This is a genomic window from Cellulomonas sp. Leaf334 (assembly GCF_001424195.1).
In the GTDB taxonomy this organism is placed as follows: domain Bacteria; phylum Actinomycetota; class Actinomycetes; order Actinomycetales; family Cellulomonadaceae; genus Cellulomonas.
Genome location: NZ_LMOO01000001.1, coordinates 1,141,602 through 1,197,192 on the forward strand (window position 1 = coordinate 1,141,602; position 55,591 = coordinate 1,197,192).

The window sequence follows — 55,591 nt, forward strand, 5'->3', positions numbered from 1 at the left end:
AGTGAGCACGTGACGGACCTCACAGCGGAGACCCCGCAGCAGACCACGCCCCTCGCCACCGCCAAGGCACAGCTTGCCGGTGCAGTCGAGATCCTCGGCTACACCGAGGGGCTCCACCGCATGCTCGCCACACCCCGGCGCGAGATGAACGTCGCTGTCCCCCTGCGTCGGGACGACGGCGAGATCGAGCTCTTCACCGGGTACCGCGTGCAGCACAACATCTCCCGCGGACCGGCGAAGGGCGGGCTGCGGTACTCGGCCGGAGTCGACGTCGACGAAGTCCGGGCGCTCGCCATGTGGATGACGTGGAAGTGTGCGGTCGTCGACGTGCCGTACGGCGGCGCCAAGGGCGGTGTCACCATCGACCCCCGGCTGTACAGCCAGGCCGAGCTCGAGCGGGTCACCCGGCGCTACACCAGCGAGATCATGCCGATCATCGGCCCCGAGCGGGACATCATGGCGCCGGACATCGGCACCAACGAGCAGACCATGGCGTGGGTCATGGACACGTACTCCGTGAACCTCGGCTACACCATCCCCGCCGTGACGACCGGCAAGCCGCTGGCCGTCGGGGGTTCCCTCGGTCGGGCGACCGCCACGTCCCGCGGGGTCGTGCACTCGGCCGTCGCCGCGCTGGGCGACGCGGGCGTGCAGCTGCGCGAGGTCAGCGCCGCGGTGCAGGGGTTCGGCAAGGTCGGGTCGCACGCCTCCCGGTTCCTGCACGACGCGGGCACCCGCGTGGTGGCGGTGAGCGACGAGCAAGGCGGTGTCAGGAACAACGACGGGCTCGACATCAACGCGCTCGAACGCCACGTGGCGGCGACGGGCACCGTCGTCGGCTTCGAGGGCGGCGAGGCCATCGACAACACCGAGCTCCTCGCGCTCGACGTCGACCTGCTCATCCCGGCCGCCGTCGAGGGTGTGCTGGACGCCGAGGCGGCCGGCCGGGTCAAAGCGCGGTGGGTGGTCGAGGCCGCCAACGGCCCGACGACGCACGAGGGTGACCGGGTGCTCGCCGAGCGCGGCGTGGTCGTCGTGCCCGACATCCTGGCCAACGCCGGCGGTGTCGTCGTGTCCTACTTCGAGTGGGTGCAGGCCAACCAGGCGTACTGGTGGACCGAGCGCGAGATCGAGGACCGGCTCGAGCACCGCATGATCACGGCCCACCGGGCGGTGGCCGCCGTCGCCAGCGCCGAGGGGATCTCGCTGCGCGACGCGGCCCTGACCATCGGGGTGCGACGCGTCGCCGAGGCGCACCAGATCCGCGGCCTCTACCCCTGACGCGTTCCCGGGAGTACCGACGGGGGTGCAGGTGTTGCTGACGGGGTGACCCGTCGTAACCCTGTGCCCCTGTCCGTGCTCGACACCTCCCCCGTCGCCGTCGGGCAGACCTCCGGTGACGCCCTCGCTGCGACGACCGCGCTGGCTCGCGTCGCCGAGGCCGCCGGCTACGCGCGCTACTGGGTGGCCGAGCACCACGCGATGCCCGCGGTCGCCTCGACGTCGCCCGGTGTCCTGCTGGCGCACCTGGCCGCGTCGACGGACCGCATCCGGCTCGGCTCCGGCGGCGTCATGCTCCCCAACCACCCGACGCTGGTCGTCGCCGAGCAGTTCGCGATGCTCGAGGCGCTGCACCCCGGCCGCATCGACCTGGGGATCGGCCGGGCGCCCGGTGCGGACCCCATGACCGCGGCGGCGCTCCGACGCACCGTGGAGGGCCTGGGCGCGGAGGACTTCCCTGCGGAGGTCATCGACGTGCTGGCGCTGCTCGGCCAGAAGCTCCCCGGCCGGGCCGGGTCGTTGCGGGCGTCCCGGCTGTCCGCCACGCCGGTCGCCACGTCGTCGCCGCAGGTGTGGCTGCTGGGCTCCAGCACGTTCAGTGCCGAGCTGGCCGGCTCGCTGGGCCTGCCGTTCAGCTACGCGCACCACTTCAACACCGGTCAGACCCTCCAGGCCGCCGACGCCTACCGCCGCGCCTTCCGGCCGTCACCGGTCCTCGACGCCCCGCACCTGATGGTGTCGGCCTCGGTGCTCGTCGCGGACTCCGACGACGAGGCGCACTACCTGGCGGGACCCAGCAGAGTGATGGCGCTGTCGCTGCGGACCGGCCGCCCGCTCGGGCCGATCGTGTCCCCCGAGGACGCCGCCCGCGAGCTCGGCGCGCTCGACCCCGCCGCGGCCGCCGACTTCTTCGCGCGCGTGCCCGGAACCCAGATCGCCACGACCGCGGACCGCGCCGTCGATGAGCTCGCCGCGCTGATCGAGCGGACGGGGGCCGACGAGCTCATGATCACCGGCACGGCGTTCGACCTGGCGACCCGGGTCCACACCCTGGAGCAGATCGCCGCGCGGTGGCCGTCAGAGGCCGTCGCCGCCTGAGGGGCTACGTCGGCTCGTCCCCGGCGTGCGGGTCGCGGACGAGGCGCGCGTGCAGGATGCCGGTGAGCTCCAGCGTGTCGCCATCAGGTGCCGAGACCGTCGAAGGCTCCCCCAGCAGGCGCAGCACCTGCTGCTCTCGGGTCATCGCGTCCGGCGGTCCGGCCATGAGCGTGGACACGACAGGGCCGAACGTCAGCGTCTGACCGTCCAGCCGCCACGTGCCACGCACCCGGTTGACGCCGGCGAGCCCGAACACCTGGCCGTCGCCGTCGAACGTCAGGAACGGGGTCGCACGCTGCGCCCCGTCGATGTCGGCACCCTCGAGCGCCGTGAACCGCCACGTCCCCGCCAGATCGACCATCAGTCGATCATGTCATCCGCGGGGCTGGCGGTCCGCCCAGGTCTCCAGGCTCACGCGCGGGCCGGTGTAGAACGGCACCTCCTCGCGCACGTGCAGGCGGGCGTCGGTGGCGCGCAGGTCCCGCATCAGGTCGACGATCCGGTGCAGCTCCTGGGCCTCGAACGCGAGGATCCACTCGTAGTCGCCGAGCGCGAACGCCGAGACGGTGTTGGCACGCACGTCGGCGTACCCGCGGGCCGCCTGACCGTGCTCGACGAGCATCCGGCGACGGTCGTCCTCGGGCAGCACGTACCAGTCGTACGACCGCACGAACGGGTACACCGTCATGTAGTCGCCGGCCGGCTCCCCCGCGAGGAACGCCGGGACGTGCGAGCGGTTGAACTCCGCCGGCCGGTGCAGGCCCACCACGGACCACACGGGCAGCAGGTGCCGGCCGAGGTCGCTGGCGCGCAGCCGCTGGTACGCGCCCTGCACCTCCTCGATCGTCTCGGCGTGCCACCAGACCATGAGGTCCGCGTCGGCCCGCAGCCCCGCGACGTCGTACCAGCCACGGATGACCAGTCCGTCGTCCGCGACTGCCGCCTGGGCCGCGGCGATGAGCTCGGCGCGCTCGTCGTCGTCCTCGGGCAGCACCTCTTCGAGGGCGAACACGGTCCACATCGTGTACCGGACGGTGGCGTTGAGGGTCTCGGCGTCGTGCGTCATCGCGGGTGCTCCGTTGTCGGGAAGGTTCAGGACCAGGGGTCGGTCGAGCAGGCGGCGGGGATGCCGGTGGGCGACTCGGCGCGCATCTGGCAGCAGCCCGGCCGGCAGACGGATCGGAAAGGCGGCAGCTCGCCGACGGAGGCCTCCGGCACGGGGGTCTGCCCCGGCTCCATCACGGGCGCGCCGAGGCCGGCGTCGAGCGCCCGAGCCAGGGCCGCCCGCTCCAGCACCAGGTCGACGAGCCCGCGCACGAACGGCTCACGCGTCCCGACGGTGCCGGCGCGCACGGCCACGAGGCCGAGCTCCGACGCCGTCTCCAGCGCCTCCGTGTCGAGGTCGAACGCGACCTCCATGTGGTCGGAGATGAACCCGATCGGCGACAGGACCACCGCCTGCACCCCGTCAGCCGCCAGCGCGGTCAGGTGGTCGTTGACGTCCGGCTCCAGCCACGGCTGGCTGGGCGGGCCCGAGCGCGAGCAGTACGCGAGGTCCCACGTCACAGGCCTGCCGAGACGCTCCTCGACGGCCGCCGCGACCGTGGCAGCGACGTCGAGGTGCTGCGCGCTGTACGACGCACCGGAGACCATCGAGGCCTCCTCCATCGTGTCGGGGATCGAATGGGTGACGAAGACGAGCCGGGCGTCGCGGTCTATGGACTCGAACGCCTCCGTTACCGCGTCGACGTTCGCCTGCACGAAGCCCGGGTGGTTGAAGTACGACCGCACCTTGTCGACGGCCACCGGGTGCTCACCCTCGCCGAGCCCGACGGTAGCGCCGAGCTCGTCGAGCGACGCCCACAGGTTCTCCCGGTACTGCCGGCAGCCCGAGTACGACGAGTACGCGCTGGTCACCAGCGCGACCATCCGTCGAGCACCGTCCGAGTACGCAGCCGACAGGGCGTCCGTCGTGTACGGCTCCCAGTTGCGGTTCCCCCACACCACCGGCAGGTCGATGCCCCGACGCGCGAGCTCGTCGACGAGCGCCTTCTGCAGCGCCAGGTTCTGCCCGTTGATCGGGCTCGCGCCGCCGAAGTGGTGGTAGTGCTCCGCGACGACCGCGAGCCGCTCGTCGGGGATGTTCTTCCCGGCGGTCACGTTCCGCAGGAACGGCAGGACGTCATCAGGACCGTTCGGCCCTCCGAACGAGAAGAGCATCAGCGCGTCGTAGGGGGCGACGGGGCTCAGGTCGGTCGAGGACAGCGAGGTGCTCACGGCAGTGTCGGGGGCCACCGCACGATCATCGCACCGGGCACCCGACACGCTCGCGGCGAGCGGCCGGGGTGGGCCGTGAGATTGTCGAGACGCGGTGTCAGAAAGTCAGGTGGTGACGAGGGTCTGGATCTCGGCGACGGGGATCTCCGCGGTGTAGACGACGGTCTGCGGATCGTCCATCACGGTGTTCACCCCCGGTGTCGCGCTCGATGTCCAGGACGCCTGCCACCGCGAGGTCGCGGTCAACGTCACCGTCGGCAGGCTCTGCCCGTCCTTGACGTCCTGGTTCGCGGTCGACCGCATGAACACCACCGCACAGTTGGTGGTGGCACCCTCCACCCACGCGGTGCCCGGCGTCCCCTGACAGGTCACCGCATCGGCACCCTCGGCCTCGACCCGCAGCCGGTCGAACACCGACGTCACCGTCGCCGACAACCCCGGGATCTGCGCCGTGACCTCCACCTGCAGCACCGGGTTGTCCACCCACACCCACGTGTCCACCCCCACCAGGGTCGCCCCCGTACCGGCCAGGCGCGGGTTCCACTGCACCACCCCCGCCGGCAGGTCCGTCTCCTCATACGCCAGCTGCGCCAACGACTCCGCAGGGATCACCTGCCCGGCCGGTGCCGGCTCACCGTCCAGCACGAACACCACGTCATGCAACGCCCTGAACGCCCGATACCCCGCCTGATAGGCCTCCGCGCTGGGGAACCGGTCCAGCACACACGTCGGGTAGAACCAGTGCCCCGCCGGACCAGCCGCCTTCACCAGATAGTCCGGGAACGCCTCGAACTGGTCCTCCTCCGGCAACCGGCGCACCAACGAGCTGAACCGCCCACCAGCCGCCCACGCCTGCGCGTACTCCACGCCCGACAAGAACCCCCGATAGAAACACGCCGGAGGCACCACCACCGTGCGCCGACCCGAGGCCCCCGACTCCCCACCCCGGATACCCGTACCCGACAGCTCCACACTCACGCGCTCACCATCGGCAGCCGCGTGCACATCTCCGCTCGCGCTCGGTTCGTCACCGGCATCCCTGGTGTCCCCACAAACCACGGTCACGCACGGCGCCTCGCGCGACGCCGGCGATGTCGACTCCAGCAACGAAGCTGTGGGCATTGCGCTCGTCGGTGGTGCAGCAAGCCCTCCCAACGAGACGACGATCGCTACTACGACCACCCGACGACGGGCGGTCAGCACGGTTCGCCTGAGTTCTCGACGGTCACCACCTGCCAGGGCAGATCCGGCTCTTTGCGTAAGCCTGCGACGACCTTCAGGGCCGACGCGCCCGCTTCCCCTGCAGAGACGACGCTGCCGTCCTCATATGTCACCAGCGCGGCCGTCGGATCCTGGCACGTCGTGATGGTCGCGCTTGCCGCGTCAGCCACGACGTCAAGGATCCGCACCCCGGTCTGACCACTGATCTTCAGATTGCGGCTGGCGTTGCCGTCGACCTGGGTCTGGACGACTCCAACGACCGCAGGGTTGGCGACCGCAGGAATCAGGTCCGAGACCGCGCCTTCGGTCGTGGAGCGCCAGAACTCGACCTCGAACAGCGTGTACAGGTCCAGGGCGGCTCGGGCGTCCCCGGTGACGTCGGGCAGGTTCTCGAACTGGATCCCGAGCGCGGCGTCGGACCGGTCCATCGGCCCGGTCGCGGTGGGGGTCGGAGTCGGTGTCGGGGTAGGCGCCGCAGTCGACGCGGCGCTGGTGGGAGCGGTCGTCGGCGCGGGTGCCTCGCTCGTGCACCCGGCGAGCAGGAGCACGGCGGCGCAGCCGAGTGCGGCGGTCGTGCGGACGGTCGGTCGCATGCGGTGGGCCCCCTGCTGGTCCGGTTTGTCCGGTGACGGTAGCGAAGCAGCCCATCGTGCACGGGTCTGTCCACGAACGAACGCCGTTGTCCACAGGACTGGACCCCGGGCCGCGTCCCGCTCGCACGTGACCGTGTCTTTGTGTGGATAACTCCCCCGCGGCCGATTCTGACTCCGCTAAGGTCCACCCGGACGAATCGGACAGGAGGTGATCGGACCATGAGCTGGGAGCCTGCAGCGCCGGACCTGCGCGACAACGGTCACAAGATCCTGCTGGCCCGCGCCAGGGACCGTCTGGATGAGCTGCTCACAGAGACGCGGAGCTGGGACGGGAGCCCACTGCGACACGTCCGTGTGCAGGTCGCATCGTTCTGGTCCGGTCAGGCATGTCGCCCGTTCCTGGAGTCACTGAACGTCGCAGACTCGACGTGGCGGGCTGCAGTGCTGGAGCTGCACCTGGCCACCGAGGAGCAGGTCCGAGCCGAGGACGACCTGATCGACGTCGCCAACCGACCGCACGAGGCCTGGAAGACGGATGGCGCCCGACTTGCCCAGCACGCGCGGTGGGGCAGCCGCTGATGGCCGTGGTGTCGATGGACGCCCAGGCGATGCGCGATGCCGCCGCCCGGATGGATCGGTTCGTCGAGGACGCCCGCGAGGGATGGCCGAGGGCAAGAGGCGCGGCGAACTGGGCGATGCTGCCGACCTCACGCACCGACCTGGTCCTGGCGGAGCAGCTGGACGAAGTCGTCCGGCTGCGGCGCGAGCTGTGCACCCGGATCGACCTCATCGAGCTGGTCGACGAGGTGAGCCTAGGCCGGCCCTCCGGAGGCATGGTGACCATCGAGATGCCCGACGGCGACTCGATGTACCAGGTCCGACGTGCTATCGGATCACACCTGGCAAGGGCCGTCGGATCGCTGGACACCGGCTCGACCGCCGCGGTGCAGGAGCTCGTGACCCGACTGGCCGGCTACGCCGACGACGGTGTCGCCATGGCGGCGTTCTACGAGGAGCTCGGAGCACACGATCTCCTCGAGGTGATGAAGCGCGCGGCGCTCTCGCCGACCGACGGGACGCTGGCCGTGCTGGAGGACCTCAAGCGCGGCTTGCACGCCGCCGACGGCGAGTGGAACGACGAGCATCGGCGACGGTTCGCAGGGCTGCTCGTCGACGCGGCCACCGACCACGAGATCTCGCCGACCAGCGCGTCGCACTTCTCGTCGGCGCTGGCCTACCTGCTGCATGACTCGACGTACTCCTCGACGTTCTTGTCGACGACCGCCGAGTTCCTCGACACCGCCGAACGCTCCGCGCCGGTCTCGGACGGCCGCTGGACGGTCGACCCACTCGGAGTGGACGCCTGGGCACGCCTCTATCCCGCGGATGCGGCGATCGCGACCTGGGACCCGGTGACCTCGCTGATGACAGCCCTGGCGAACGACCCGGACCAGGCACTGGCGTTCTTCTCCGGCCCCGAACGCGACGCCAGGTTCGTCCACTACCTGCGGGACCGCCCTTGGCACGGCGACGACTTCGACGCCATCGCCGCAGCGGTGGACAGCGCCGCCACGACCTTCCACACCGTGGGCGACCCCCGTGCACGCGACGCGGCGTGGGTCGCATCGGCCACCGTCTGGTACTTCGGCGAGCGTCCGTACATCGGCGAGGCGGGGAAAGACTCGTTGGGGCACCTGCTCGCGCACCACGTAGCCAGCATCGAGCGCACTGCAAAGCTCGGCGAAGGAGCGCTAGGGACGTGGGCGCCGCTCGACGACATTGCTGCAACGTCTCCGCCCGCCAGCGCGAACTTCGAGAACGCGCGCCTGCGATCCGTGCTCGGCGCCGTTCTGACCCACGAGACAGCTCTCACCCACGTGCGCCGAGCCGTGAACGGCTACACCGGCGCACGCCTGGCCGACAGTGCTCGGGGGGTTGACGACCAGTACGCATCTGATGGCACTGGAGCGTTCCTCGATGCAACGAAGGACGTCGCAACGCTCAACGGGTATCTGCTGGGAGCGATGAACGCCGGCAAGGAAGCCCAGACGGGAGAACAGGTCGAGAGCGTGCGCGCGTTCGTCGGCTTCGCAAAGGACCTGGCCGGAATGTTGCCCCCTGGGGGTCAGGCGCTCACCTGGGTCGCGGGCAGCGTGCTCGACCACGCATCTGCGGGCGGCGACTCGACATGGCCCGACGCCGCAGCCCGCGTCAAGGACGAATCGGCGACCGCGGAGTTCATCCTGCAGCGCGAGATCCAGGTCGCCGTAGGGGTCTCGCTCATCGAAGCCGGCAAGCAACTGCCGCACGGTGACGGGATTGACCCCGCCGTCTACCCCTGGAACACCCATCGCCGATTCGACCGAGGCACTCTCAACCAGCCGGAGGTGATGGAGAGATTCGCCGAGTGGGCACCTAGCCAAGGGCTCCAGAACTTCGTTGAAACCGACATCGTCGTCAACCTAGGCACCGGCTACGATCGCGGGCACGGAGACATCAAGTGATGAGGGACTCACTAGCCGCCACGGCACTGGTTGGCGTCGCCCTGACTGTGGCTCTGACGTCCTGCACCACCCCGGACACGAGCCCTGTACCGACAACCGCCGAGCCGCCATGGGCGTGCGACGGTGTGCCGCGCACCTCGGTCGAGCTCCTCATGGGCGGGCCGATCGCGGTCGACCAGGGTGGCGGGTGGGAGGGCTCGACGATGGTGTGCACCATCCACGGCGCGCGCGGAGGCGGGAGCTCGATGACCGTGACCTGGGACAGCACGAGGGGCCGGAGCGGCGGGGATGAGATCGCTGCCGCAGTCGGCGGGCTCGAGGGCGCAGAGGAAGTCATCTCCCCCGCCCCAGGCAGCGGGTTCGTCAAAGAACGCGAGGACGGCGCCGTCGCGTGGTGGGTCTGCGAGAGCACCATGGTCATCGTGCGGCCAGGCCTGGTCGATGTCGACGGACGGAATCTTGTCGACGACACCCGCAACCTGCTGGTGTCCATCTTGCCGTGGGCATGCGACGGAGAACCGGTGCCGTCCGCCGACACATCACCGTAGGAACCCTTAGGCGCAGGCGGGGTCTGCCCATCCACGCGCGAGCGGGCTGCAGATTGGCCGGTGCGCTTACCCTTCGGGTCCTTTGCGTGTTTCGGCTCTGCGAGAGTTCCGATGCTCAGCCCTTGACCGCTCCCCCCAGTCCGGCGCCGCGCAGGAACATGCGTTGGAAGACGAGGAACAGGACGATCGGGATCAGGGTGGAGATGGCCAGGGCGGCCATGAGGACGCCCTTGTCGGTGGTCGCCTCGATGGACGGCAGCCGGACGGACAGGGGCTGCAGGTCGGGGTTGCGCAGGACCAGGAGCGGCCAGAGGAAGTCCTTCCAGGACGCGATGACGGCGAAGATCGAGACGACGCCGAGGATCGGCTTGCTCATGGGCAGCACGATCGACCAGAACAAGCGGTAGGGCCCGGCGCCGTCGACGCGGGCGGCCTCGAATACCTCGCGCGGGAGGTTGTCGAAGAACCGCTGGACGAGCACCACGTTGAACGCGCTGGCGCCGGCGGGGAGCCAGACGCCCCAGAACGAGTTGACCAGGGACGTGTGGAAGACCGGGGTGTCTAGGACGGTCAGGTAGAGCGGCACGAGGAGCACGACCGCGGGGACGAACAGCGTGGCCAGGACGGCTGCCTGCAGCGCGCGGGCGTAGCGAGGTCGCAGCACGGAGAGCAGGTAGCCGCCGGTCGTCGCGACGAGGATCTGGCTGAACCAGGCGCCGGCGGCGAGCACGATGGTGTTGACGAAGTACTTGCTGACCTGGACGTCGTTCCACGCCTCGCTGAGGTTCGACCAGGCGATGCCGTTGGGGAAGATCGCCATCGGGGTGCGCAGGATGTCCTGCGTGGGCGTGACGGCGAACTTGGCGAGCAGCAGGAGCGGGCCGACGCACCAGACGACGAGCAGGACCAGCAGCAGCCAGTGCGATGTGCCGAGGGACCACTTCACGGAGGGGCGGCGCCAGTCGGAGACGGAGACCGCGCTGCGGTCGTCACCGTCGTCGGACCGGGCCTTCCGGCGTACGCGGGTGACGGCATCGCGCGTTGCCGGGGCCTCGCTGGGAGCGGCGTCGAGCACGGTCGGCGGGCTGGCGGGCCCGAGGGGCGAGGTCGTCGTCACGAGGTGCTCCAACGGCGGGTCAGACGGAAGTACACGAGGGACATGACGGCGAGGAACACGGCGAGGAGCAGGCTGAGGGCCGTGGCTTCCCCGTAGTTGCCGCCGAGGCTGTTGCCGAACGCGTAGCGGTAGATGAGCAGCAGGATCGTGACGGTCGCGTTGGCCGGGCCGCCGCCGGTGAACAGGTAGGGCTCGAGGAAGACCTGCGCGGTCCCGATGACCTGCAGGATCAGCGTGATGAACAGGACCCCGCGCAGCTGGGGCACCAGGACGTGCCAGACCTTGCGCCGGACACCGGCGCCGTCGACCTCGGCCGCGTCGTACAGCTCGGGCGGGACCGCCGTGAGTGCGGCGAGGTAGATGATCACGGTGCCACCGGCCGCGGCCCACGTGGCTTCGAGGACGAGCGAGGGCATCGCCATCGTCATGCTCTGCAGCCACGGTTGGGGTGGGATGCCGACCCAGCCGAGGATCGTGTTGAACACGCCCTCGGGCCGGGGGTCGTAGAAGAACTTCCACAGCAGGACCGCCACGACGGGTGGCACGACGACCGGCAGGTAGGCGAGCGCCGAGTAGAGGCCCTTCGCCCGGCGGACCTCGCGCATAAGCACGGCGGCGACGAGCGGGATGGGGTAGCCGAACACGAGCGCGAGCAGCGCGAACCAGAGGGTGTTGCGCGTCGCGACGGGTAGCAGGGGGTCTGCGAAGACGTTCTGGAAGTTCTGCAGGCCCACCCACGACGTCGTGATGAGGTTCGTCTTCTGGAAGCTCATCACGACCGCGCGGACGATCGGCAGCCACGAGAACACGCCGAAGATCAGGAGCAGGGGCAGGGCGAACACGAGCGCGCTCAGCCCGCCCCCGCGCACCCAGGTGAGCGGGGTGCGGCGGTGTCTGCGCAGGACGACGTCGTCCGTGGTCATCTAGGGCCTTCCTCCGGGGGTGCGGACGGTCGAGCGACGGTGCCCGGCCGGGACGCTCCCCGGCCGGGCACCGCGGTTCCTACTGGTCGAGCAGCGCCTGACCCTGGGTGTTCGCGGTCTCGAGCAGGGCGTCGATGTCGGCGTTCTGGTCGGTGAGGACAGCCTGGACGATCGGGAAGAGCAGCGCGTAGGTGTCCTGGGTGGACGCGCTGATCTCACCGATGCTGGGCTGCGTGAACATCACGTCCGTGTAGCCCTTCATGTTGTCGAGCGGGACGTTGACGTAGTCCTTGACCCACTCCAGCGACGTCGCGTACTGCTCCTCGCTGAAGATCGGCAGCACCGGGGTGCCCACGGCCTGGCCGTTCTCGTTGCGGAGCTGGGCGTCGGCCACGGCCTGGTCCTGGTCGAGCATCTTGGACAGGTACCAGAAGTCGATCCACTTGACCGCTGCGTCCTTCTGCGCGTCGGTCGACTCCTGGGTCACCGCGGCGAGCGTCCCACCGGTCAGCGCACCGCCACCGTTCGACGACGGGATGGCCGTGAGGCCGTAGCCCCAGTCCTCGGTCATGCCGTTGTTCTCGACGAGCGCGTTGTAGACGTCCGAGCCGGACGTGTACATGGCGAGCTGGCCGCCGGCGAACGCCTCGTTGATCTCACCCCAGCCGAGGTCGGTGCGCGGCAGGATCGAGTTGTCCGTGAAGCGCAGGTCGTGCAGCCACTGCAGGTGGTCCTTGACGGCCGGGTCGTCCAGCGTGGCGACGTACTCGTCGCCGTCCTGCTCCTGGATGACGCCGCCGCGCGAGTTCGCCGCGGCGGCCAGCTGCCAGCCGCCGGCGTTGTCGAGCGCCATCGTCGCGTAGCCCGCGACCCCCGTGGCGTCGTGGATGGTCTTGGCGTACTCGCGGACCTCGTCCCACGTCGTCGGCGGCTGGTCGGGGTCGAGACCGGCCTGCTCGAACAGGTTCCGGTTGTAGTGCAGCGCGACGCCGTAGATGGACTTGGCGGGGATCGCGTACACCTTGCCGTCCGAGCCCGTCCCGGACTCGAGCAGGTTCTCGTTGAAGTCGTCGGCGAAGGACAGGGAGTCGAACTCCGCGGAGATGTCGGCCAGCTGGCCGTTCTCGATGAGCGTCTTGGCGTCGGTCAGCGGGATCTCGAACACATTCGGCAGCGTGCCTCCGGCCAGCTGCGCGGAGAACGTCGACGCGAGCCAGTTGTACTCCTCGGGCTCCACGTCGATGTCCGGGTTCGCCTCCTCGAACTCCGCGACGCGCGCGTTCAGCGCGTCGACGGCTTCCGTCTCGGCGCCGGGCTGGAGTCCGGCGACCGTGATGGTGACCTTGCCGTCGGACTCCTCGCCCGACGGCTCGTCGTCCGTGCTGCACGCGGCCAGCAGGCCGAGCGAGAGCACACCGGCCATGGCGAGCGCGGTGGTGCGTGAGGACCTCATCGTCACTCCTTCGTGAGGGAACGCGCCGGACGGGGTGCCAGGTCGCGATCGGGTGCTGCAGGTGGATGGTGCAGTCGGGATGGTGCAGTGGTTGGGTGCCAGTCAGGCGGGGGTGCGCAGCCACGCGGCGGTGTCGCGCGGCAGCAGGCCTGCCTCGAGCGGGGCGCTCGAGAGCAGGACGTCGGTGTGGGTGGGCAGGGTCGCGGGCTCGTCGCCCAGGTTGACGACGCACACGAGGTCGCCACGGGCGAACGCGAGCACGTCGTCGGAGCTGTCGATCCACGTCATCGGCCCGTCGCCCAGGGTGGGCTCGGCCCGACGGATCGCCAGGAGGTCGCGGTAGAGGCGCAGCGTGGAGTCCGGGTCGGCCTGCTGGGCGGTGACGGTCAGCTCCGCCCAGCCGGCCGGCTGCGGGAGCCACGACCCGCCCTTCCCGAACCCGTACGGCGCGGTCGTGCCGGACCAGGGCAGCGGCACCCGGCACCCGTCTCGACCGGGGTCGACGCCCTCGGACCGGAAGTGCATCGGGTCCTGCAGGAGGTCGAGCGGCAGGTCCTCGACCTCCGGCAGGCCGAGCTCGTCGCCCTGGTAGATGTACAGCGAGCCCGGCAGCGCCCCGGTGAGCAGGGCCGCAGCCCGCGCCCGTCGCAGGCCGAGGGCAAGGTCGGTCGGGGTGCCGAAGCGCTTGCTGGTGAACGCGAAGGACGTGTCCTCGCGGCCGTACCGGGTGACCGGGCGCGTGACGTCGTGGTTGGACAGCACCCAGGTGGCGGGTGCTCCGACGGGTCCGTGGGCGGCGAGCGTGATGTCGATGGACTCCCGCAGCTGCTTGGCGTCCCACGGCCGCGCCATGAAGTCGAAGTTGAACGCCGTGTGCATCTCGTCGGGACGCAGGTACTGCGCGAAGCGGGCCTTGTCCTGCAGCCAGACCTCGCCGACGAGGACGCGCGTGCCCTCGTAGGAGTCCGCGACGGCGCGCCAGCCGCGGTACACGTCGTGCAGCTCGTCGCGGTCGACGTGGGGGTGCTCCCCCGGTCCGGCGTGCGCCGGGACCTCCGGCAGCGTCGCGTCCTTGACCAGCAGCGCGGCCGAGTCGATCCGGATGCCGGCGACGCCACGGTCGAACCAGAACCGGAGCACGGACTCGAACTCGGCGACGACGTCCGGGTGCGACCAGTTGACGTCGGGCTGCTGCGGGGCGAACAGGTGCAGGTACCACTCCCCGGGGGTGCCGTCCGGGTTGGTGGTCCGCGTCCAGGTGCTGCCCTGGAAGTCCGACACCCAGCCGGTCGGGATCTGCTCGCCGTGCTCGCCCTTGCCGGGGTGGAACCAGAACCGGTCCCGCTCCGGGGAGCCGGGGCCGGCGGCGAGGGCCGCCTGGAACCACTCGTGCTGGTCCGAGACGTGGTTGGGGACCACGTCGATGATCGTCCGGATACCGACGTCGAGCGCCTCGGAGATGAGCAGCTCGGCCTCCTCGAGCGTGCCGAACGCCGGGTCGATGGCCCGGTAGTCCGCGACGTCGTACCCGCCGTCCGCGAGCGGGGAGACGTACCAGGGAGTCACCCAGATCGCGTCGACACCGAGGTCGCGCAGGTACGGCAGCCGTGAGCGCAGGCCCGCCAGGTCACCGGTCCCGTCGCCGTTCCCGTCCGCGAAGCTGCGCGGGTAGACCTGGTAGATCACCGCGCCGCGCCACCACTGCGGGTCGGTCCCGGGCTGCGCCTGCGTCACTCGCGTCTCGTCTCTCGTGGGCCACGTCGCCGGGGCCGGGTGTGCTCGCTGTCACGCGGCGACGCCCTGCAAGACGTCGGCGTCGCGATCCAGACGCTAAAGGAAGCGACTGGATCAACGCAAGAACCCGACAGAGTAGTTATCGAAGCGTGACCGTTCAGCGGCCTAGACACGACACAGGCCCCGCACCACCGTCATCGGTGGTGCGGGGCCTGGGAGGCGACGAGGATCAGCCGGCGGGCGTCGGCGCAGGGCCGGTGGAGCCGCGCACGACGAGCTCCGGCTCGAACAGCAGCTCGTCCTGGGGCACGACAGCGCCGTGGATCTGGCTGACCAGCAGGTCGATCGCCGCACGACCCATCGGCTCGATCGGCTGCCGGACCGTCGTCAGCGGTGGTTCGGTGCAGCTCATGAACGCGGAGTCGTCGTAGCCGACGACCGAGATGTCGTCCGGCACCCGCAGGCCGGCCCGCCGAGCCGCCCGGATCACTCCGAGCGCCAGGGGGTCGCTCGCGCACACGATGCCCGTGACACCCTCCTTCAGGAGCCGGTTCCCCGCGGCCTGCCCGCTCTCGAGCGAGTACGCGCTGCGGACCACCTGACGCTCCCCCAGCTCCAGCCCGAGGCGCTGCATGATGGCCTGCGCCGCGCGGAGCTTGCGCTCGGACGGGACGTGGTCGACCGGCCCGAGGACCAGGCCGATCGTGGTGTGGCCGAGCGAGGCCAGGTGTCCGATCGCCTGCTCGATGGCGACCTCGTCGTCGCAGGACACCCGCGGGAAGGGCAGCTCCTCGATCGAGGCGTTGATGAGCACGACCGGCAGGTTGCGCCCGGCGAGCCGCTCGTAGTGACCGTGCGTCGCGTCCCGCTGCGCGTAGTGGCCGCCCGCGAAGACGATGCCCGAGACCTGCTGCCCGAGCAGGAGCTCGACGTAGTCCGCCTCGGAGACGCCGCCGGCGGTCTGCGTGCACAGGACCGGGGTGAAGCCCTGCTGCGCCAGGGCGCCGCCGACGACCTCCGCGAACGCGGGGAAGATCGGGTTCTGGAGCTCGGGCAGCACGAGGCCGACCAGCCGGGCGCGTTCACCGCGCAGCTTGGTCGGCCGCTCGTAGCCGAGCACGTCGAGCGCCGTCAGCACCGCCTCGCGCGTCGACTCGGCGACGCCGGGCTTGCCGTTGAGCACCCGGCTCACGGTGGCCTCCGAGACACCGACCTTGCGTGCTACCTCTGCGAGTCGCCTGGACATGGGAGTCAGCGTACTGCTCAGCACTGCAAGTGGCTTGCAGGACGCTGCAAGCATTTTCACGCGGAGGCGTCACCCGTTCGCCGTACCCGGGCGGGCCCCGAGGTGCGGTCGTGCCCGCAGGCTTCTACCGTCGTAGCGCCCGCTGCCTCCGCACAGACAGGACTCCCGTGCCCCCGACCGAGTCCCGCACCCCGGAGCGCTCAGCCCTGGGCCGCCGGTACCAGCTGGAGCAGCAGCTCGGGCGGGGTGGGTCGGGCGAGGTCTTCCGGGCCACGGACGTCCGCCTGCAGCGTGCGGTCGCGCTCAAGCTCTTCTCGATCGGGGCCGCCACCCCGCAGGACATCCGGCGGTACGCGCACGAGGCCCGCGTCCTGTCCTCGCTCACGCACCCGAGCCTCGTCGCGCTGCTCGACGTCGGCGCCGACGTCCTGCCCGACGGTGGCCCGGTGGCGTTCCTCGTCATGGAGCTGGTCGACGGTCGGACGCTCCGCGACACGATCGCCGACGGTCCGCTCACCCCGTCGGTCACGGCCGACGTCGGCCGGCAGCTCGCGCTCGCGCTCGCCCACGCCCACGGTGCCGGCGTGGTGCACCGCGACGTCAAGCCGTCCAACGTCCTGGTCGCCGCCGACCGGTCCGCCAGCGGACGTCTGGACGCGCCGTGGATGCCCGTGGTGCTCGCCGACTTCGGCATCGCGGTGACGACGGCGAGCGCCCCGGAGGCGCCGCGCGGCACCTCGGGCACGGCCGGGTACCAGAGCCCGGAGCAGGCGCTCGGGCACCCCGCGGGTCCGGCGAGCGACGTCTACTCGCTCGGCCTGGTGCTGCTCGAGTGCCTGACGGGGGTGCGGGCCTACCCGGGGGACCCGCTGACGAGCTCGCTCGCACGGCTCCTCGAGCCCGTCGAGGTCCCCGCGAGGTTCGGCCGGGACTGGGGTCGGCTCCTGCTGGCGATGACCGCCGAGGATCCGTCCGCGCGTCCGGCCCCCGCCGTCGTCGCCGCGGAGCTGCGGGCGCTACGCGTCTGAGTCCGGGATCCCCGGCTGGGCTGCCCGCAGCTTGTCGGTGAGCGCCCGGAGCGTCGCCAGCTCCTGCGCGTCCAGCGCACCGCCGACGAGGCGCCGGATCGTCCGCACGTGCCGCCTGCCGATCTCCCGCTGCACCCGCCAGCCCTCCGCGGTCAGAGAGACCGCCACACCTCGCGCGTCCCCCTCGACCGTCCCGCGCCGCACCAGGCCGGCCACCTCGAGGCGCTCGACCATGCGGGACAGGCTCGGTTGCGTCAGCAGGCTGTTCTCGCCCAGGTCGCGCAGCCGCGCGGTCCCGTCCGGGCAGCCGGACAGGGTGAACAGGACGTCGTACTCGCGGATGCTCAGGTCACCCCACACGTCGTCGCGCTGGAAGCGCCGCATGAGCGCCACCTGCGCACGGAAGAGCGACTCCCACGCGTCCGCGGCCTCCCGCGTCCCGGGCAGCTCCCGCGCGCCGTCGGTCATGGACCCACACTCCCCTTGTTCATGCATACGTATCGACCATCGCTACAACCGGCTGGCCATCCCGGGTGTTCCAGGCCCGCGCTATCGAAAGTGTCGTGCGGCCGAGCCTGAAATGTTTCGGTCCCTCGCGGCGGCGACCTCCCACGACCACTGTGCGATCCGGCACCTGGCTCAACGAGGAGGAACCCCATGTCCGTCACCCGCCCCCCAGCACCATCCAGCCGCCGCGCTGCGCTGCGCACCACCGCGGTCGCGCTCGCCGCCACGATCGTCGTCGGCGCCGCCGCCGTCGCGATCCCCGCCCAGGCGGCGTCGTCGCTCAAGGACCTGGCGACGGCCGCCGGCAAGGACATCGGCTTCGCGCTGGACCCCAACCGACTGTCCGAGTCCGCCTACAAGTCCATCGCCGACAGCGAGTTCAACCTCGTCGTCGCGGAGAACGCGATGAAGTGGGACGCGACCGAGCCGTCGCAGAACTCGTTCAGCTACGGCCAGGGCGACCAGGTGGCCAACTACGCCGCCAGCACCGGCAAGGAGCTCTACGGCCACACGCTGGTGTGGCACTCGCAGATGCCGAGCTGGACCAACAGCCTGTCCGGGTCGGCCCTCGACTCGGCGATGAGGAACCACGTCACCAACGTCGCGACGCACTTCAAGGGCAAGGTCGCGTCGTGGGACGTGGTCAACGAGGCGTTCGGTGAGAACGGCGAGCGCCGCACCGACTCCGCGCTGCAGCAGAAGATCGGCGACGGGTACATCGAGACGGCGTTCCGGACGGCACGTGCCGCGGACCCGACCGCCAAGCTGTGCATCAACGACTACAACACCGACGCGATCAACTCCAAGAGCACCGCGATCTACAACCTGGTCCGGGACTTCAAGGCCCGCGGCGTGCCGATCGACTGCGTCGGCTTCCAGTCGCACCTGATCATCGGACAGGTCCCGTCGTCCATGCAGCAGAACCTGCAGCGCTTCGCCGACCTCGGCGTGGACGTGCGGATCACCGAGCTCGACATCCGGATGACGATGCCGTCCGACTCCTCCAAGCTGGCCACCCAGGCGGCCGACTACAAGAAGGTCTTCCAGATCTGCAACGCGGTCACCCGCTGCCAGGGCGTGACCATCTGGGGCATCACCGACAAGTACTCCTGGGTGCCCGGGGTGTTCTCCGGCCAGGGCGCGGCGCTCGTCTGGGACGACAACTACAACAAGAAGCCGGCGTACGACGCGATCGCGTCCGCGTTCGGCGGCATCACGCCGACGACCCCGCCGGTGACGACCCCGCCGGTCACCACGCCCCCGGTCACGACACCCCCGGTGACCACGCCCCCCGTCACCACGCCCCCGCCGTCGGCCGGCTGCCAGGTGTCCTACGGCGTCAACCAGTGGAACACCGGCTTCACCGCGAACGTCACCGTGAAGAACACGTCGTCGAGCGCCCTCAACGGCTGGACGCTCACGTTCAGCTTCCCGTCGGGCCAGTCGGTCACCCAGGCGTGGAGCTCGGTCACCACGCAGTCCGGCTCCGCCGTCACCGTGAAGAACGCGGCCTGGAACGGCTCGATCCCGGCAGGCGGCAGCACGCAGTTCGGCTTCAACGGCTCGCACAGCGGCACCAACACCGCGCCGAGCTCGTTCAGCCTCAACGGCACGGTCTGCTCGGTCGCCTGACACGCACCCGGCCCGGGACCCGCACGGGGTCCCGGGCCGGGTTGCGTCACCTGCGGATACGCTGGCGCGATGACGACCGAGGCGGCACCGCGCACCACGTACCTCCTGGTCGACGGGGAGAACATCGACGCGACCCTCGGCTCGTCCATCCTCGGCGGCCGCCCCACCCCGGAGCAGCGCCCACGCTGGGAACGCGTGCTCACGTTCGCGCAGCAGACCTGGAACCAGCCCGTCAAGGCGCTGTTCTTCCTCAACGCCTCCAGCGGCACGCTGCCGATGTCGTTCGTGCAGGCGCTGCTGGCCATCGGCTTCCAGCCGATCCCGCTGTCGGGCGAGTCGTACGAGAAGGTCGTCGACATCGGCATCAAGCGCACGCTCGACGCGATCGCGGGCCGCGGAGGCGACGTCCTGCTCGCCAGCCACGACGGCGACTTCGCGCCGGAGCTCGAGACGCTCGTCGACGACGAGGACCGGCGCGTCGGCCTCCTGGCGTTCCGCGAGTTCACGAGCACCCAGCTGTCGGCCCTCGTCGCGAAGGGGCTGGAGACGTTCGACCTCGAGGGCGACGTCGCGGCGTTCAACGTGCAGCTGCCTCGCCTGCGGATCATCCCGCTCGACGAGTTCGACCCGTTGCGCTACCTCTGAGGCCCTGCCGCAGGACGCAGGTCACGGCGGGATAACGATGTATCTGCTACCGGTGCGGTTTTACCTAGTACCGCGTGGCTCAGATGCTTCGTGCGCTGGTAGACAGTGCGCTGGTCCCGCCCGAGAAGGCTGCTGACCTGCTCCGTCAACGGCGACGGTGCAGGTCAGCAGCCTCTCGGGTGTGCCACTCACCAGCCGCACTGCCCGGACGCTCACCCGTCCGGACCAGTCACCACGACGAGGTGGTCATGAAGCGTCACATCCTGGCGGGGCTCGTCCTCGCGCTCCTGACGACGGCGATCGTCCTGTTCTCCGGACCCGAGCTGCAAGGGGTCGCCCTGCTCGGCGCCGCGCTCGGCGGCGCCCTGGGCCTCGTGCCCGACCGGTCGCCCGCGCAGCGTGCCGCCGGCTTCGCGGTCGGCTTCGTCGCCGCGTGGCTCGGGTACGCCCTCCGCGCCGCGGTCCTGCCCGACGCCGCCGCCGGCCGCGCCATTGCGGTGCTCGTCGTCGTGCTGGTCTGCCTCGCCGTCGCCGGCCTCACGCGCGGCCGGCTCCCGCTGTGGTCCGCGCTGCTCGGTGCCGCCGCCATGGCCGGCGCCTACGAGGCCACGTACGCCGCCGACCCGTCCGCGTTCCTCACCTCGTCGGCCACCACCGCGACGTCGATCCTGCTCGCCGCCGGAGCCGGGTTCCTGGCCACGTCGGTGCTCGGCGTCGTCGTGATGCAGGACCGCGAGGAGGAGCGGGCCGCCGAGTCACCCCTCTTCGCGCCGGTCGACCCGCCCGTCGGCGAGTACGAGGGCGCCGACAACCACGCCCCCGCCCGCCCGTACGCCGCCCCGCGGCGCGGCCTGCCCGCCACCCGTCCCCTCGACCCCCAGCCGGAGGCCTGACGTGCGACGCACGACCACCACCGCGGTAGCGGCCGTCATCCTCGTCCCCCTCGTCGTCGCCGCCGGGGGCTCCCCCGCGCTCGCCGCCGACTCGGGTGACGTCACCGTCTCCAACACCGAGACCGTCCAGGCCCGCCTGTCCGCCACCGGGTCGTTCCAGGGGGCCCGCGTGTACGAGCAGCTCGCCCTGACCGGCCACGGCACCGCGACCATCGCGAACCCCGTCTCCACCGAGGGACTGCGCAACCTCGACGGCTTCGGCGGCTACAAGGTCGTCGACGGCAAGCTGGTCAGCACCCTCTCCGTCGACGGCGAGCGGCGCGAACGCTCCCTGAGCGACTACGACAAGGACCTCCCGCTCACCGTCGAGGTCACCTACACGTTCGACGGGGAGACGGTGCAGCCCGGCGCGGTCGTCGGCAAGGCCGGCACCCTCGGCGTGCATTACAAGGTCACCAACGTCACCGGCAAGACCCAGGACGTCACCTACGACGACGGCACCGGCACGATGGCCACTGCCTCCGCCGAGACCGTGATCCCGATGATCGGCCAGCTGGTCACCGTCCTGCCCTCCACGTTCACCGACGTGCAGTCCGACGAGGCCGGCATGGCCGGCGACGGCCGCGGCGGCACGCGCATGCAGTTCCAGATGACCCTGTTCCCGCCCATCGGGTCCGCGACCGCCGAGTTCGGCTACACCGCCGAGGTCAGCCACGCGGTCATCCCGAAGGCCACCCTGACGTCCATGCCCGTCTCGCCCCTCGAGTACCCCTCGTTCAAGGGCGGCGCCGCCAGCTACCAGGCCGGCGCGCAGAAGGGCGTGGACCTCACAGCCGGTGCGACGAAGATCGACGAGTCAGTCCTCCAGCTCCACGACGGCGCGGCGCAGCTCCTCGCGGGGCTGCTCCAGCTCCGCGACGGCGCGGCGACGCTCTCCGACGGACTCAACGACTCGGCTGCGCCCGGGGCGGCACAGCTCGCAGCCGGCCTGAACGACAAGGCTGCGCCCGGTGCCGAGAAGCTGGCTGCGGGCCTCAACGACAAGCTCGCCCCTGGCGCCCAGCAGCTCGCAGCCGGCCTGACCAAGGATGCGGCGCCCGGAGCAGCCGCCCTCGCCCTGGGTGCGAGCCAGCTCGACACGGGTCTGGCCGACGCCGTCAAGAAGGCACCCGCGCTGATCACCGGACTGACGGACGTCGACGCCGGGCTCACCACCGTCGAAGCAGGCCTCACCACGATGTACGGCGGACTCACCGACATGTCGAACAGTGCGCCGGCACTCACCACGGGCATCGCCACGCTGAAGGCCAGGATCGGCAGCATCACGACAACGGGAACGCTCCTCGGAACCCTTGAGCAGCTCCGGGTGGGCGCCGCGACCGCTGCAGCCGGATCCACCCAGCTCTCGCTGAACGCCACCGGCCTGGGCACCTCGCTCGACGCGAGCGTGACTGAGCTCGACAAGCTCAAGGCGTCCGTCGATCCTGACCCCGCCGCACAGCTGGCCTACGCCACCGAGCTGGCAACCCTGAGCGCCAAGATCGACAAGCTGGCAGAGATCAGCGCGGGCAACGCGACGCTCGCGGACAACTTGGGAGTCGTGGCAGGCGGCCTGGCCCAGGTCGAGTGCGGAGTGAGCGGCGCCCGAGCGGGTTGCCCGAAGGACAGTTCGGGCAATGTCGTGCCGGGCGTGCTCGAGGGAGTGGGAAGCATCGAGGCCGGGGTCGGGTTGCTCCTAGGCGGGATCAACCAGGTCAGGGCCGGCATGGGAGACGCCGACGACACCAAGGCCGACCTGACGGCGCGCGGTGGCATCCACTCCCTGCAGGCCGGCGTCAAGGAGCTGCGCGCTGGTGGCGGGGCGCTCGGCTCCGGCCTCGGACAGCTCAGCGCCGGTGCGACGAGGCTGAACGCCGGTGCTGGGTCGCTGTCCACGGGTCTGACCACGGCCGCGACCGGCTCTGCGGCTCTTGCCGCCGGTCTGCAGGACGCGGCGGCAGGTTCGACCACGCTGTCCGACGGCATCGAGACGGCAGCCGAGGGCTCCGACGAGCTCGCCGACGGCATCGAGGCCGCCGCCGACGGCTCCACGCAGCTCTCCGAGGGCCTCGTCACCGCCTCGGAGGGTGCGCCCAAGCTCGTCGACGGGACGCAGCAGCTGTCCGACGAGGGCACGTCGCAGGTGGTCGTCAGCGGGCAGGGCACCGCGGAGGACTTCGGCGTGAAGTACGCGGTGCTGAGCGCCGGTGCCGAGCGGGCGCAGACCGAGGGCATGGCGTACGGCGCGCCGGAGGGTGCGACGGGAGCCACGGCCTACTCGATCGAGATCGCCGGGGTCGACGGCACCGGGGCCAGCTCGGTGGGACGCCTCATCCTGGCGATCGTCCTGTTCGCCGGAGGGATCGGCCTGGCGACGCTCGCGCGGCGACGCTTCGTCTGACCGGACACCGAAGGCGTGTGACCCGTCCGCGGGTCGCACGCCTTCGGGCTGTCAGGAGCCGAAGCCGGCGGCGAGCGCCTCGTCGATCGCTTCCTCGACGTGCGCCTTGTGCTCGGACGCGAACAGCCCCACCCCGTGCGCGCTCCCGCTGAGCTCCATGAACGTGCTCGGGTCGTCGGGGCGGGAGACGTCCCGGGAGGAGTCGATGCCGACGCTCGCGTCGTCGGTCGTGGCGATGACGAGCAGCGGACCCGTGTAGGTGCTCGCCTCCGAGTTCGCGTCCTGGCCGTCGAAGACCGCGGGCGGCCCGAGCGCGACCACCGAGACCGCGTCGACGTCGTCCGCGAACGCCGCCGCGTACGCGCCGCCCTTGGAGGCGCCGACGAGGGCGACGTCCGTGGCGCCGAGGCCGCGCAGGACGTCGACCGCACCGATGAACGATGACGCACCGTCGGCGGCCCAGCCGAACGAGGCGACGAGGTACCCCTCCCCCGCCAGCCGTGCGAGCTCCGCTGCCCACTGGCACGCGTCGCCCTGGTTCTGCGGGGCGAGGAGCACGCCCTTGGTCCCGGACCCGGTGAACGACACAAGCGTCGGGTCGTCCTGCGGGCCGGTCGTGACCGTGGCGGTGCCTTCGGGCAGGCAGGTCGGGGTGTCGGCGGGGACGAGCGAGGCGGAGATGCCGGCGGGTGCCGCCTCCGAGGAGGTCGGCTCCGGGGTGTCGTCCGTTCCCCCGGAGGACGTGCACGCGGCGAGGGAGAGGACGGCGAGGGCGGGGAGCAGGAGACGCACGGCGCTGGGCATCCCCCGTTCCTAGAGGTACGGAACGCTTCGAGGCAACCCGCGTCTCACGTCAGGTGGCGGCGTCGTACCTGTCGAGGACGATGTGCGCGAGGCGCTCGTCCGGTGCCAGCGGGGACGTGACGACGTCGGCCCCCGCCTCCTGGACCCGGTCGTAGAAGTACCCCGGTGCGAGCAGGTACGAGGCGACCACGACGCGTCCGCCGGGCGGGGTGTCGGCACGGGCGTTGGCGACGGCAGCCGGGACGCGAGGCTCGGCGCCCGCCCCGTACCCGATGGTCACGGGTTGCTCGAGCCGGTCGGCCAGGCCCGCCGCGACCGCCTCCACCGCGAGCGCGGCCGCCGGGTCGGTGGACCCGGCGGCGGCGAGCACCACGGAGTCCTCGGCTGCCAGACCTGCGTCCGTCAGGCGGTCCACGAGGATGTCGACCAGCCGCTCGTCCGGGCCCAGGGGTGCCGCGGCGGTGGCGCCGGGCTGGTCCACCGCGGTGGCGATGTCCACCTTCACGTGGAAACCCACGGACAGCAGCAGCGGCACCACGACAGCACCGGAGGAGTCGCTGTCGAGGGCGTGCGTCACGACGTCGGCGACCTCCGGCTGCTGCACGTCGACGAACGCCTCGCGCACGTCGAGATCCGGCCGGAAGGCGGCGACCCCTGTCAGGATCGACCGGACGGCAGCGCGTCCGTCGGCGTCGTCGGTGCCGTGCGAGCAGCCCACCAGGACGGGGCCGCCGACCTCGCCGTGGTCGTGCTCGGGTACAGGGCCTCGGGCATGCAGTGCGTTCGTCATCCGACCTCCTCCAGCTGGAGACGGTATCCCCTCTTGACCACCGTGCGGATCAGCTGGCGGCTTCCTGTCGCGTCCCGGAGGCGGGCGATGGCCACCTCGGCGGCGTGCGGGTCCTGTGAGTCTCCGGGCAACGCGGCCAGCACCTGGTCGCGGGGTACCACGGCCCCTCCCGCGGCGGCCAGCAGCCGGAGGACCTCCAGACCGGTCGGCGTGAGCGCGAGCACGTGACCGTCGAGCACGGCGGTCCCGCGGTGCACCTGGAGCGGGCCCGCCACGGTCTGCAGTGCCTGGAGCCCGCCGTAGTGGCCGACGAGCGAGCGGACCAGGGCACCCAGACGTCCCCGTTCGGGCACCAGCGGCGCGATCCCCCGATCCAGCAGCGGCTTGGCGGTGATCGGTCCGACGGCCGCCATGACGACGCTGCCGCGCTGCGCGAGCGTCACGATGTCGGCGGTGACGCCCTCCTCGTCGGCCGCCTCGAGCCAGGCGTGCGCTCCGGGCGCGGACGTGAAGACGACCGCGTCGATCTCCCCCGCGGCGACGGCGCGGACCGAGGCCGTCACGACGGCCGGGTCCGGGGGCGGACCCCAGCGGTACACGACGAGGCTGCGGACCCGGGCACCGGCGGCGGCGAACGCCTCGTCGAGACCGTCCGCGCCGGCGCCGTGGTGCTGGACGGCGATGTCGCGGCCGGCGACCCCTTCGTCCAGGAGCACCTCGGCGATCTCGGCGCTCGTCTCGGACTCCGCGACCCAGTCGGCGGTCAGCCCGGCGGCCTGGATCGCCCCGCGCGCCTTGGGTCCGCGCGCCACGATCCGGGTGCCCTTGAGCATCTGCACGAGCGGCTCGTCGAGCCCGGCCGCGTCGGCCGCCTCGATCCAGCCGCGGAACCCGATCCCCGTGGTCACCACCACGGTGTCCGGCGGGTGGGCGAGCAGCGACCGCGTGCCTTCGAGCAGCCGTGCGTCGTCGGTGTGGGGAACCATGCTCAGCGCCGGGGCGTGCCGGACGACGGCACCTCGGCGACCCAGTGCGGCGGCGAGCTCGGCCGACCGCCGGTCGGCGGTGATGAGCACGACGAGGCCCGCGAGGGTCTGGTCGATAGGTTCGCTCACGTGGCCATTGTGACGGCCTCGGGGGCCGTGTCGTCCGGCGACGCGGCCGTGTGAGCGGCGTCACCATGGTCGGGCTCGAGCAGCCCGGCCGCGGCGACGGCACCCAGCACGATGACTGCGGGCGCCCGCACGCCGGCCGCGGCCGCGACGTCGACGACGTCGTCCAGGCGCGCACGGGTGACGCGCTGACCGGGCAGCGTGCCCTCCTCGACCAGCGCGACCGGTGTGGCATGGTCCGCGCCGGCGTCGAGCGCCTGCGTGGCCAACGTCGCCAGCGCGCTCACGCCCATGAGGACGACGACCGTGCACGACCCGTCGCGCAGACCGGTGAGCGCCGCCGACGACCAGCCGTCGTGCCCGTTCATCACGTGCACGGCGCCGACCGTGCCGCGGTGCGTCAGGGGGATGCCGGCGGCGGCGGGCGCGGCGAACGCGCTGCTCACCCCGGGGATGACCTCGACGGGCACGTCGGCCTCCCGGCAGGCGAGCACCTCCTCGCCGCCCCGGCCGTAGACGAACGGATCCCCACCCTTGAGCCGGACGACGACCCGGCCGCGCTGGGCCTGCTCGACGAGGATCCGGCCGATCTCGTGCTGCGGGACCGGGTGGTGGCCGGGCGTCTTGCCGACGTCGATGATCTCCACGCCGGGCGCCAGCTCGTCGAGCACGGCGACCGGACCGAGGCGGTCGGTGACCACGACGTCCGCCTCGGCGAGCGCGCGGCGGCCCGCGAGGGTGAGCAGCCCGACGTCGCCGGGTCCGCCGCCGACGAGCACGACGCGGCCCGCGTGGGCGCGTCGGTGACGCAGGTCCACGCGTCCCTCGCGCAATTGGGACGCGACGGCGTCGCGGACGGCGATCGTGCGCCGCGGGTCCGCCGCACCCGTCGAGACCACGCCCACCAGGACGTCGCCCTGCTGGGTGGTCGCGGGCGTGCGGGCCGAACCGTCGGTGCCGGAGCCCGCGTCGACGCAGAACGTCTGGCGCTCCGTGGCCCACGCCAGCACGGCCGCGTCGGTCGCACGGTCCCCGGTCGCGGTGTGCACGAGCCAGGCGCCGTCGAGGTCGGACTCCTCGACCTCGCGGACGCGCCACTCGATCAGGCCCCAGCGGTGCAGGTCGAGGAGCACCTCGCACAGCTGCGGCGCGACGACCACGACCTTCGCAGCGTCCGCGAGCAGCGACTGCACGCGCCGCGCGGCGACGGGTCCGCCGCCGACGACGAGGACGCGGCGGCCGGTCAGCTGGAGTCCGAGCATGGTGGTCACGAGCCCACCTCCACGATCCCGTCACGCACCCGGACCGGCCAGGTGCGCAGGTCGGGCGGCAGGTCCCGGGCGGGCGTCTTCCCGGCGACGTCCAGGCACCGGCCTGTCGTCAGGTCGAAGACCTGCTTGTACATCGGGGACGCCACCGTCGGCACCTCGACGTCGTCGACGAACCGGGAACCGACGATCCCCCGCGAGATCACGTACGCGTCGCTGAACGGGTCGTGCTGCTGGACGGCGAGCACGCGACCGTCGAGGAGGCGGAAGAGCGCGACCTGGCCGGCTCCGAGCAGGGCGGCCGCGCCCCGTTCGGGCGCGAGGTCGTCCAGACGACACACGGCGGTCCACACAGCGGTCTCGGGCGTGGTCTCCAGCGTGGTCATGAGCGCACCTCCAGTCGGGTCCCGGCGACGAGGACGGGTTCGTGGTGGGGCGTCGGGCGGGCGTCGTCGCGCTCGTCGGCCGTGGCGGGGCGGGACTGGCCGCGCTCCGGCACGTACGCGAGGGACGGGTCCGGGGTGTCGGGCGCGTTGACGAACGACGCGAACCGGCGGAGCTTCTCCGGGTCGTCGAGCGTCGCGCGCCACTCGTCCTCGTACTCGACGACGTGCTGCGCCATCTGCTCGTCGAGGTCGGCGGCGATCCCCAGCGAGTCCTCCATGACGACCGCGCGGACCCCGTCGAGGCCGCCCTCGACGTCCTCGATCCACGGGGCGGTGCGCTGCAGCCGGTCGGCGGTGCGTACGTAGTAGAGGAGGAAGCGGTCGATGGTGCGGACGAGGGTCTCGGTGTCCAGGTCCTCCGCGAGCAGCTGGGCGTGCCGCGGGGTGAAACCGCCGTTCCCGCCGACGTAGACGTTCCAGCCCTTGTCGGTCGCGATGACGCCGACGTCCTTGCCACGGGCCTCCGCACACTCCCGTGCACAGCCCGAGACGCCGAGCTTGATCTTGTGCGGCGAGCGCAGGCCGCGGTACCGCAGCTCGAGCATGACCGCGAGCGCCACCGAGTCCTGCACGCCGAACCGGCACCACGTGGAGCCGACGCAGGACTTCACCGTGCGCAGCGACTTGCCGTACGCGTGCCCGGACTCGAACCCGGCGTCGACCAGGCGCTGCCAGATGAGCGGGAGCTGGTCGATGCGGGCGCCGAACATGTCGATCCGCTGGCCGCCCGTGATCTTGGTGTACAGCCCGAAGTCCTTGGCCACCTCGCCGATCGCGATGAGCCCCTCGGGCGTCACCTCGCCGCCGGCGATGCGCGGGACCACCGAGTAGGAGCCGTCCTTCTGCAGGTTGGCCATGACGTGGTCGTTGGTGTCCTGCAGCGTGGCCCGCTCGCCCTCGAGGACGTGCGCCGGGGACGTCGTCGCCAGGATCGACGCGACCGTCGGCTTGCAGATGTCGCAGCCACGCCCGTCGGCGCGGGTGCCGAACCGCTCGATGACCTGCGTGAACGACGAGACGCCGCTGACCCGGACGGCGTCGTAGAGCTGCGCGCGGGACAGCGCGAAGTGCTCGCACAGCGCGGTGCTGACCTCGATGCCCTGCGCCGCGAGCTCGGTGGTGACCAGCTTCTTGACCAGCGGGAGGCACGAGCCGCAGCTGGTGCCCGCCTTGGTGCAGGCCTTGACGGCGCCGAGGTCGGTGCACCCGTGCTCGGTGACCGCACCGCGGATGGTCCCGGCCGAGACGTTGTTGCACGAGCAGACGGCCGCGTCGTCGGGCAGCTCCAGCTCCGGGGCTCCCCCGCCGCCCTCGGGCAGCAGGAACGCGGCCGGGTCGCCGGGCAGCTCGCGGCCGAGCATCGGGCGCAGGCCGGCGTAGGCGCTGGCGTCACCGACGAGGACGCCGCCGAGCAGGGTGCGTGCGTCGTCGGACATGACGAGCTTCTTGTAGACGCCACCCACCGGGTCGGCCCACACGATCTCGAGGGCACCAGGGGTCTCGCCGAACGCGTCGCCGAAGCTGGCCACGTCGACCCCGGAGAGCTTGAGCTTGGTCGCGGTGTCCGCGCCGGGGAACGACGAGGTGCCGCCGAGCAGCCGGTCGGCGGTGATCTCCGCCATCGCGTACCCCGGGGCGACGAGCCCGATGGTCGCGCCCTGGATGCAGGCGACCTCGCCGACCGCCGAGATGTCCAGGTCGCTGGTCAGGCAGGTGTCGTCGACGACGATCCCGCCGCGCTCCCCGATGGCGAGACCCGACGCGCGGCCCAGCTCGTCGCGCGGCCGGATGCCCGCGGCGACGACGACGACGTCCGCGTCGACCCGACCGCCGTCGGCCAGCTCCAGGCGACCGACCCCGCCACGCCGGTGCGCCCGGATCCTCGTGGTCATCGCATTGAGGCGGACACCGACGCCCAGCTGGTTGATGAGCCGCCGCAACGCCTCGCCGCCGCCGAGGTCCACCTGCGTCGACATGAGGTGCGTGCCCACCTGCAGGACCGTCGTGCGAGCACCCATCGCCTGGAGCGCACCCGCGGCTTCCAGCCCGAGCAGGCCGCCACCGAGCACCGCACCCTTGACGACCCGGTCCTCGGAGAGCTTCTCGACGTAGCCACGCAGCTCTGCGACGTCGTCGACGGTGCGGTACACGAACACACCCGGCAGGTCGGCACCCTCGATCGGCGGGACCCAGGCCGACGAGCCCGTCGCCAGGACGAGGTGGTCGTAGTGCTCCGTGCGGCCGTGCGCCGTGGTCACCGTCTTCGCGTCGCGGTCGATGGCCGTCACGGCGTCGTCGCGGACCAGGGTGACCAGCGGGTCGGACCACAGCTCCGGGTCGCCGAGGGCCAGGTCGTCGGCGTCGCGACCGGAGAAGTAGCTGGTCAGGGCGACGCGGTCGTACGGGCGGCGCGGCTCCTCGGCCAGGACGGTGATGCGCCAGGTGCCGGCGGTGTCGCGGTCGCGCAACGCCTCGACCAGCCGCTGGGCGACCATGCCGCCGCCGACGACGACGAGGTGCTGGTTCATGGGGTGCTCCGTCGGGCTGGGGGGTGGGGCGCGTCCCACGGTAGGAAGCGGTTGTTTCCCCGATGGCGTCGCTCGGTTACCTGGGAGGAACCTTTCCCGCACACCACGTGGGTGCCTGGTGTGAGAGTGAGGACATGAGCCCCGTGATCGCCCTGCTGCGCGCCGTGAACGTCGGTGGCCGCACCGTGAAGTCGGCGCAGCTGCGTGAGGTTGCCGAGAGCCTCGGGCACACACAGGTCACCACCTACGTGAACAGCGGGAACATCGTCCTCGTCCCCTCCGGTGCCGCTTCCGCCGTAGGTCCGGGACTGACTGCGGCGCTCGTCGCGGAGCTCGGCTTCGACGTGCCGGTGATCACCCGCTCGCTCGCGCAGTGGGACGCCGTCGTGGAGCGGCTCCCCTTTCCCGACGAGGCGTCCTCGGACCCGTCGCACCTGGTCCTGTACTGCTGGGACGGTGCGCCCGGGTCCACCGACTTCGACCCGGCGCCGTACGGGCGGGAGACCGTCGCGTTCGCCGGTCACGAGACCTACGCGTACTACCCCGACGGCATCGGCCGCTCGAAGCTCACGCTGCCCGTCCTGGAGAAGGCCACCGGCCGGTCCGGGACCGCCCGCAACTGGAACACGGTCCTCGCGCTCCAGAGGCTCGCGCGCGAGCGCGCCTGACTAGCGTGGGCGCCATGAGCACCTTGTTCACCAAGATCATCGCCGGGGAGCTCCCGGCCCGGTTCGTGTGGGCCGACGACGTCGCCGTCGTCCTCGGCACCATCGCCCCGATCACCGACGGCCACATGCTCGTCGTCCCGCGCGCCGAGATCGTGCAGCTCACCGAGGCACCCGACGACGTGCTCGCGCACCTGATGCTCGTCGCGAAGACGATCGGGCAGGCGCAGCAGCAGGCCTGGTCCGCTCCGCGTGCCGCGCTGCTCGTCGCCGGCTTCGAGGTCGACCACATGCACGTGCACGTCCTGCCCGCCTGGGGCGAGGCGGAGCTGTCCTTCCGCAACGCCCGCACGGACGTCCCGGCAGCGGAGCTCGACGACGCGGCAGAGCGGATCCGCACGGCCCTGCGCGCCCAGGGCCACGCGTCCCACGTCCCGGCGTCGCTGACGAGCCCTGCCCTCTGACGCGACGCCCGCCGCCCACGGTGGGTGCCGACCAGTCCGTCCGGCGGCTGGCACCGAACTCCCGGTGCCCCGCACCGCTGACGTCCGAGGAAGCGAGCGCTGGGGCGACCAGTTGCTCGGACGCTCCGCATCTGACCAGGGGACGTCCGAGGAAGTGAGTGCTGGTGCGACCAGCTGCTCGGACGTCGTACCCACCCCGCGACAGATGGGTGGCGACATCGTGCGTGAGTCAGGGCAGAGTCAGGGCACACGTTCCATCGAGGAGGCACGCAGCAGATGGCTGGACGTCGAGACACCGGGCTCGCCGCGCTCGCAGGGGTCGCCGCAGGTGCCGTGACGCTCGGCGTCGGGTCGCTCGTCGCGCTGCTCACCGGGCCGAGCACCGACCCGCTCGTCGCGGTCGGCGGGGCGTTCGTCGACGCGACGCCCGCCTGGCTCAAGGAGTTCGCCGTCTCGGCGTTCGGCACCGCCGACAAGCTGGTGCTCGGGATCGGCGAGGTCGTCGTCCTGCTCTCGCTCGCGGCGCTCGCCGGGGTGCTCGCCGCCCGGCGCTGGGCCTGGGGCGCGACGCTCGTCGTGGTGCTCGGTGCTGTCGCTGGGCTGGCCGCGATGGGTCGCCCTGACGCCGGGACGCTCGCCGCAGCGCCGGCGGTCGTCGGCGCGATCGCAGGCCTGCTGACCCTGCGGGAGCTGATCCGTCGGCTGCCCGGCGCACCCGGTCGGCCACGTCCCGAAGGTGTCCAGCGGCGAACGTTCCTGCAGGTCACGGCCGCCGCGGGTGGGCTCGGCGTGGTCGGGGTCCTCGTCGGACGGGCCGTCGGCGCGGGCGCCCGCGGAGCACAGACGGCTCGGTCGGCGATCAGGATCCCCCGGGCGAGCACCACCGCACCGCCCGTGCCCGCCGGGGTCGACGTCGGCGTCGACGGTGTCGGCCCCTGGCAGACGCCCGCCGACGAGTTCTACCGGATCGACACGGCCCTCGTCGTCCCGCAGGTCGACCCGGAAACGTGGAGCCTGCGCGTGCACGGCCTGGTCGAGGAGGAGATCACCCTCACCTGGGACGAGCTGCTGGAGAGCGACCTCGTCGAGGCGTGGGTGACGCTCGCGTGCGTCTCCAACCCCGTCGGCGGCGACCTGATCGGCAACCAGAAATGGCTGGGCATGCCCATCGCCGACCTGCTCGCCCGGGCACGACCCACCGACGACGCCGACATGGTGCTCTCCCGCAGCGTCGACGGGTTCACGGCGTCGACGCCGCTCGCCGCCCTCACGGACGGTCGCGACGCGCTGCTGGCCGTCGCGATGGACGGGGAGCCGCTGCCCGTCGAGCACGGGTTCCCGGTGCGCATGGTGGTGCCGGGGCTGTACGGCTACGTGTCGGCGACGAAGTGGGTCACCGAGCTGAAGCTGACCCGGTTCGCGGACGAGACGGCGTACTGGACGGACCGCGGGTGGTCGCCGCAAGGGCCGATCAAGACGCAGTCACGCATCGAGGTGCCGAGGCCCGGCGCGTCGGTCGCCGCCGGCCCGGTCGTCGTGGCCGGGACCGCCTGGGCGCAGCACCGTGGCGTCACCGCGGTGCAGGTGCGTGTCGAGCAGGGCAGCTGGAGCGACGCCACGCTGGCCGACGACGGTGGCATCGACTCGTGGCGGCAGTGGTCGTGGACCTGGGACGCGGAGCCCGGCGAGTACCAGCTCTACGTCCGCGCGTCGGACCCGCAGGGCTACCAGACGGGCGCGCGCGCCGACGTCATCCCGGACGGCGCGACGGGCTACGACACGGTCCGCGTCACGGTCACCTGAGCTGGCCCTGACACGTACCAGCAAGCCCTGAGTGACGTGGCGGGCGCGTCGCGCGTGTTCGAGGGCTTGGTCGTCGGCGCAACGACGTCCGGTTGGTGATCGTCGCTCAGCGGGCCGTGACCGGTGTCGGGTCGGGGACGGTGTCGGTCGACCCCCGCGCCGGCGCCGGCTGGTCCGGGTCGGAGCGGCGGAGCCAGTCGACGATGCCGCAGACGGCGTCCTTGCAGCCGCCGCAGCCGGTGGTCGCGCGGGTCGACGCGGCCACGTCCTCGACGGACCGGGCGCCGTGCCGCCAGCAGCCGACGATGTCCCCCTTGGTGACCCCGTTGCACCGGCACACGACCGCGCGGTCGGGCATCATCGTCGGGCTCGCGGCGGGGACGGCCGTCCCGGCGACGGGCCGGACCAGCAGCTGGGCCGGGTCGGTGGGCGCAGGGGTGCCGCGCGTGTAGGCCGCGACGAGGTCGGCGGCGACCGGTCCGGCGCCCACGCAGGTGGCACCGATGACGCGACCGTCGGCGACGACCACCTCGATGTGCCGCCCACCCTCGGGGTCGCTGAGCCGGACGCGCCGACCGCCCACCAGCGGCCCGCAGACCCCCATGGCGACGACGTCGAGCCCGACACCCTTGACCTTGACGACGTCGGTGCCGGCCGTGGGCAGCGGGACGTCGTCCCGCGCGGCGGAGGGTTCGGTGAGCAGCGTCGCGAGGCGTCGCGCCTGGTCCCAGCCCTGGGCGATGAGCCCGGAGCCGCCCTCGGGAGGTTCCGCGCAGTCGCCGATGGCGAACACGCGCGCGTCGGCGGGCGACGCCAGGTCGGTACCGACGACGATGCCGCGCGCCACGTCCAGCCCGGCCCGCTGCGCGAGCCCGACCTCGGGGATCGTCCCGGCGGTGAGCACCAGCAGGTCGGCAGCCAGGACCTCGCCGCCCTCGAGCCGCACCCCGGTGACGCGTCCGCCGCTGACGACGGCCTCCTCGGTGCGGGCGCCGACGCGGACGGAGATCCCGAGCGACGTGAGCCGGGCCGTCGCGGCCGCGGCCGCGGGTCCGTCGAGCTGGCGGTCCATGAGGTTCGCGCCGCCGTGCACGACCGTCACGGGCACGCCGCGGTGCGCGAGACCGCACGCCACCTCGAGCCCGAGCACGCCGCCGCCGACGACGACCGCCCGGTGGGCGTTCACGGTCGCGGCGACGATCTCGCGCGCGTCGTCCAGGGTGCGCAGCGCGTGCACACCGGCGGGCAGGTCGTCGTCGTCGCGCCGCCCGAACAGCTCCGGGATCCGCGCCCGCGCGCCCGTGGCCAGCACGAGGACGTCGTACCGGTGGCGCTCACCGGCGTGGTCGTGCACGACGCCGGCCGCGCGGTCGATCGTGACCGCCTGCGTGCCGGGCAGCACGGTGCTGGAGGTGCGGTGGGTGGTCCGCGGCAGCGTGATCGACGCGACGTCGAGCTTGCCGGCGACCACCTCGGACAGCAGGACGCGGTTGTACGGCTCGTACTCCTCGGCGCCCAGCACGGTGGTGCGGAACCGGCCGCCCGGGTCGCGTTGGTGCAGGTCGTCGACGAACCGTGCGCCGACCATGCCGTGGCCGACCACGACCACCCGAACCTGGTTGCCCACACTCATGCGCGAACCTCTTCCGCGAACAGCAACGACTCGTCGTCGAGCACCTCGGCCGGGCCCACCCAGCGCCGCAGGTCGACGGCGCACACCTTGAACTCGGGCATCCCGGAGATCGGGTCGGTGGCATCGGTGGTGAGCCGGTTGGCGCTGCCGGTACCCGCCCAGTGGAACGGCATGAACACGGTGTCGGGCCGCAGCGCGTCGGTCAGCCGGGCCCGGACGACGCCACGGCCCCGCTCGGTGTCGAGCTGCACCAGGTCCCCCTCGCTGATGTCGAGCCGGTCCGCGAGCAGCGGGTGGAGCTCGACGAACGGCGTCGGCGCGCTGCGCACGAGCTCGGGCACGCGACGGGTCTGCGCCCCGGACTGGTAGTGCGCGAGGACCCGGCCGGTGATCAGGAACAGGGGTGCGTCGGGGCGCAGGTCGTCGGACGGTCCCCGGTGGTCCACGGGGACCAGTCGCGCGCGTCCGTCGGGCGTCGGGAACCGGTCGAGGAACATCCGCGGGGTGCCGGGGTGCGGCGTCGGGCCGGCGGGGACCGGCCAGAACAGGTCCGGCTCGGCGTCCAGGCGCGCGTGGCTCAGTCCGCTGTAGTCGGCCCGCCCACCCGCCGACGCCCGCGCGAGCTCGTCGAACACGACGGCCGGCGAGGTGTCGAAGGTGACCGGTGACCCGAGCCTGGCAGCCAGGTCGGCGAGGATGTCGAGCTCGCTGCGCACCCCGGACGGCGGCGGCAGGGCGCGACGACGGCGGATGACGCGACCCTCGAGCGACGTCATCGTGCCCTCCTCCTCCGCCCACTGCGTGACGGGCAGGACCACGTCGGCCAGCAGCGCCGTCTCCGACGGCAGGAAGTCGCACACCACGAGCAGGTCGAGGGACGCCAGGCGCTCGCGCACCCGGTCGGCGTCCGGGGCGCTGACCACCACGTTCGAGCCGTGCACCAGCAGCGCCTTCGGACCGCCGGGCGTCCCGAGCGAGCGCAGCAGCTCGATCGCGGGCATGCCGGTCCGGGGCAGGTCCGCGGGGTCGACGCCCCACACCCCCGCGACGTGCGCGCGGGCGGCGTCGTCCTCGATGGACCGGTACCCGGGCAGCTGGTCGGCCTTCTGGCCGTGCTCGCGACCACCCTGACCGTTGCCCTGCCCGGTGATCGCGCCGTAGCCGGAGCCGACACGGCCGGGCAGACCGAGCAGGAGCGCGAGCGAGATCGCGGCGGTGACGGTGTCGGTGCCCTGCGTGCTCTGCTCCACGCCGCGGCCGGTGAGGATGTACGCGCCGGACCCCCCACGCGACGGTGAGGCGTTGGCCAGCAGGAACGCCGCCCGGCGCAAGGTCGCGACGGGCACCCCGGTGACCTGCTCGGTGCGCTCCGGCCACCAGAGCGCCACCGAACGACGGAGGTCGTCGAGACCCGTGGTCCGCTCGTCCAGGTAGGCGACGTCGGCGAACCCTTCCGCGAGGACGATGTGCGCGAGTCCCAGCAGCAGCGCGAGGTCGGTGCCGGGCACCGGCTGCACGTGCAGGCCGCCGTCGTCGGCGGTGAGGTCCGCGGTCGCCGAGCGGCGAGGGTCGACGACGACCAGGCCGCCGGTCGCCCGCACCCCCGCGAGGTGCTGGACGGCCGGCGGCATCGTCTCGGCGAGGTTCGAGCCCAGCAGGAGGACCGCCTGCGCGCCACCGAGGTCGGCCAGCGGGAACGGCAGCCCGCGGTCGAGACCGAGGGTCCGGTTGGCGCCGGCCGCGGCGCTCGCCATGCAGAACCGGCCGTTGTAGTCGATGTTCGGCGTGGCCAGGACGGTCCGCGCGAACTTGCCGAGCGCGTACGCCTTCTCGTTGGTGAGACCGCCGCCGCCGAACACCGCGACCGACTCCGGCCCGTGCTCGGCACGCAGGGCCGCCAGTCGGTCCGCGACGAACGTCATCGCGGTGTCCCAGGAGACGGGCCGACCGTGCAGGAGCGGCGTCGTCAGGCGGTCCGTCGCGCGCAGGAGCGTCGGGGACGTCCAGCCCTTCTGGCACATGCCACCCTTGTTCGTCGGGAAGTCCCGGCCCGCGGCGGTGACGGCACCCTCGTGCGAGGTGTGGAGCGTCTGCGCGCACTGCAGCGCACAGTAGGGGCAGTGCGTGGCTGCACCCTCCGTCGTCACCGCCGCGAGCTGTGCCATCAGATGACCGTCGAGCCGTAGGTGCCGTTGCGGCGCTGGTACACAGCCCACGTGGTCAGGCTCATCACCAGGTACAGGCCCACGATCACCCAGAGCGCGGCCTGGATGTTGCCCGTCGCCGTCGTGGAGATGGCGAACCCCCGCGGGATGAGGAAGCCGCCGAACGCTCCGATCGCACCGGCGATGCCGAGGCAGCCGGCCGCGGCCTTCGCGCGCCGGGCGCGGTCCTCGTCGTCCGTCGCCCCGAACCGGAAGACCGCGGGGATCATCCGGTAGACGGAGCCGTTGCCGGCGCCCGTGGCGACGAAGAGCACGAGGAACGAGACCAGGAACGGCCAGAAGGCGTGGGCGCGCAGCGCGAAGATCGCGCACACCACCCCGGTCGCCATGACGGCGAACGCCCCGATGGTGACCCGGGCGCCGCCCAGCTTGTCGGCGAGGATCCCACCGAGCGGTCGGGCGATGGACCCGACGAGCGCACCCGCGAACGCGATCGTGATGGTGACCTCGGGGAACGTGTTCGCCAGCAGCAGCGGGAACGCCCCGGAGAAGCCGATGAACGAGCCGAAGGTGCCGATGTAGATGAACGAGATGATCCAGGTGTTCCGGGACCGGGCGGCGACGCCGTAGGCCCGCGGGTCCGCCTTCGCGTTGGACAGGTTGTCCATGTAGCGCCACGCCAGCAGCGCCGCGATCAGGATGAGCGGCACGAACATGAAGCCGGCCCACTGGAGCTGCATGCCCGCACCGACGACGACGACGATCGGCACGGCCCACTGCACCGCGGCGGTGCCGATGTTGCCGCCCGCCGCGTTCAGTCCGAGCGCGCGGCCCTTCTCCTTCTCCGGGTAGAAGAACGAGATGTTCGCCATCGACGAGGCGAAGTTGCCACCGCCGAGACCCGCGAGCGCGGCGACCGCGAGCAGGACGGGGAAGCCGAGCTCCGGGTTCTGGACGGCCACGCCCAGCGCGACGGTCGGGAGGAGGAGCAGGAGCGCGGACACGATGGTCCAGTTGCGGCCGCCGAAGATCGGCACCGCGAACGTGTACGGGATCCGCAGCGTGGCGCCGACGAGGGTGGGCAGCGCGATCAGCCAGAACATCTGGTCGACGGTCAGGACGAAGCCGGCGTCGGGCAGCCGCGGGACGACGATGCTCCAGAGCGCCCAGACGGCGAAGCCGAGGAACTCGGCGAAGATCGACAGGCCCAGGTTCCGCCGGGCGATCACCCGGCCGACGGAGGCCCACTGGCCCTCGTCCTCCGGGTTCCAGCCGTCGATCCAGCGTCCAGGGCGGTGGGTGAGCGGCGCGGCGTCGAGTACGGGGGCAGTGCTGGCGTCGGTGATGACCTGTGGCGCCATGGGGACCTCCGGGAGGGCGGGGGGTGCTGGGTCGACGCCGACGTTAGGCAGCGGATGTTTCGGCCGACCTGTCCGAACGGTTGCGCGCACGGTTCATTTCGCGCACCGGGCGCGGCGCGACCCTGTGAGATCAGACCAGCGGACGGACCCTGACCTGCTCGGACGGGACGTTCAGCCGGAGCTCGGCACCCACACGCAGGGCGAGGGCCGCAGCCTGTGCGGGCGGGAGATCGACGAGCACGTCCCCGCTGGTCCGGACGCGCACCCCCGTGGTGCCCGGCTCGAGGTCGATCACCCGCGCCGGCCAGCCGTCGCCGACGACGACGGCCCCTGGAGGGAAGGTCACCTGCGCCCGGCCGCCCGCCTCCCGGGCGCCGCACGGGACCAGGACACCGTCAGGACCCTGGAGCGCGGTGGTGCCGTCGGGCTGCGTCACGAGCCGCCCGACGACGAGGTTCACGCCCGCGAGCGCAGCGGTGAACGGGTGCACGGGGTCGGTGAGCACGTCGAGCGGGCGACCCTGCTCCACGACCTGCCCGTCGTGCAGCACGACGACCCGGTCGGCGAGGGTCACCGCGTCGAGCACGTCGTGCGTGACCAGCACGGTGGCGGTGCGCGTCCGGCGGACCTGCTCGCGGACCACGTCCCGCAGCTCGGCCGCGGTGCGCACGTCCAGCTGCGCGAACGGTTCGTCCAGCAGGAGCACCGCGGGCTCGGCGGCGAGCGCCCGGGCGAGCGCGACCCGTTGGCGCTGCCCGCCCGACAGTGCGTCGGGACGCCGTTCGGACAGCCCGCCGAGGCCGACCGCCGTCAGCCACGCGTCCGCGACCCGTCGCGCCTCGGCGGCGGGCACCCCGGCCGCCCGCGGGCCGAACGCGACGTTCTGGCGGGCGCTCAGGTGCGGGAACACCAACGGGTCCTGCCCGAGCAGCCCGATCGAGCGGCGTTCGGGGCGCACAGCCGTCTCCACGTGGTCGTCGCGCACGGCGGACAGCGTCCGCTCCCCCACCCGGACCACGCCGTAGGACGGCAGGAGGTGCCCGGCGAGCACCGCGAGGAGGGTGGACTTGCCCGCACCGTTGGGGCCGAGGATGGCGACGACCTCCCCGGGGTGGGCCGCGAACGTCACGTCCAGCGTGAACGCGCGACGGCGGACGACGACCTCCGCGTGCAGGGAGGTCATGCCGGCCGCCCCGGCCGCCAGGCGCGCGCCGCGAGCAGTACCGCGACCGCGGTGACCACGAGCAGCAGGGACAGGGCGACAGCGGTCCCCTGCGTCACGCCCGCGCCGTTGAACGCCGAGTAGATGGCCAGCGGCATCGTCTGGGTGACGCCCGGCGAGTTGCCGGCGAACAGGGCGGTCGCGCCGAACTCGCCGAGCGCCCGAGCGAAGCACAGGACCGTCCCGCTGATCAGCCCCGGACGTACGAGCGGGAGGGTGATCCGCCGCAGGACGGTCCAGCGCCCGGCGCCGAGGCTCGCGGCGACGACGTCGAACCGGGTGCCCGCCGTGCGCAGCGACCCCTCGACGCTCAGCACGAGGAACGGCATCGCGACGAAGGCCTGCGCGATGACGACGGCCGCCGTGGTGAACGGGATGGTGATGCCGAACCAGGCGTCGAGGGACGCGCCGACGAGACCGCGCCGGCCGAGCAGGTAGAGCAGCGCGATGCCGCCGACGGTCGGGGGCAGCACGAGCGGCAGCGTGACCAGGGCGCGCAGCACGTCGGCGGGCCAGCCGTCGGCGCGCGCGAGGACGACGGCGAGCGGCACCCCCAGCACCAGGCAGACGCCGGTCGCGACGACCGACGTCGACAGCGACAGCCGCAGCGCGTCCAGCGCGGCGGGCGTCGTGATGTCCGCGGGCAGCGTCGACCAGTCGGCGCGGAGCACCAGCGCGACGACCGGCAGGACGAGGAGCCCGGCCGCGAGGGCCGCGGGTGGCCACAGGAGACGCGGGACGCCGTTCGTCCTCACGGCGCGGTGAACCCGAGCTCGCTCAGGATCTGCTGCCCCTCGGCGGACAGGACGAGGTCCACGAACGCCTGCGCGACGGCGCTGTCCTCGAGCACGACGACCGGGTACTCGTTGACGGCGGTGGCCGCCTCGGGGAACTCGACGCCCTCGACCGTGTCACCGGCCGCGAGCACGTCGGTCCGGTACACGAGGCCCGCGTCGGCGTCGCCGGTCTGCACCTTGGTGAGCACGGCCTTGACGTTCTGCTCCTCGCTGACCGGGGTCAGGGTCAGCCCGTCGAGGACGACGTGCGCGGCCGTCCCGCAGGGCACCTGCACCGCGCAGAGCACCACCGTGCCGCCGGACGTCGACAGCGCAGCGAGGTCGGCGAGCGAGTCGATCCCGAGCGGGTTGCCGGGTGCGACGACGATGACGAGCGAGTTCGTCGTGAACACCGTCGGCGTGCCGTCGGCGAGGCCCGCGTCCGTCACCGCGCGCATCGTCTCGAGGTCCGCCGAGGCGAACACGTCGGCCGCCGCCCCGCCGACGAGCTGGGTGGCCAGCGTGGCCGAGCCGTCGTAGGTCGTCGGGTGCACCGTGACCCCCGGGTGCTGTGCCGAGAGCTCCTCGCCGATCGCGTCGAACGCGCCCTGGAGCGAGGCGGCGGCGAACACGGTCAGCTCGCCGTCGAGGCCCTCGGCCGGCGGTGCGGTGGCCGAGCAGCCGGCGAGCACGAGGACGACCGCGGCCCCTGCGGCGGCCACGGGAGCCCTCACCGCTGCGCCCGCGGGGTCTCGACGAGCACCGTCGTGGCCTTGACGACGGCGACCGCGCGGGAGCCGACCTCGAGCCCGAGCTCGCGCACGGCCTCGGTGGACATGAGCGACACCAGCCGGAACGGCCCTGCCTGGAGCTCGACCTGGGACATCACCGTGTCCGACAGGATCCCGGTGACCAGACCGGGCAGGCGGTTGCGCGCCGAGCTGGAGCCGGCCGCAGGGTCGTCGGGCGTCCTCGCGCGCTCGACGGCCAACGCCGCCAGGTCGGTTCCCGCGATCACGCTCCTGCCCGCGTCGTCGTCGGCGGCGGCAAGGGCGCCCGAGTCCACCCACCGGCGCACGGTGTCATCGCTCACGCCCAGCAGCTCGGCGGCCTCGCTGATCCGATAGGTGGTCACTGAGGGATAGTAGATCCGCAGGTGCGGCTTGTCAGCGCGGTCCATGCCGCGGATGCGGAAGTCGGGCATCAGTCCAGTCGAAGCAGTAGCGTCCGGTCATGACGAAGAAGTCCGGCAAGAAGAAGAACAAGGACAAGATCTCCAACGACGTCTACGAGGCCGAGCTGTTCCGCCTCCAGGCCGAGCTGGTCAAGGTGCAGCTGTGGGCGCAGGCCACAGGCGCCCGGGTGGTCGTCCTCTTCGAGGGTCGCGACGCCGCCGGCAAGGGCGGCACCATCAAACGGATCTCGGAGTACCTCAGCCCTCGCGTCGTCCGCATCGCCGCCCTCCCGACGCCGACCGAGCGCGAGAAGACGCAGTGGTACTACCAGCGCTACGTCGCGCACCTGCCGGCCGCGGGCGAGGTCGTCCTGTTCGACCGCTCCTGGTACAACCGCGCCGGCGTCGAGCGCGTCATGGGTTTCTGCACGCCGCAGGAGTACACCCGGTTCATGCGGCAGACGCCGATCTTCGAGCAGATGCTCATCGAGGACGGCATCCTGCTGCGCAAGTACTGGTTCTCGGTCTCCGACCACGAGCAGCTCAAGCGCTTCCGGTCCCGCCTCAACGACCCGGTGCGGCAGTGGAAGCTGAGCCCGATGGACACCGCGTCCCTGAGCCGCTGGGAGGACTACTCCAAGGCGAAGGACGAGATGCTCGTGCACACCGACGTCCCGGCGAGCCCGTGGTTCATCGTGGAGTCCGACATCAAGAAGCACGCCCGCCTGAACATGATCAGCCACCTGCTCTCGACCATCCCGTACACGGACGTCCCGCGCGAGAAGGTCGTGCTGCCCGACCGGCCGGCGGCCTCGAACGGCTACGAGCGTCCGCCGCGCGAGCTGTCGACCTACGTCCCCGACCACGTCACCGCGCTGCTGGGCGACCCGGAGAAGCACATCTGACTCGACCGTTGCATCCGGCCCGATCACCTGCGACCTTGAGCGGCATGTCGGCGACCTCCACCAGCCCGGGGCCGAACCTGCGCGTCTCGCTGCCCGGCCTCCAACCGTCCGTCAAGGACTTCCTCACCAACGAGGCCGGCAGCGCCGTCTACCTGCTGGCCGCCACCGTCGTCGCCCTCGTCTGGGTCAACTCCCCGTTCGCCGACTCCTACGAGGCCCTCTGGCACACCACCGCGGGCTTCCACGTCGGGACCTGGGGCATCGACCTCGACCTGCACCACTGGGTCAACGACGCGGCGATGGCGATCTTCTTCGCGGTGGTCGGCCTGGAGATCAGCCGCGAGGCCACCACCGGCGACCTGCGGGACAGGCGCACCGTCGCCGTCCCCGTGCTCGGCGCGCTCGGCGGCCTCCTGGTCCCTGTGCTGATCTTCCTGGCGTTCAACGGCGGGACGGACGCCGCGCACGGGTGGGGCGTCGTGATGTCGACGGACACCGCGTTCCTCGTCGGCATCCTCGCCCTGTTCGGGCCCAAGTGCCCCGACCGGCTGCGGCTGTTCCTGCTCACGCTCGCGATCGTCGACGACATCGGTGCGATCACCGTGATGTCGATCTTCTACACCGACGAGGTCGACATGGCCGCCCTCGCCCTGGCGGCGGGGATCGTCGTCGGGATCCTCGCCCTCCGCTGGTTGAAGGTGTGGCAGCTCGCGCCGTACGTCGTCGCGGGGATCGCCCTGTGGTTCGCCGTGCAGGCCTCCGGGGTGCACGCGACGCTCGCCGGCGTGATCGTCGGCCTGCTCGTCCCCGCCCGGCCGCCGGACCAGCGGACCATCGACGAGGTCGCCGGGTACGGGCGCAAGCTCATGGCCGACGCCACGGCCGAGCGCGAGCACCTCGCCGAGCTCGCAGCGCGGGCCGCCGTGCCGACGAGCGACCGGCTGCAGCGCCTCCTGCACCCGTGGAGCGCGTTCGTCGTGGTGCCCCTGTTCGGCCTGGCCAACGCCGGGATCCAGCTGGACCTGGAGTCCCTGCAGGCCGCTGCGCAGTCCCGCCTGGCCATCGGCGTCGCCGTCGCGCTCGTGCTCGGCAACGCGATCGGCATCACCGGCGCCGCCACCCTGGCGCTGCGGCTCGGGCTCGGGGAGCTGCCCGGGCGCGTCCGCTGGGGGCACCTGCTCGGCGGCGCCGTCCTCGCCGGCATCGGGTTCACGATCTCCCTGTTCATCGCCGAGCTCGCGTTCGACGACCCGCAGCACCTGGAGAACGCCAAGATCGGCATCCTCGCCGGGTCGCTCACCGCCGCGGTGCTCGGGTCGGTCCTGCTGCGGTGGCTCGGCGAGAAGCTCCCGCTGTGCTCCCCGCTCAGCGACGCGCCCCCACCCCTGCCCCCGCTGCCGTGGCGGGCACCGGCCGGGTGAGGGCGCGTCGGCGTCGGCTCACTCCGCGACGATGTCCCGACCGTGGAGCGTCAGCGCCCAGATGACGAAGACGTCGAGCGCGATGATGACGACGGCCCAGACCGGGTAGTACGGCAGCCAGATGAAGTTGAGGATGAGGCTCAGGCTGGCCACGAGCACACCGACGATCCGAGCCCACACGGCGCCGCTGAGCACGAAGAAGCCAGCCACGGCCACGAGCAGGCCGACGAGGATGTGGATCCACCCCCACGTCGTCACGTCGAACTCGAACACCCACTCCGCGCCGACCACGTAGAAGGTGTCGTTGAGGACGGCCACGAGCCCTTGGAGGGCGTGCAGGACGCCGATGACGATCAACATCGTCGCCGCGAAGACGGTCATGCCGACGGCAAGGCTGCTGCGTTGTTCAGTCACGATCGGATTCCTTCCAGAACGGTCGGAGGTGCGGGATCGACGATCGGGCGGCGAACAGCCCGCTCAGCAGGATCATTGCGGACGAACCGGGCGTCGGACCAGCACCATCGCGCGTTCGGGCAGCGCCGCGTCCCGGGCACCCGGCCGTCACGTCGTGATCACCCCGCCGTAGCCCGCCCGGAACATGAGTGCGCCACGATGCGCTGTGTCTCACCCGTTCGAGGGAAAGTGTGGCCCCGCCCGTGCTCAAGAAGTCCCGCTCCACCGCCTCCGCCACGTGCACGCTGACGTTCTTCCTGCCGACGACCGCGCTCGACGGGCCGGTGAGCGTGGTCGGCTCCTTCAACGACTGGACGCCCGGGCTGCACCCGTTGCGTCGACGCTCCAACGGGACGGCCAGCACGTCCGTGACCGTGCCCGTCGGCGAGACCGTCCGGTTCCGCTACCTCGGCGAGCAGGGCCGCTGGTTCGACGACGCCGACGCGGACGAGATCACCGCGGACGGCTCCGTGGTGCACGCGTGAAGTCCGCCTATCTCGTGTCGCTCGGCGAGTCGTTCGAGGTCGACGTCCTGCAGGTCGCGCGGACGTTGGGCGCCGACGTGCGGGAGGATGTCGCACAGCTCCGCGACGACCAGGACCGGCTCGTCACGGTCTTCGGCGGACTGGGCCAGGACAGCGCGTCGGACTGGCGCGAGGGCCTGTCTGCGGCCCCGGGTTCAGGGCCGCTGGCCGACCTGAGCACGGCCGGGGCCGTGTCGATCGAGTGCAGGTGGGAGGACCTGTTCGTCTCCTTCGTCGGCCGGCTCGCCGAGCTCCTGCCGAGCCCGTCATGGGTCGTGGACGGCGACGGTGTCGTCTGGCCGGCCACCCAGGTGGATCCGAGCGCCGTGCGGCTCTGACCGTGCGGCGCCGTTCCGGTACGGCTCACGCGGTGCTTTCGGGAACCACCTCGCACGGCTGCCCGGGGCTGGTCAGAACTGCGCGACGGCCAGCCCCGCGCGCCGCCCGACGGCGGAACCGAGCGCGATGCCCGCCAGGACCCCGAGCGAGATCGCGACCATCGTCGTCCCGGCGGTGACGACCGTGTTGAGCGCCTGGGCGCCGTCGCCGAGGATCGAGGTCACGCCGACCAGGCCGAGCGCACCCGGCACCAGGAGCCAGAACCCGGGCAGGAACCCGACGAGCGCGGGCGGGCCGGTCGGGCGGGTGGCGGCGAACATCGCGACCGGGGTCATCAGCAGTGCCCCGATGAACGCCGAGAACACCCCGCCGAAGAACAGCCCGCCGACGACCTGGCCGGCGTACGCGACGACGAGCACGAGCAGGATCCAGGGCAGCGCCGGGCGGCGTGCGCAGTTGTGGAAGACGACGCCTGTTCCGTAGACGAGCACCCCGATCCACGGGGCCGCCCAGCCGAGCGGCTGATAGGCCGCGGAGCCGACCTCGGACGCCGGGACGCCCACGAGCGCGGCGGCGCCGACGATACCGAGGGCGAGCAGGACGAGCTGCATGACGCCCGCCGCCAGGCGTGCCGACCCCGCGATCATCTGCCGGGTGGCCAGGTCGATCGCCGCGGTGGTGAGCAGGGCGCCCGGCAGGAAGGTGACCAGCGGTGCGACCAACGGTGCGAGCAGGCCGACGTCGATCCCGGTGCGCGACAGCAGGAACACCGCACCGGAGACGACGAACGCGCAGCTCAGCACCACGAGTGCCTGGTACGCGGCGGGCAGCCGCACGGTGGCGACCTGCAGGCACGCGATCGCGGCACCGAGCACGGCGGCGACGAGCACGTCCACCAGGCCGCCGCCGAGGATCATCGCCAGGCCGGCGGAGACGCCGACGTACCCGAGGACACGGGTCGGGCCGCCGTACAGCGGCGGCGCGGCGACGGCGGTCTCGATCCGCTGCGCACCCTCGACGGGACCGACCCGTCCGGCCTCGGCGTCGTCGGCCACGCCGAGCACGTCCTGCACCTGGTGCAGACGCAGCTGCCGCCAGCCCGCCGACGACGCGGCCGTCTGGGTCGTCGTGCGGCCCGGCACCGACACCAGCAGGGCGGTGGGCAGCGCGATCACCTCGACGTCCGTGGCGCCGTTGATCGCCGCGACCCGTTCGAGAGTCCGGGTCACCTGGACCACGGGGGCGCTGGAGTCGATCATCGCCTCGCCGAGCAGCATGAGGAACCGGACGGTCTCCACCGTGTCGCCCGGTTCCTCCCCGGGGATCGCGACCGCGTGCGCGTCGTCGAGGATGCCGATCTCCGTCGTCAACGCGGCGGGTTCGAGCGCCGCCGCGGCAATGACCCCGGTCGGCCGGGGCCCGCGACCTCGGCGGAGCAGCAGCACCAGGGCGGTGGCCGCGACGACGAGGACGAGCAGTGCCGTGACGATCGCGCCGAGCGGGATCGTGGAGCTGGTCACCGCGGGGTCGCGCGTCCACGGCGCCTCCACGACGACCGTCTCGGTGGGCACAGGCTCCGGCGACGGCGGCTCCTGCGTCACCGTCACCGTCGGTACGGGCTCCGCCGGCGACGTCGGCGTCGGCGTCGGGACGACGGTCGTGTCGGGGTCGGGCGTGGTCGGTGGGTCCGTCGGCGTCGGAGTCGGCTCGGTCGTCGTCCCGGTGGGCTCGGGGGTCACCTCGACCCCGGTCACCCCGGGGTCGGGCACCGCAGCCACCGCGACCCCGGTCATCGTGCGACGAACGCCGCGTACCGGTCGAGGATCAGCGGCCAGTCGGTGAACTTGGCCCGGAAGGAGGCGTTGCCCTCGTTCCACCCGCCGTGCTCGAGCTCGACCCGCGTCCCGCCCGCGTCGAGCGGCACGAACTGCACCGAGACCTGGCTCGGGTGACCAGGATCCTGTCCGAGCGTCGAGGTGTGCACGACGAGGGCGCCGCGGGCGATCGCCAGCACACGTCCCCACTCGACCTCCCCGAGGGTGGCGTCCACCAGGTAGACGCGTCCGCCCACGCGGTGCTCGATGCCCGCGCCGCGATACCCGGCGGCGTCGGGCGTGCAGTCGGGGTGCCACCACTGACCGAGGTGGTCGACCCAGGCGTCGAACGCCTCGACGGGGGTGCACGCGACGACGAGCTGGTGGCGGATCGGTTCCATCAGGCCACCGGGTCCTCGTCGCCGTACGCGGCGAGGCGCAGCGTGCGCGCGTCGGTGGCGAGGATCTGGGGCAGGGCGGCGAGCAGGGACTCGACCGTGTCCGTCCCCGCGCGGACGAACCGGCCCGAGAGTGCGTCGAGCTCCCCGTCGCCGAACGCCCGGACCAGCTCCGCGACGGCCTCGACGGGCGTCCACTCGGTCCGGCCGTCGTGCATGGCCATCGACGTGGTCATCGCCGTCTCGACGTGCCCGGGGGCCAGGTCGAGCACGCGGATCCCCTGGTCGCGGTACTGCGTGTGCAGCTGGGTGGTGAACCGGGCGAGCGCGCCCTTGCTCATCGCGTACCCGGTGTAGGCCGTCATCGCGCGGTGCCCGGCGCCGGAGTTCAGGTTGAGCACGCGGCCGTCGCCACGTGCGAGCATCCCCGGCAGCACGGCGTGCGTGACCAGCAGTGGTCCGCGGACGTTCGCCTCGATCACGCGCCAGCAGTCCTCGACGTCGTCCTCGACGAACGGGACCTCGGCTCGCTCGATGACCCCGGCGTTGTTCACCAGGAGCCCGATCCCGCCGAGCTCCTCCTCCACCCGGGCGACCGCGTCGAGCACCGCGGTGGCGTCCACGACGTCGGCCGCGGCGACGCACACGTCGTGCCCGATCTCCTCGGCCACGGCGTCCAGGTTCGCCCGCGTCCGGCCCACCAGGCCGACCGTGTACCCGGCCTGCGCCAGCCCGAGCGCGATCCCTCGGCCGATGCCCCGCCCGGCTCCGGTCACCAGTGCGGTCCTCATGCCATCGCCTCCCGCAGCCGCTCGAGCGTCACCTTCCCGTGGAACCGGGTGCCGTCCACGAAGATCGTCGGGGTCCCGCGCACACCCGCCTCGATGCCCGCGGCGTAGTCGGCGGAGACGGCGGCGGCGTGGACCTGCGCGGCGTCGCCCGCCACGGTGGACGGGTCCAGCCCGAGCGCCTCGGCCGCAGCCCGCAGGTCGGGCTCGGTCAACCGGTCCTGGTGGCTCAGCAGCTCGGCCTGCAGCTCCCAGAACCTGCCCTCGACGCCTGCGGCCTCCGTCGCGAGCGCCGCGGACAGCGCGTACGGGTGGACCTCGAACAGGGGGAAGTGCCGCCAGACCAGCCGGACCTGCCCGTCGGAGGAGTCGACGAGCTCGCGCAGCACCGGGGCAGCCGCGCGGCAGTACGGGCACTCGAGGTCACCGAACTCCAGCACGGTGATCGGGGCGTCGGCGCGGCCGTAGACGTGCCGCTCGGCGAGGGGATCGGTCATGCGTCGAGGATGCCAGGCTCAGCGGCGACGGGGTCGCAACGGCGGGCTCGCCGTCCCGGCGCCGGCCGCGATCCCGGCGACGAGGTCCCGCACGGCGTCGATGCCGGACCGGGTGGGCCGCCAGTCGAGCTCCCGCTCGGCGCGGGACGTGTCGAGCAGAGGCGCGGCCAGCGCCATGTCCAGCCAGCCCGGACCGACGGGGACGGCACGCGCGTGCCACCCGACGGCGACGGCCGCACGCGCCTGCGCCACCGGCACCTCGACCAGCCGCCCGCGGGACACGACGTCGGCCAGGTCCTGCCCCCGCAGCACGTCGGGCGCGGCGACGTTGAACGGGCCGCGCACCCGCCGCACGACGGCCTCGCGGATCGCCGCCGCGAGGTCGTCCGCGTGCACCACCTGCAGCCGCAGACCCTGCGGCCACGGCAGCACCGAGAGGTATCCGTCGACCGCCCGCTTCGGCACCCACGGTCCGAGGAAGTACCGCGAGATCTCGTGCCCTGCGGAGCGCTGGAACACGAGCGCTGGCCGCAACCGGGCGATGGCGAGGCCCGGGTAGGCGTCCTCGACCTCGTCGAGCACCCGCTCGACGGAGGCCTTGTCGAGGCTGTACGACGACGACCGCACCCCGTCGGTCGCCCAGCCCTCACCCCGCGGGACGTCGTCGGGGGCGGGCGAGTACGCACCGACGCTCGACGCGACCACCACGTGGGGCACCCCCGCCCGCCGCGCCGCGTCGAGGACCCGGCGCGTCCCGGTGACGTTCACGTCGCGCAGCCGGCGCCGGTCGTGGCTGGGCTGGATCGCCCACGCGAGGTGGACCACCGCGTCGGCACCGGCGAACGCCGCCGCCAGGGTGTCGACGGCGCCCGGGGCGGTGACGTCGCACCCGACCCACGACGCCACGCCGTAGGGAGCGGGCGGGGTCCCGCGAGGGACGCGACGGGCGACGCCCACCACCGACGTCACCGTGCCGTCGTCGGCGAACCGCCGCAGCAGAGCCGTGCCGACGTTTCCGCTGGCACCGACCACGACGACTCTCATGGCCCCACGCTCGCACCAGATGCGGGCCCCCGCATCCCTGCTCGACGCGCGCCCCGGCCCGCCGCGAGCCACGATGCGTCCATGCGGGTCGTTCGGGTGCTCCTGGGGCTCGCCGCGGTCGCAGCCGCGGCCGGGTGCGCCGTGGGCTCGGCCGCGACGACCGTCGACGAGGCCCGGGCGCTCACGGCGCCGCTGGAGCAGGCGTCGTCGGCGGTCGGGACCGCGACGCTGGCCACCGAGCTGCTCGGCGACGGTCGCAGCATCGCGGCCGTCACGGACACGGCGCTGCTCGACCAGGTGCACGTGCTGGAGGAGGCCGCCGACGCCGTCGCGACGTTCGTTCCCGCCGACGGCACGGGAGCCGCGTGGCAGGCCGACGCGCTGACCGCGGTCCGGGACGCGCAGCTCGCCGTCGCGGACGCCCGTGGGTGGGCGAACGGTGCCGGTGCCGACGAGGCAGCCGTCGTCGCCGCCCTCGACGCGAGCGCCACCGCGCTGGACAGCCTCACCGCCACGCTCGACGAGGTGACGGGCGGGTGAAGCGGCTCCTCGGTGTCGCGCTCGGCATCCTCACCGCGATCGGCGGGTTCCTCGACATCGGGGACCTGGTCACGAACGCGGTCGTCGGCAGCCGGTTCGGGCTCTCCCTCGCGTGGGTGGTCGTCGTCGGCGTGGTCGGTATCTGCCTGTTCGCCAGCATGTCCGGGCGGGTCGCGGCGGTCAGCGGGCGGGCGACGTTCGAGATCATCCGCGAGCGCCTGGGCCCCCGCGCGGCGGGCGCGAACCTCACGGCCTCCTTCCTCATCAACCTGCTGACCCTGACCGCGGAGGTCGGCGGCATCGCGCTCGCCCTGCAGCTGGCCAGCAGCGTCGAGCCGCGCCTGTGGATCCCCGTCGCGGCGCTCGCCCTGTGGCTGGTGGTGTGGCGGACGAAGTTCTCGACGATGGAGAACGTCACCGGTCTGGTCGGGCTCACGCTCGTCGTGTTCGCGGTCGCGGTGTTCCTCCTGGGACCCGACTGGAGCGAGCTCGCCGACCAGGCGTTCTCCCCCGCCGTGCCGGCCGCCGAGGGGCACGCCGTGTACTGGTACTACGCGATCGCCCTGTTCGGTGCGGCGATGACCCCGTACGAGGTGTTCTTCTTCTCCTCCGGCGCGGTCGAGGAGAGGTGGACCGTGAAGGACCTGGCGCAGTCTCGGCTCAACGTCCTGGTCGGCTTCCCGTTCGGGGGGATCCTGTCGATCGCCATCGCCGCGTGCGCCGCGATCGTGTTCCTGCCGGCGGGCATCGAGGTGTCGTCGCTGTCCCAGATCGTGCTGCCCGTCGCGCTCGCCGGGGGCAAGCTCGCGCTGGCGGTCGTCATCGTCGGGATCGTCGCCGCGACGTTCGGCGCCGCCCTCGAGACGTCCTTGTCCAGCGGGTACACGCTGGCGCAGTTCATGGGCTGGTCGTGGGGGAAGTTCCGCCGCCCCGCGCAGGCGGCCCGGTTCCACCTGACGATGATCGTCTGCATCCTGGTGGCCGTCGGCGTGCTCATGACGAGCGTCGACCCCATCAAGGTCACGGAGTTCTCCGTGGTGTTCTCCGCGATCGCACTGCCGCTGACCTACCTGCCCATCCTGATCGTGGCCAACGACCCGGAGTACATGGGCGAGCACGTGAACGGCAAGGTCACCAACGCCCTGGCGCTGGTCTACCTGGTCATCATCGTGACGGCATCCGTCGCCGCGATCCCTCTGATGATCGCGACGGGAGCGGGCTCATGAACCTTCCGCCCGACGAGCACCCGCCCGGGCTCGTGCTCGACGCCCGGCTGCACCTGCTCGACCGGCAGGTCCTCGACGTCGACGGGGTCCCCGTCTGCACCGTCGACGACCTCGAGGTGCACGGCGTCGACGGGAGCGACCTGCCCGACGGGAGCCGGCCCGCCGTCGTGACGTCGCTGCTCAGCGGTGCCGTGCTGGCCACGCGGGTCTTCGGCGGGCGGCCGCCGTCGTCACGGTGGCACCGCATCCGCTGGACCCACGTCGCCGACGTCGGCACCACCGTGGCGCTCGGCGTCCGCGGCGACACGCTCGACGTCACCTGGACCGAGCGGTGGGTCCGCGACCGCGTGATCGGACGCCTGCCGGGAGGCCGCCATGATCCTGGGTGACCTGCTCGACGCCCCCGTGAACGGACCCGACGACGAGCCGCTGGGCTACGTGGTGGACGTCCGGTTCGTGCTCGACGGCCCGCTGGACGGGACGCTCGCCGCACCGCGCCTGCACGGGCTGCTGGTCAGCGCGCGGACCGGTACCTCGTTCCTCGGCTACGAGCGGACGGGGGTGCGGTCCCCCGCGCTCGTGGCGCGCTGGTTGCGGTGGCGCCACCGCGGGACGTTCCTGGTGCACTGGCAGGACGTGCAGGCCGTCGAACCCGGTGCGGTCCGGCTGCGTGACGGCTACCGGCGGTACTCCCCCGACCTGCCGGGCCGTCCGTCGCAGCGCCCGGACCTGCACCGGGCCACGTGACGGCTACGCGCAGAGCACCGCGTCGACCGCCTGGTTGATCCGCTCCCACGCCGCCTCGGGGTCCGCCGTCGCCGCCGGCAGCGCGGTCACCGCGACCGTCACCGACCGGCCGTCCGGCCCGACACCGCCACCGGTCTCGTACCCGGGGATGCTGCCGCCGTGCCCCCACGCGACGCCGCCACAGGTCAGCGGCGTGCTGAAGAGCCCCAGCCCGTACCGCATGCCGTTCAGCTCCGGCGCCGTCTCGACGGTCGTCCGCATCTCGGCGAGGAGCCCGGGCGGCAGGAGCTCGCCGCCGAGCAGCGCGACGAAGAACGCGTCGAGGTCGCTCGGGGTCGACACGATGTCGCCCGCACCCCAGGCCCAGCCCGCGTCCAGCACGGTGATGTCCCGCAGCTCGCCGCCGGGCGCCGACGCGTGGTACCCGAGCGGGTGGCGCTCGCGGAGCTCCTCCTCACCGCGGTCGGGGACGTAGGTGTTCCGCAGGTGCAGCGGGTCGATGACGCGGTCGGTGACGACCTCCGCCAGCGGACGGCCCGTGACCTTCTGCACGATCAGGCCGGCGATGACGTAGTTGGTGTTGCTGTACGACCACCCCGCACCCGGCGGCGTGCCCGGCTGCGTCAGCGCCAGGTCGAGCAGCTCGTGCGGCTCGACGTACTGGTGGCGGGTGGCGAAGAAGTCCGGGTCGATCACCGCGGTGTAGTTGGGCACGCCGCTGGTGTGCTGGAGCACCTGCCGGACCGTGATGAGGCTGCCGTCGACACCGTCGCCGTGCACCAGTCCGGGCAGGTACGTCTCGATCGGGGCGTCGAGCTCGACCGCTCCTTCGTCGACCAGCTGCAGGAGCGTGACGGCGACGAACGTCTTGGTGTTGCTGCCGATGCGCACCTGCCCGTCGAGCGGCACCCGCGTCCCGGTCTCCAGGTTGCCGACACCCGCGGTGTAGTCCCGGCTGCGTCCTCGCGGGTCCTGGTAGGTGGCCAGCGCGGCGGGGAAGCCTGCGTCGCGGACGAGCCCGTCGAGCTCGCGCTGGACGACGTCCCGGGACGCGCGGCCCTCGGAGTACGCCGGGGTGCCGGTGATCACGGCACCGACCGCGACCGTGCACACGGCGGCGATCGTGACAGCCGCACGGGCCTTGCTCTGGCGCTTCATCATGAGATCTCCTCGTGGATCGGGTGATCTCAGCCTGCTGTCGGGGTGCCACCGGGAACCATGGAGCACTCCCCCGAAAGGCGGTGGGGTTGCCCCCCGTACTCCTCAGAACAGCAGGTGCTCGCGCGGCCGGCCCTTGGCCTCGTGCCCGAGCAGGAACCGCTTGCGCTCCAGCCCGGCGGCGAACCCGGTCAGGGACCCGTCCGCACCGATGACGCGGTGGCACGGCACGACGATCGCGATGCGGTTGCGCCCGTTGGCGGCCCCGACGGCCCGTGACGAGGTGCGCGGGTCCAGCCCGATCTCCGCGGCGAGCTCCCCGTAGGACCGCGTGTGCCCGTACGGGATGCGCAGGAGCCCCTCCCACACGCGGCGCTGGAACGTGGTCCCGACGAGGTGCAGCGGCAGGTCGAACTGCGTGCGCGTCCCGGCGAAGTACTCGTCGAGCTGCGTCTGGACCTCGTCGAACTCGTCGTCGGCGCGCTCGCCGAACGGTCCCTGCACGGACTCGTACTTCGAGCTCTGCAGGAGCAGCGCGGACAGACCACCGTCGTGGGCGACGAGCGTGATCGGGCCGAGCGGCGACGCCACGACCGTGTGCACCACACGGACATCCACTCCGACACCCTCGGGGACGTCGAGCTCCTGGACGGTCATGGCCGACATCATTCCCCCACCCACTGACACGGCCCGCCCGTCGCGCGCCCTCGAAGGAGCAGACGCGCGACGGACGGGCGATGTGAGGTGCTCAGTCGGTGCTGCGCAGCAGGGTCCGCACCCCGACGGCCAGCCCGACGACCGCGGTGAGGACCGCCGCGAGCCACCCCGCCGCGACGGCGCTGCTGGTCAGGTCGCCGGCGAACAGCGCCCGCTCGGCCTCGACCACCCACCGCAGCGGGTCGAACGCGGAGGCGACCTTCATCCACTGCGGCCCGGTCTCCAGCGGCAGGAGCATCCCGGACAGGATCAGCAGCGGGAACAGCACCGTCTGCTGCACGGCCCAGAACATCCACTCCTGCTTGCGCACAGCGATCGCCAGCGCGTAGCTCAGCGACCCCAGCCCGACCCCCAGCACCGCGAGCATCGCCAGCCCGATCGGCGCCCCGACGGGGTCGGCGCGGAAACCGAACGGCAGCATCACCAGGACGAGGATGACCGCCTGCGCGACGAGCGGCACCATCTCCTTCAGCGAGCGCCCGACCAGCTGCGACGACCGCGACAGCGGGGTGACCAGCAGGCGCTCGTGCGCACCGGTCTGCATCTCGAACTGCAGGTTGGACCCGGTGGTGGACGTGCCGAACAGCGTGGTCATCACCAGGATCGACGGCACGAACCACTGCCAGACGTCGGCTCCCGAGAAGGCCCCCGTCTCCCCGACCGACCCGACGAGCAGCGGCCCGAAGAGGCCGAGGAAGACGAGCGGCTGGATCAGGCCGAACACGACGGAGAACGGCTCGCGGACCACCGGGCGCAGCTCGCGGGTCATGACGAGCCAGACGTCCGCGAACCACGACCTCCGGACGGGGGTCAGCGTGCGGGTGGGGGCGTCGACGGTGATCGTGCTCATGCTGCGGCCTCCGTGCCGATGGTCGTGGTGGTGCCTGTGTTCTCCGCGCTGTCGCGCAGGCTGCGGCCCGTGAGGGCCAGGAAGACGTCGTCGAGCGTGGGCCGCACGGCGAGCGCCTCGAGCAGGGGCGCCCCGGCGCCGGACGCCGCGAGGACCAGCTCGGGCACGGCTGCACCGGCGTCGGCCACCCGCGCCTCCACGCGGTCGCCGACGACGGACACGTCCCGGGCACCGGGCAGCGCCTCGACGATCGACGCGACGCGCGACGCGGTCCCCCCGACCGCGACGGTCAGCACCACCCGGTCGCCGGCGAGCGTGCGCTTCAGCCCGTCCGCGGTGTCGTCGGCGATGACCTGGCCGTGGTCGACCACCACGACGCGCTCGGCCATGGTGTCGGCCTCGTCGAGGTAGTGCGTGGTGAGCACGATCGTCATGTCGTGCTCGGCGCGCAGCCGCGAGATGTGCTCCCACAGGTTGGCGCGGTTGTGCGGGTCGAGGCCCGTGGTCGGCTCGTCCAGGAAGAGCAGGCGCGGCGCATGTACCAGACCGAGTGCCACGTCGAGCCGCCGCCGCTGGCCGCCGGACAGGTCCGACACCTTGCGCTTCGCCAGCGCGGTCAGGTCGAGCGCGTCGAGCAGCTCGGCCGTGCGCCGCTGGGCGGCCGCGCGGTCGAGCCCGTAGACGCGCCCCTGCATGGTCAGCTCGTCCGCGGCGCGCTGCTGGTGCCCGGCACCGTTGCCCTGCCCGACGTAGCCGATGTGTCGCCGGACCGTTCCCGGGTCCGCGACGACGTCCACCCCCGCGACGGTCGCGGTACCG

Annotated in this window: 55 protein-coding genes (1 of these 55 running past the window's edge); 21 read left to right on the forward strand and 34 right to left on the reverse strand. The window is 72.4% G+C overall.

Annotated features, from left to right (window positions below):
- The first annotated feature begins 9 nt into the window (after positions 1–9).
- Positions 10–1,281, forward strand: coding sequence for a Glu/Leu/Phe/Val dehydrogenase (locus ASF78_RS05025; protein WP_056585388.1), 1,272 nt, complete (start codon positions 10–12; stop codon positions 1,279–1,281).
- Between the two features lie 45 nt (positions 1,282–1,326).
- Positions 1,327–2,379: an LLM class flavin-dependent oxidoreductase gene (locus ASF78_RS05030; protein ID WP_056585390.1), complete on the forward strand. Its 1,053-nt coding sequence runs from the start codon at positions 1,327–1,329 to the stop codon at positions 2,377–2,379.
- A gap of 4 nt (positions 2,380–2,383) precedes the next feature.
- Here the strand turns inward: ASF78_RS05030 and ASF78_RS05035 are convergent, their stop codons facing one another.
- From ASF78_RS05035 to ASF78_RS05055, 5 genes are all read right to left on the reverse strand, one after another.
- Positions 2,384–2,740 (reverse strand): META domain-containing protein, encoded by a 357-nt coding sequence (locus ASF78_RS05035; RefSeq protein WP_056585392.1) that lies wholly within the window; start codon positions 2,738–2,740, stop codon positions 2,384–2,386.
- A 12-nt stretch (positions 2,741–2,752) separates the two neighbouring features.
- Entirely contained in the window at positions 2,753–3,445 is a 693-nt protein-coding gene (gene hemQ, locus ASF78_RS05040) for a hydrogen peroxide-dependent heme synthase (RefSeq protein WP_056585394.1), read from the reverse strand.
- A 26-nt stretch (positions 3,446–3,471) separates the two neighbouring features.
- Positions 3,472–4,599: a ferrochelatase gene (locus ASF78_RS05045; RefSeq protein WP_156374114.1), complete on the reverse strand. Its 1,128-nt coding sequence runs from the start codon at positions 4,597–4,599 to the stop codon at positions 3,472–3,474.
- Positions 4,600–4,761: 162 nt separating this feature from the next.
- Positions 4,762–5,523: a hypothetical protein gene (locus ASF78_RS05050; protein ID WP_235518520.1), complete on the reverse strand. Its 762-nt coding sequence runs from the start codon at positions 5,521–5,523 to the stop codon at positions 4,762–4,764.
- Between the two features lie 329 nt (positions 5,524–5,852).
- A complete protein-coding gene (locus tag ASF78_RS05055; RefSeq protein WP_156374042.1) occupies positions 5,853–6,305 on the reverse strand; it encodes a hypothetical protein in 453 nt (150 codons plus the stop codon).
- Positions 6,306–6,689: 384 nt separating this feature from the next.
- Between ASF78_RS05055 and ASF78_RS05060 the strand changes: the two genes are divergently transcribed.
- From ASF78_RS05060 to ASF78_RS05070, 3 genes are all read left to right on the forward strand, one after another.
- Entirely contained in the window at positions 6,690–7,049 is a 360-nt protein-coding gene (locus ASF78_RS05060; RefSeq protein WP_056585402.1) for a hypothetical protein, read from the forward strand.
- Positions 7,034–8,974, forward strand: coding sequence for a DUF6571 family protein (locus ASF78_RS05065; protein WP_056585404.1), 1,941 nt, complete (start codon positions 7,034–7,036; stop codon positions 8,972–8,974). The genes ASF78_RS05060 and ASF78_RS05065 overlap by 16 nt, the downstream gene beginning before the upstream one ends.
- A 152-nt stretch (positions 8,975–9,126) precedes the next feature.
- Positions 9,127–9,522: a hypothetical protein gene (locus ASF78_RS05070; RefSeq protein ID WP_156374043.1), complete on the forward strand. Its 396-nt coding sequence runs from the start codon at positions 9,127–9,129 to the stop codon at positions 9,520–9,522.
- Between the two features lie 115 nt (positions 9,523–9,637).
- Here the strand turns inward: ASF78_RS05070 and ASF78_RS05075 are convergent, their stop codons facing one another.
- The 5 genes from ASF78_RS05075 to ASF78_RS05095 form a co-directional block, all read right to left on the reverse strand.
- Complete coding sequence (locus ASF78_RS05075; RefSeq protein WP_056585408.1) at positions 9,638–10,639, reverse strand: carbohydrate ABC transporter permease; 1,002 nt, start codon at positions 10,637–10,639, stop codon at positions 9,638–9,640.
- Complete coding sequence (locus tag ASF78_RS05080; protein ID WP_200940515.1) at positions 10,636–11,562, reverse strand: carbohydrate ABC transporter permease; 927 nt, start codon at positions 11,560–11,562, stop codon at positions 10,636–10,638. Before ASF78_RS05080 ends, ASF78_RS05075 begins: the two co-directional genes overlap by 4 nt.
- Before the next feature lie 79 nt (positions 11,563–11,641).
- Positions 11,642–13,015: an ABC transporter substrate-binding protein gene (locus ASF78_RS05085; RefSeq protein ID WP_056585411.1), complete on the reverse strand. Its 1,374-nt coding sequence runs from the start codon at positions 13,013–13,015 to the stop codon at positions 11,642–11,644.
- Positions 13,016–13,117: 102 nt separating this feature from the next.
- A complete protein-coding gene (locus tag ASF78_RS05090; protein WP_056585413.1) occupies positions 13,118–14,749 on the reverse strand; it encodes a glycoside hydrolase family 13 protein in 1,632 nt (543 codons plus the stop codon).
- A 229-nt stretch (positions 14,750–14,978) separates the two neighbouring features.
- Positions 14,979–15,995: a LacI family DNA-binding transcriptional regulator gene (locus ASF78_RS05095; RefSeq protein ID WP_056585415.1), complete on the reverse strand. Its 1,017-nt coding sequence runs from the start codon at positions 15,993–15,995 to the stop codon at positions 14,979–14,981.
- A gap of 167 nt (positions 15,996–16,162) precedes the next feature.
- On the opposite strand from ASF78_RS05095, the gene ASF78_RS05100 reads away from it, so the two are divergent.
- Positions 16,163–17,023, forward strand: a complete 861-nt coding sequence (locus ASF78_RS05100; RefSeq protein WP_056585417.1) for a serine/threonine-protein kinase — start codon at positions 16,163–16,165, stop codon at positions 17,021–17,023.
- Here ASF78_RS05100 and ASF78_RS05105 read toward each other — a convergent pair.
- The gene (locus ASF78_RS05105) at positions 17,012–17,491 is read right to left on the reverse strand and encodes a MarR family winged helix-turn-helix transcriptional regulator (protein WP_056585419.1); all 480 of its coding nucleotides are present in this window, start codon (positions 17,489–17,491) and stop codon (positions 17,012–17,014) included. The two genes, ASF78_RS05100 and ASF78_RS05105, sit on opposite strands and share 12 nt — an antisense overlap.
- Before the next feature lie 189 nt (positions 17,492–17,680).
- On the opposite strand from ASF78_RS05105, the gene ASF78_RS05110 reads away from it, so the two are divergent.
- From ASF78_RS05110 to ASF78_RS05125, 4 genes are all read left to right on the forward strand, one after another.
- The gene (locus ASF78_RS05110; protein WP_056585421.1) at positions 17,681–19,162 is read left to right on the forward strand and encodes an endo-1,4-beta-xylanase; all 1,482 of its coding nucleotides are present in this window, start codon (positions 17,681–17,683) and stop codon (positions 19,160–19,162) included.
- A 69-nt stretch (positions 19,163–19,231) separates the two neighbouring features.
- A complete protein-coding gene (locus tag ASF78_RS05115; protein ID WP_056585423.1) occupies positions 19,232–19,807 on the forward strand; it encodes an NYN domain-containing protein in 576 nt (191 codons plus the stop codon).
- Positions 19,808–20,055: 248 nt separating this feature from the next.
- A complete protein-coding gene (locus ASF78_RS05120; protein ID WP_056588187.1) occupies positions 20,056–20,700 on the forward strand; it encodes a hypothetical protein in 645 nt (214 codons plus the stop codon).
- A 1-nt stretch (position 20,701) separates the two neighbouring features.
- Positions 20,702–23,140 carry a hypothetical protein gene (locus tag ASF78_RS05125; protein WP_056585425.1) on the forward strand — a complete coding sequence of 813 codons (2,439 nt, stop codon included), beginning with the start codon at positions 20,702–20,704 and terminating at the stop codon, positions 23,138–23,140.
- A 51-nt stretch (positions 23,141–23,191) separates the two neighbouring features.
- Here ASF78_RS05125 and ASF78_RS05130 read toward each other — a convergent pair whose 3' ends face one another.
- Genes ASF78_RS05130 through nirB form a run of 6 tightly spaced genes read right to left on the reverse strand, consistent with a single transcriptional unit; the run spans position 23,192 to position 30,088 of the window.
- Positions 23,192–23,944: a hypothetical protein gene (locus ASF78_RS05130; RefSeq protein ID WP_056585427.1), complete on the reverse strand. Its 753-nt coding sequence runs from the start codon at positions 23,942–23,944 to the stop codon at positions 23,192–23,194.
- A 49-nt stretch (positions 23,945–23,993) separates the two neighbouring features.
- The gene (locus ASF78_RS05135) at positions 23,994–24,734 is read right to left on the reverse strand and encodes a sirohydrochlorin chelatase (RefSeq protein WP_082494802.1); all 741 of its coding nucleotides are present in this window, start codon (positions 24,732–24,734) and stop codon (positions 23,994–23,996) included.
- Positions 24,731–25,849: a uroporphyrinogen-III synthase gene (locus ASF78_RS05140; RefSeq protein ID WP_056585429.1), complete on the reverse strand. Its 1,119-nt coding sequence runs from the start codon at positions 25,847–25,849 to the stop codon at positions 24,731–24,733. The genes ASF78_RS05135 and ASF78_RS05140 overlap by 4 nt, the downstream gene beginning before the upstream one ends.
- Complete coding sequence (cobA, locus tag ASF78_RS05145; RefSeq protein WP_156374116.1) at positions 25,846–27,108, reverse strand: uroporphyrinogen-III C-methyltransferase; 1,263 nt, start codon at positions 27,106–27,108, stop codon at positions 25,846–25,848. The genes ASF78_RS05140 and cobA overlap by 4 nt, the downstream gene beginning before the upstream one ends.
- Before the next feature lie 5 nt (positions 27,109–27,113).
- Positions 27,114–27,500, reverse strand: coding sequence for a nitrite reductase small subunit NirD (gene nirD / locus ASF78_RS05150; protein WP_056585433.1), 387 nt, complete (start codon positions 27,498–27,500; stop codon positions 27,114–27,116).
- Positions 27,497–30,088: a nitrite reductase large subunit NirB gene (gene nirB / locus ASF78_RS05155; RefSeq protein ID WP_056585435.1), complete on the reverse strand. Its 2,592-nt coding sequence runs from the start codon at positions 30,086–30,088 to the stop codon at positions 27,497–27,499. The genes nirD and nirB overlap by 4 nt, the downstream gene beginning before the upstream one ends.
- Positions 30,089–30,222: 134 nt before the next feature.
- On the opposite strand from nirB, the gene ASF78_RS05160 reads away from it, so the two are divergent.
- The 3 genes from ASF78_RS05160 to ASF78_RS05170 all read left to right on the forward strand — a co-directional run bounded on the left by ASF78_RS05160 (position 30,223) and on the right by ASF78_RS05170 (position 33,020).
- Positions 30,223–30,756, forward strand: coding sequence for a DUF1697 domain-containing protein (locus ASF78_RS05160; protein WP_056585437.1), 534 nt, complete (start codon positions 30,223–30,225; stop codon positions 30,754–30,756).
- 14 nt (positions 30,757–30,770) lie between these two features.
- Entirely contained in the window at positions 30,771–31,217 is a 447-nt protein-coding gene (locus ASF78_RS05165; protein WP_056585438.1) for an HIT family protein, read from the forward strand.
- Between the two features lie 276 nt (positions 31,218–31,493).
- On the forward strand, positions 31,494–33,020 hold the full coding sequence (locus ASF78_RS05170) for a molybdopterin-dependent oxidoreductase (protein ID WP_056585440.1): 1,527 nt from the start codon (positions 31,494–31,496) through the stop codon (positions 33,018–33,020).
- A gap of 106 nt (positions 33,021–33,126) precedes the next feature.
- On the opposite strand, the gene ASF78_RS05175 is transcribed toward ASF78_RS05170, so the two are convergent.
- The 7 genes from ASF78_RS05175 to ASF78_RS05205 all read right to left on the reverse strand — a co-directional run bounded on the left by ASF78_RS05175 (position 33,127) and on the right by ASF78_RS05205 (position 41,312).
- Positions 33,127–34,653 carry an FAD-dependent oxidoreductase gene (locus ASF78_RS05175; protein ID WP_056585441.1) on the reverse strand — a complete coding sequence of 509 codons (1,527 nt, stop codon included), beginning with the start codon at positions 34,651–34,653 and terminating at the stop codon, positions 33,127–33,129.
- The gene (locus ASF78_RS05180; protein WP_056585443.1) at positions 34,650–36,818 is read right to left on the reverse strand and encodes a molybdopterin oxidoreductase family protein; all 2,169 of its coding nucleotides are present in this window, start codon (positions 36,816–36,818) and stop codon (positions 34,650–34,652) included. Before ASF78_RS05180 ends, ASF78_RS05175 begins: the two co-directional genes overlap by 4 nt.
- A complete protein-coding gene (locus tag ASF78_RS05185; protein ID WP_056585445.1) occupies positions 36,818–38,179 on the reverse strand; it encodes an MFS transporter in 1,362 nt (453 codons plus the stop codon). Before ASF78_RS05185 ends, ASF78_RS05180 begins: the two co-directional genes overlap by 1 nt.
- Before the next feature lie 130 nt (positions 38,180–38,309).
- Entirely contained in the window at positions 38,310–39,362 is a 1,053-nt protein-coding gene (locus tag ASF78_RS05190; protein WP_056585447.1) for an ABC transporter ATP-binding protein, read from the reverse strand.
- Positions 39,359–40,156, reverse strand: a complete 798-nt coding sequence (locus ASF78_RS05195) for an ABC transporter permease (protein ID WP_056585448.1) — start codon at positions 40,154–40,156, stop codon at positions 39,359–39,361. The genes ASF78_RS05190 and ASF78_RS05195 overlap by 4 nt, the downstream gene beginning before the upstream one ends.
- The gene (modA, locus tag ASF78_RS05200; RefSeq protein ID WP_235518389.1) at positions 40,153–40,899 is read right to left on the reverse strand and encodes a molybdate ABC transporter substrate-binding protein; all 747 of its coding nucleotides are present in this window, start codon (positions 40,897–40,899) and stop codon (positions 40,153–40,155) included. Before modA ends, ASF78_RS05195 begins: the two co-directional genes overlap by 4 nt.
- Positions 40,900–40,907: 8 nt before the next feature.
- Positions 40,908–41,312 carry a molybdopterin-binding protein gene (locus tag ASF78_RS05205; RefSeq protein ID WP_156374044.1) on the reverse strand — a complete coding sequence of 135 codons (405 nt, stop codon included), beginning with the start codon at positions 41,310–41,312 and terminating at the stop codon, positions 40,908–40,910.
- Positions 41,313–41,410: 98 nt separating this feature from the next.
- Between ASF78_RS05205 and ppk2 the strand changes: the two genes are divergently transcribed.
- Both ppk2 and nhaA read left to right on the forward strand, forming a co-directional pair.
- Positions 41,411–42,256: a polyphosphate kinase 2 gene (gene ppk2, locus ASF78_RS05210; protein ID WP_056585452.1), complete on the forward strand. Its 846-nt coding sequence runs from the start codon at positions 41,411–41,413 to the stop codon at positions 42,254–42,256.
- A gap of 44 nt (positions 42,257–42,300) precedes the next feature.
- Positions 42,301–43,677 carry a Na+/H+ antiporter NhaA gene (nhaA, locus tag ASF78_RS05215; RefSeq protein ID WP_056585454.1) on the forward strand — a complete coding sequence of 459 codons (1,377 nt, stop codon included), beginning with the start codon at positions 42,301–42,303 and terminating at the stop codon, positions 43,675–43,677.
- Positions 43,678–43,695: 18 nt separating this feature from the next.
- Here the strand turns inward: nhaA and ASF78_RS05220 are convergent, their stop codons facing one another.
- Entirely contained in the window at positions 43,696–44,091 is a 396-nt protein-coding gene (locus ASF78_RS05220) for a hypothetical protein (protein WP_200940516.1), read from the reverse strand.
- A gap of 242 nt (positions 44,092–44,333) precedes the next feature.
- On the opposite strand from ASF78_RS05220, the gene ASF78_RS05225 reads away from it, so the two are divergent.
- Together ASF78_RS05225 and ASF78_RS05230 are read left to right on the forward strand one after the other, a co-directional pair.
- Positions 44,334–44,615, forward strand: a complete 282-nt coding sequence (locus ASF78_RS05225; RefSeq protein ID WP_056588194.1) for an isoamylase early set domain-containing protein — start codon at positions 44,334–44,336, stop codon at positions 44,613–44,615.
- A complete protein-coding gene (locus tag ASF78_RS05230; RefSeq protein WP_056585459.1) occupies positions 44,612–44,992 on the forward strand; it encodes a hypothetical protein in 381 nt (126 codons plus the stop codon). The genes ASF78_RS05225 and ASF78_RS05230 overlap by 4 nt, the downstream gene beginning before the upstream one ends.
- Before the next feature lie 72 nt (positions 44,993–45,064).
- Here ASF78_RS05230 and ASF78_RS05235 read toward each other — a convergent pair whose 3' ends face one another.
- The 5 genes from ASF78_RS05235 to ASF78_RS05255 are packed head-to-tail and all read right to left on the reverse strand — an operon-like array spanning position 45,065 to position 49,534.
- Positions 45,065–46,786, reverse strand: coding sequence for a threonine/serine exporter ThrE family protein (locus ASF78_RS05235; protein ID WP_056585462.1), 1,722 nt, complete (start codon positions 46,784–46,786; stop codon positions 45,065–45,067).
- Positions 46,783–47,208: an SRPBCC domain-containing protein gene (locus ASF78_RS05240; RefSeq protein ID WP_056585464.1), complete on the reverse strand. Its 426-nt coding sequence runs from the start codon at positions 47,206–47,208 to the stop codon at positions 46,783–46,785. The genes ASF78_RS05235 and ASF78_RS05240 overlap by 4 nt, the downstream gene beginning before the upstream one ends.
- Entirely contained in the window at positions 47,208–47,996 is a 789-nt protein-coding gene (locus tag ASF78_RS05245) for an SDR family oxidoreductase (protein ID WP_056585466.1), read from the reverse strand. Before ASF78_RS05245 ends, ASF78_RS05240 begins: the two co-directional genes overlap by 1 nt.
- A complete protein-coding gene (locus ASF78_RS05250) occupies positions 47,993–48,490 on the reverse strand; it encodes a thioredoxin domain-containing protein (RefSeq protein WP_056585468.1) in 498 nt (165 codons plus the stop codon). The genes ASF78_RS05245 and ASF78_RS05250 overlap by 4 nt, the downstream gene beginning before the upstream one ends.
- Before the next feature lie 18 nt (positions 48,491–48,508).
- A complete protein-coding gene (locus tag ASF78_RS05255; protein ID WP_056585470.1) occupies positions 48,509–49,534 on the reverse strand; it encodes an NAD-dependent epimerase/dehydratase family protein in 1,026 nt (341 codons plus the stop codon).
- Between the two features lie 81 nt (positions 49,535–49,615).
- Here ASF78_RS05255 and ASF78_RS05260 point away from each other — a divergent pair, with 81 nt between their 5' ends.
- Genes ASF78_RS05260 through ASF78_RS05275 form a run of 4 tightly spaced genes read left to right on the forward strand, consistent with a single transcriptional unit; the run spans position 49,616 to position 52,047 of the window.
- Entirely contained in the window at positions 49,616–50,074 is a 459-nt protein-coding gene (locus tag ASF78_RS05260; protein ID WP_056585471.1) for a hypothetical protein, read from the forward strand.
- Positions 50,071–51,300 (forward strand): NRAMP family divalent metal transporter, encoded by a 1,230-nt coding sequence (locus ASF78_RS05265; RefSeq protein WP_056585473.1) that lies wholly within the window; start codon positions 50,071–50,073, stop codon positions 51,298–51,300. The genes ASF78_RS05260 and ASF78_RS05265 overlap by 4 nt, the downstream gene beginning before the upstream one ends.
- The gene (locus ASF78_RS05270; RefSeq protein ID WP_056585475.1) at positions 51,297–51,689 is read left to right on the forward strand and encodes a hypothetical protein; all 393 of its coding nucleotides are present in this window, start codon (positions 51,297–51,299) and stop codon (positions 51,687–51,689) included. Before ASF78_RS05265 ends, ASF78_RS05270 begins: the two co-directional genes overlap by 4 nt.
- On the forward strand, positions 51,676–52,047 hold the full coding sequence (locus ASF78_RS05275; RefSeq protein ID WP_056585478.1) for a hypothetical protein: 372 nt from the start codon (positions 51,676–51,678) through the stop codon (positions 52,045–52,047). Before ASF78_RS05270 ends, ASF78_RS05275 begins: the two co-directional genes overlap by 14 nt.
- A gap of 3 nt (positions 52,048–52,050) precedes the next feature.
- On the opposite strand, the gene ASF78_RS05280 is transcribed toward ASF78_RS05275, so the two are convergent.
- The 4 genes from ASF78_RS05280 to ASF78_RS05295 form a co-directional block, all read right to left on the reverse strand.
- Positions 52,051–53,208, reverse strand: a complete 1,158-nt coding sequence (locus ASF78_RS05280; RefSeq protein ID WP_056585480.1) for a serine hydrolase — start codon at positions 53,206–53,208, stop codon at positions 52,051–52,053.
- 102 nt (positions 53,209–53,310) lie between these two features.
- Positions 53,311–53,862, reverse strand: a complete 552-nt coding sequence (locus ASF78_RS05285) for a methylated-DNA--[protein]-cysteine S-methyltransferase (RefSeq protein WP_056585483.1) — start codon at positions 53,860–53,862, stop codon at positions 53,311–53,313.
- Between the two features lie 91 nt (positions 53,863–53,953).
- Positions 53,954–54,772 (reverse strand): ABC transporter permease, encoded by an 819-nt coding sequence (locus tag ASF78_RS05290; protein WP_056585485.1) that lies wholly within the window; start codon positions 54,770–54,772, stop codon positions 53,954–53,956.
- Positions 54,769–55,591, reverse strand: the 3' portion of a protein-coding gene (locus tag ASF78_RS05295; RefSeq protein ID WP_056585487.1) for an ATP-binding cassette domain-containing protein. It continues 179 nt past the right edge of the window; the window shows 823 of its 1,002 coding nt (coding positions 180–1,002); its start codon lies off the right edge, out of view; the stop codon is at positions 54,769–54,771. Before ASF78_RS05295 ends, ASF78_RS05290 begins: the two co-directional genes overlap by 4 nt.

Coding starts and splice junctions, on each gene's coding strand:
- ASF78_RS05035 (WP_056585392.1), bottom strand. CDS start 2,740: ATGGTCGATCTGGCGGGGACGTGGCGGTTCACGGCGCTCGAGGGTGCC.
- hemQ (WP_056585394.1), bottom strand. CDS start 3,445: ATGACGCACGACGCCGAGACCCTCAACGCCACCGTCCGGTACACGATG.
- ASF78_RS05045 (WP_156374114.1), bottom strand. CDS start 4,599: ATGCTCTTCTCGTTCGGAGGGCCGAACGGTCCTGATGACGTCCTGCCG.
- ASF78_RS05055 (WP_156374042.1), bottom strand. CDS start 6,305: ATGGACCGGTCCGACGCCGCGCTCGGGATCCAGTTCGAGAACCTGCCC.
- ASF78_RS05060 (WP_056585402.1), top strand. CDS start 6,690: ATGAGCTGGGAGCCTGCAGCGCCGGACCTGCGCGACAACGGTCACAAG.
- ASF78_RS05070 (WP_156374043.1), top strand. CDS start 9,127: ATGGGCGGGCCGATCGCGGTCGACCAGGGTGGCGGGTGGGAGGGCTCG.
- ASF78_RS05080 (WP_200940515.1), bottom strand. CDS start 11,562: ATGACCACGGACGACGTCGTCCTGCGCAGACACCGCCGCACCCCGCTC.
- ASF78_RS05085 (WP_056585411.1), bottom strand. CDS start 13,015: ATGAGGTCCTCACGCACCACCGCGCTCGCCATGGCCGGTGTGCTCTCG.
- ASF78_RS05095 (WP_056585415.1), bottom strand. CDS start 15,995: ATGTCCAGGCGACTCGCAGAGGTAGCACGCAAGGTCGGTGTCTCGGAG.
- ASF78_RS05105 (WP_056585419.1), bottom strand. CDS start 17,491: ATGACCGACGGCGCGCGGGAGCTGCCCGGGACGCGGGAGGCCGCGGAC.
- ASF78_RS05110 (WP_056585421.1), top strand. CDS start 17,681: ATGTCCGTCACCCGCCCCCCAGCACCATCCAGCCGCCGCGCTGCGCTG.
- ASF78_RS05115 (WP_056585423.1), top strand. CDS start 19,232: ATGACGACCGAGGCGGCACCGCGCACCACGTACCTCCTGGTCGACGGG.
- ASF78_RS05120 (WP_056588187.1), top strand. CDS start 20,056: ATGAAGCGTCACATCCTGGCGGGGCTCGTCCTCGCGCTCCTGACGACG.
- ASF78_RS05130 (WP_056585427.1), bottom strand. CDS start 23,944: ATGCCCAGCGCCGTGCGTCTCCTGCTCCCCGCCCTCGCCGTCCTCTCC.
- ASF78_RS05135 (WP_082494802.1), bottom strand. CDS start 24,734: ATGACGAACGCACTGCATGCCCGAGGCCCTGTACCCGAGCACGACCAC.
- cobA (WP_156374116.1), bottom strand. CDS start 27,108: ATGCTCGGACTCCAGCTGACCGGCCGCCGCGTCCTCGTCGTCGGCGGC.
- nirD (WP_056585433.1), bottom strand. CDS start 27,500: ATGACCACGCTGGAGACCACGCCCGAGACCGCTGTGTGGACCGCCGTG.
- nirB (WP_056585435.1), bottom strand. CDS start 30,088: ATGAACCAGCACCTCGTCGTCGTCGGCGGCGGCATGGTCGCCCAGCGG.
- ASF78_RS05160 (WP_056585437.1), top strand. CDS start 30,223: ATGAGCCCCGTGATCGCCCTGCTGCGCGCCGTGAACGTCGGTGGCCGC.
- ASF78_RS05165 (WP_056585438.1), top strand. CDS start 30,771: ATGAGCACCTTGTTCACCAAGATCATCGCCGGGGAGCTCCCGGCCCGG.
- ASF78_RS05170 (WP_056585440.1), top strand. CDS start 31,494: ATGGCTGGACGTCGAGACACCGGGCTCGCCGCGCTCGCAGGGGTCGCC.
- ASF78_RS05175 (WP_056585441.1), bottom strand. CDS start 34,653: ATGAGTGTGGGCAACCAGGTTCGGGTGGTCGTGGTCGGCCACGGCATG.
- ASF78_RS05180 (WP_056585443.1), bottom strand. CDS start 36,818: ATGGCACAGCTCGCGGCGGTGACGACGGAGGGTGCAGCCACGCACTGC.
- ASF78_RS05185 (WP_056585445.1), bottom strand. CDS start 38,179: ATGGCGCCACAGGTCATCACCGACGCCAGCACTGCCCCCGTACTCGAC.
- ASF78_RS05190 (WP_056585447.1), bottom strand. CDS start 39,362: ATGACCTCCCTGCACGCGGAGGTCGTCGTCCGCCGTCGCGCGTTCACG.
- ppk2 (WP_056585452.1), top strand. CDS start 41,411: ATGACGAAGAAGTCCGGCAAGAAGAAGAACAAGGACAAGATCTCCAAC.
- nhaA (WP_056585454.1), top strand. CDS start 42,301: ATGTCGGCGACCTCCACCAGCCCGGGGCCGAACCTGCGCGTCTCGCTG.
- ASF78_RS05235 (WP_056585462.1), bottom strand. CDS start 46,786: ATGACCGGGGTCGCGGTGGCTGCGGTGCCCGACCCCGGGGTGACCGGG.
- ASF78_RS05240 (WP_056585464.1), bottom strand. CDS start 47,208: ATGGAACCGATCCGCCACCAGCTCGTCGTCGCGTGCACCCCCGTCGAG.
- ASF78_RS05245 (WP_056585466.1), bottom strand. CDS start 47,996: ATGAGGACCGCACTGGTGACCGGAGCCGGGCGGGGCATCGGCCGAGGG.
- ASF78_RS05250 (WP_056585468.1), bottom strand. CDS start 48,490: ATGACCGATCCCCTCGCCGAGCGGCACGTCTACGGCCGCGCCGACGCC.
- ASF78_RS05255 (WP_056585470.1), bottom strand. CDS start 49,534: ATGAGAGTCGTCGTGGTCGGTGCCAGCGGAAACGTCGGCACGGCTCTG.
- ASF78_RS05260 (WP_056585471.1), top strand. CDS start 49,616: ATGCGGGTCGTTCGGGTGCTCCTGGGGCTCGCCGCGGTCGCAGCCGCG.
- ASF78_RS05270 (WP_056585475.1), top strand. CDS start 51,297: ATGAACCTTCCGCCCGACGAGCACCCGCCCGGGCTCGTGCTCGACGCC.
- ASF78_RS05275 (WP_056585478.1), top strand. CDS start 51,676: ATGATCCTGGGTGACCTGCTCGACGCCCCCGTGAACGGACCCGACGAC.
- ASF78_RS05280 (WP_056585480.1), bottom strand. CDS start 53,208: ATGATGAAGCGCCAGAGCAAGGCCCGTGCGGCTGTCACGATCGCCGCC.
- ASF78_RS05285 (WP_056585483.1), bottom strand. CDS start 53,862: ATGACCGTCCAGGAGCTCGACGTCCCCGAGGGTGTCGGAGTGGATGTC.
- ASF78_RS05290 (WP_056585485.1), bottom strand. CDS start 54,772: ATGAGCACGATCACCGTCGACGCCCCCACCCGCACGCTGACCCCCGTC.